This window comes from Delftia tsuruhatensis, from assembly GCF_903815225.1.
GTDB lineage: Bacteria > Pseudomonadota > Gammaproteobacteria > Burkholderiales > Burkholderiaceae_C > Comamonas > Comamonas tsuruhatensis_A.
This window is the reverse complement of record NZ_LR813084.1, coordinates 5971158-6026953: the sequence shown is the minus strand read 5'-3', so window position 1 is coordinate 6026953 and position 55796 is coordinate 5971158. Positions and strand designations below refer to the sequence as shown.

Genomic DNA, 55796 nt, shown 5'->3' with positions numbered 1-55796 from the left:
CCCTGCATGCCGCACGCCGCAAGCGCTGGCTGACGGCATGGTCGTGGAGACCTTCTCGAAAGAGAAGCCGGGTTCGACTCCCGGCTTGCCACCACTGGTAGCTCAGTTGGGAAGAGCACCCTCGCAAGAGGACTGTCGCAGGTTCGAATCCTGCCCATTCTTCCGACCGAAAGGTCGGGCCATGAAACGGTCGAAAGACCACCCGCCGAACGCGGGACGTGTCCCCGGGTTGCGATGCCGCCCTGAGCCACTTCCCGTCAGCGGTGGCGGCTGTGCCAGTACCCGGCACGGTCGGCGCCCGCAGCCAGCCAGGCTGCCTCCCCGCCCGCGGGGCAGCAGCCAAGGCGCACCGCGAGGCCCTGGCCGTGTCCCCTGGGGCCCCGCCATCGCTGTAACGGCACCCCTGTTGATTGCGGCGAAGACGCCGGATGAGGAGAAGAAGAAATGCTGAAGATCCAACGCATCACCATCAAGAAGAACGAACGCGCACTGCTGCTGCGCAATGGCGATTTCGAGCGTGTGCTGCACAGTGGCAGGCACTGGCTGTTCGCCGGCACGGATGCGCTGCGCGTGGAGACCTTTGCGCTGGAGCAGCCCGCTTTCACGCACGGGCTGGCCGAGTACCTGATGGCCCAGGAGCCCGCCGTCGTGGAGTCGGAATTCATCCGCGTGGACCTGGCCGAGAACGAAGTGGGCCTGCGCAGCGAAAACGGCGTGCTGGTCGAGATCCTGCCCCCCGGCACGCGCCGCCTTTACTGGAAGGGCCTGGTGGAGGTGGGCGTGCAGGTGATCGACCTGCACGCCGGTGCCGAGCTGCCCGCCGCCCTCGTGGCGCGCCTGACCCAGACCCAGTTGCGTCAGCGCAGCGTGTCCGGCCTCAACGGCGTGCTGCAGGTACAGGTGCCCGCGGGCCAATGTGCATTGCTGACCATCGACGGCCGGGTGGATCGCCTGCTGCCTGCGGGGGCCTATGCGTTCTGGAAGTTCGGCCGCAGCATCGCCGTGGAGCTGGTGGACCTGCGCCTGCAGGCCGTCGAGGTCTCGGGCCAGGACATCATGACCCGCGACAAGGTCAGCCTGCGCCTGAACCTGAGCGCCACCTATCGCCACACCGACGTTCTGCGCGCCTTTGCCCAGCTGCAAAAGCCTGCCGAGCATTTGTACCGGGAACTGCAGTTCGCGCTGCGCGCCGCCGTGGGCACCCGCACGCTCGACGAGCTGCTGGAGAACAAGACGGTGATCGACGATGTGGTGACCGCGCACATGGCGACGAAGCTGCAGCCCTTCGGCATGGTGGTGGAAAGCGTGGGCGTGAAGGACATCGTGCTGCCCGGCGACATGAAGACCATCCTGACCCAGGTGGTGCAGGCGGAAAAGCAGGCCCAGGCCAACGTGATCCGCCGCCGCGAGGAAACGGCGGCCACGCGCTCGCTGCTCAACACCGCCAAGGTCATGGAGGACAACCCCGTGGCCCTGCGCATGAAGGAGCTGGAGACCCTGGAGCGCGTGGCCGAGCGCATCGACAAGATCTCCGTGTTCGGCGGGCTGGACCAGGTGCTCGACGGACTGGTGAAGATGCGTTGATAGCGCGATGAGGCGGGCGTGGAGTCGCCGGCGGTGCCGGTTGCTTCATGCCTGCCCTTGAAGGAGAGACACCATGGACAAGAAGATGACATCGAAAAGGATGCAATCGCCTGCAGCGCAAATACAGGAGCGTACAGACGCCCTGGTTGCTGCATCACAGGCGCTCTACCAAAGCTTTGCGGGATACAGGTCGCCGTCGGTAGCGCTGGACGCTTGCGTCACATGCTGCATGGACGCAGACCTGGAGCGCGAGATGCGTCGACTGCCCCTGCGCAGCCTGACCGAGCACCATTTCTACCAATACAACGACGCTGCCAAAAGCGTGGTCCAGCCTGCGGATGAGATCAAGTACCTGGCGCCAAGAATGTTGGAACTGCTGGCGCAGGGCGCAAGGCTGCACCACTCCACCGAGTTGTATCTGGACCGCCTTGGTCGTTGCGAGCCCGGCTCCTTTTCATCGCAGGAAAGCGCGGCGTTGCAAGCCTTTGCTCGTGCCTTCTTTGCCTTGGGGCTGGAGCAGTGGGCTGAGCCGGACACCAGCGTCTTCCAGGGCGAAGAGGTCTTCTCCTTTTTGCTCATGTGGGACTACGCTGGTGTGCCGCTCCAGCCCCTACTGGATCACTGGCTGACCTGTGACAGCGAGAGCGCCACGCTGCATTTTGTCGATGCATGCTTCTACGAATTCATCTGGGGTGGGCACTGCATCAGCAATGCCTTCGCATCCGATCGCAATGGCTACCGTGCAACGATGGAGCAGTGGCTCTCGCAGACAGGCACCAAGAAGCATTGGGCAGAAAAGCTGCTGCAACTGGCCGAGCGTGGCCCGGCCAGCACCTGGCTGCCTTCAGGCAAGCGCGACCACCAGTGCTACCCGCTGGATGAGCGCATAGGCGCGGTATTCGACGCCATGGCCACTTGAGGCGAAAAAACGATTCAACCAAGAACAAAGACATGAAAGAGAGCAGCACCATGAAGAACTACCAACTGCATGAAGTCGAGGGCGGAGTGCCCATCAAGATGTGGACCCGGGGCGTGCCCGTGGAGGACGAGGCGCGCAAGCAGCTGGAGAACGCCGCGCGCCTGCCCGTGGTCTTCAGGCATGTCGCGGCCATGCCCGATGTGCACCTGGGCATAGGCGCCACCGTGGGTTCGGTGATCCCCACCGTCAAGGCCATCATCCCGGCGGCCGTGGGCGTGGACATCGGCTGCGGCATGATGGCGGCCAAGACCACGCTGCGCGCCGAGGACCTGCCCGACAACCTGGGCCCGCTGCGCTCGGCCATCGAGCAGGCCGTGCCCCATGGCTCGGTGCCGCGCCACAGGGGTCGTGATCCCGGCAGCTGGGAGAACCCGCCCGTATCGGTGGACCAGGTCTGGGCCACGCTGGCCGATGAGTTCGACCTGCTGTGCGAGCTGCATCCACGCCTGGCCAACACCAACAACCGCAAGCACCTGGGAACGCTGGGCAGCGGCAACCACTTCATCGAGATCTGCCTGGACGAGGCGGGCTTCGTGTGGTTCATGCTGCACTCGGGCTCGCGCGGCGTGGGCAATGCCATCGGCACCCATTTCATCGAGCTGGCCAAGAAGGACGCGGAACTCCATCAGCGCAACCTGCCCGACAAGGACCTGGCCTACTTCGAAGAAGGGGCCCGCTACTTCGGCGACTACGTGCGCGGCGTGTCCTGGGCGCAGAAGTTCGCCATGCGCAACCGCGAGGTGATGATGGCCAACCTCATCGCGACCGTGCGCAAGGTGATCGCCAAGCCCTTCGAGTCACATGTGGAGGCCGTGAACTGCCACCACAACTACGTGCAAAAGGAGCGCCACTTCGGCGAGGACGTGTTCATCACCCGCAAGGGCGCGGTGAGCGCGCGGCGCGGTGAGCTGGGCATCATCCCGGGCAGCATGGGCGCACGCAGCTATATCGTGCGCGGCCTGGGCAACCAGGAGAGCTTCGAGAGCTGCAGCCACGGCGCGGGTCGCGTGATGAGCCGTACCAGGGCCAAGAAGATGTTCAGCGTGCAGGACCACATCAAGGCCACCGAGGGCGTGGAATGCCGAAAGGATGCCAATGTCGTGGACGAGATTCCCATGGCCTACAAGGACATCGACGCGGTCATGGCCGCGCAGCAGGATCTGGTGGAAGTGGTGCACACCCTCAAGCAGGTGGTGTGCGTGAAGGGTTGAGGCGCAGCCTTCGGCCGCCCGGTCGGGTACAGGGGCAGGGCATGAAGAAGGAAACAGGAAAATGATGGAGATCGACGGATCCGCCGGAGAGGGCGGCGGACAGATGCTGCGCAGCGCGCTGGCGCTGTCCATGTGCACGGGAACGCCGTTCGCGATGCGGCGCATCCGCGCCGGCCGCGCCAGGCCGGGCCTGATGCGCCAGCACCTGGCCTGCGTCAACGCCGCGGCCGACATCTGCGGCGCGCAGGTGCAGGGCGCCGAGATGAACTCGCAGGCGCTGCAGTTCACGCCAGGGCCGGTGCGTGCGGGCGAGTACCGCTTCGTGATCGCCTCGGCGGGCAGCTGCACCCTGCTGCTGCAGACCCTGTGGCCCGCGCTGATGCTGGCCGAAGGCGAAAGCCGTCTGACCCTGGGCGGCGGCACCCACAACCCGGCCGCGCCGTCCTTCCACTTCCTGGAGCGCAGCTATGCGCCTCTGCTGCACAGGCTGGGCGCGCGCTCCGCGCTGCGGCTGCGCCGCCTGGGCTTTTATCCGGCGGGCGGCGGTGAGATGGACGTGACGATCTCGCCGGCAATCCATGGGCTTGCGCCTTTCGATCTCACGGAACGTGGCGCCCCGGTGGCCAGCCTTGCCGAATGCTTCGCGCCCGCGCTGCCACGCGCGGTGGCCCGGCGCGAGCTGGACCGGCTGGGCCAGGCCCTGGGCTGGTCTGGCGAGCAGCTGCAGGTGGGCGCCGCGCGCCAGAACGAGGGACCGGGCAATGCGCTGCTGGCCACGCTGGCCTACGAGCACCTGAGCGAGGTTTTCACGCAGTTCGGCGTCAAGGGCGTCAGCGCGGAAAAGGTCGCCGGAGACCTGGCGCGCGAGGTGCTCCGCTACCAGTCCGGCCAGGCCGCGCTGGGGCCGCATCTGGCTGACCAGTGGGCCCTGCCGCTGGCGCTGGCCGTCTGGAAAAGCGGGCGTGGGGCCCGCTACACCTGCACGCAATTGACAGCGCATGCGCACAGCAATTTCGAGGTGATAGCGCGGTTCCTGCCCGTGCGCTTTGCCATCGAAGCGGCGGGCGATGGCTGGTGCGTCGCGCTGACGCCGTGCTGAGCGGGTTCAGCGGCCGACCCGCACCAGCGTGCTCTTGCCGAACAGGCTCTCCAGCAGGTCCACCACCAGTTCGGCCGTCTGGTTGCGCAGATCCAGGGCCGGGTTGAGCTCCACCAGGTCCAGCGAGCCCAGCCGGCCCGTGTCGGCCAGCATCTCCATGCACAGCTGGGCCTCGCGGTAGCTGGGGCCGCCGCGCACGGGCGTGCCCGTGCCGGGCGCGATGTCGGGGTCCAGGTAGTCCACGTCGAAGCTCAGGTGCAGGTGGGTGCCGCTGCCTTCCAGGCCGTCGAGCGCGCGGCGCATGACCTCGCGCATGCCCAGCTCGTCGATGGCGCGCATGTCGTAGACCTCGACGCCCAGCGCGTGCAGCAGGCGCTTTTCCTGGTCATCGACACTGCGCAGGCCGATCTGGCACAACGCGGCGGCCGCCAGCGCGGGTTGGCCGCCCTGGGACAGCGCGGTCAGCGGTTCGGGCCCCAGGCCGCACAGGCTGGCCACGGGCATGCCATGCAGGTTGCCACTGGGCGAGATATCAGGGGTGTTGCAGTCGGCATGGGCGTCCAGCCAGATCACGCGCAGCGCACGGCCCTGGCGGCGGCAGTGGGCGGCCACGGCGCTGATCGAGCCCATGGCCAGGCTGTGGTCGCCGCCCAGCATCAGGGGCAGCTCGCCATCGTCCAGCGCCTGGCCCACGGCCTGGTGCACGGCCTGCATCCAGGCGCGGGCCGCGGCGAGGTGGCGCAGTCCCTGCTCGGGCGGAGTCTGGGGATTGGGCGGGCCGGCCAGGTTGCCGATGTCGCGCACCTGGCAGCCGAGCTGGCGCAGCGCCGGCCCCAGGCCGGCCACTCTCAATGCGTCCGGGCCCATGGCACTGCCCAGGCGGCTGGCGCCGATGTCGGTGGGAGCGCCTATGAGGCGCAGGGGCGTGTTCATGCTCATGGCACCATGGTACGCAGCCGGCGTGTCAGCCAAAGCCGCGTTCTGCCTGTCCTGCCTCGCGCACCAGCCGGTACAGGTCGCGCGGATCGTCCAGCGTGGGCACCAGGTCCAGCGTTTGCAGCAGGCCGGTGTCGCGGGCCAGCGCATGCATCCAGCGCAGCGCCGAGTAATCCTCCAGCGCGAAGCCCACCGAATCGAACAGTGTGATCTCGGTGTCGTGCGTGCGTCCCGGCGCCTGGCCGACGATGACCTGCCACAGCTCGGTCACGGGGGCATCGACAGGCAGTTGCTGGATCTCGCCTTCCACGCGCGTCTGCGGCGTGAACTCGGTGAAGATGCGCGCGCGCCGCAGCAGCTGCGCAGGCAGCTCGGTCTTGCCGGGGCAGTCTCCCCCTACGGCGTTGACATGCGTGCCGGGGCGCAGGTCGGCATCGGCGATCACGCAGGCGCGCTGCTTGGCGGCCGTGGCCGTGGTCACGATGTCGGCGCCCTGCAGGGCTTGCGCGCTGCTGGCGCAGCAGGCGATGCGCTGCGCGGCGATGCCCGCATGGCCGAGGTTGTCCACCAGCTTGCGCATGGCGCGGGGGTCGATGTCGAAGATGCGCAGGTGCTCGATGCCCAGCAGCCCCGTGAAGGCCAGGGCCTGGAATTCGGCCTGCGAACCCGCGCCGATCAGGGCCATGGTGTGGCTGCCGGACCGGGCAAGCCGTCGCGCGGCCAGGGCCGAGGTGGCCGCCGTGCGCAGCGCCGTGGCCAGCGTCAGGTCGGCCAGGAAGACGGGCAGGCCCGTGGTCACGTCGGCCAGCGCGCCGAAGGCCATCACGGTGGGCAGGCCCCGGACGGTGTTGCCGGGATGGCCGTTGACGTACTTGAAGGCATAGTCCCGCGCGTCGGAGACGGGCATGAGCTCGATCACGCCGCCCGGCGAATGGTGGGCGATGCGGGCCGACTTCTCGAAGTCGGGCCAGCGCGCGAAATCGGCCTCGATGGCGTCGGCCAGGCCGGCCAGGCAGGCGACGACGCCGTGGCGTGCGACCAGGCGCGCGGCCTGGGCGGCGCCGAGGAAGTCCGTACGGACTGGGACAACTCGAGGATCCATGATGCTCTCCCTCGCGGTTGCAACCACTGTAGGCCTGTGCAGGCGTGCAGGCAAGCGGGTTTCGGCTGGCGCCTGCGCGGGGAATCGCGGTGCGCGTATGCTCGGCACCCAAGCTATGAACCAACTGCATCTGTTTCTGCCCTGCGCTGCCGGCGTCGAGGGCTTTCTGGCCGACGAGGTCCATGCGATCACGGGCCTGAGCGGCCACGACCTCATGGTCGGCCGTGGCGGCGTGATGGTGCGCGGCCTGTGGCGCGACGCCATGCTGCTGAACCTGCACAGCCGCCTGGCTCAGCGCGTGCTGGTACAGCTGTCGCAGTCCCTGTACCGCAACGAGAACGACCTGTACCGCGCCGCCAGCGAGGTGGCCTGGGAGATCTGGTTCTCCCCGCGCGAGAGCTTCAAGATCGAGGTCACGGCCCAGCACAGTCCGCTGACCAGCCTGAACTTCGCCGCCCTGCGCGTCAAGGACGCCATCGCCGACCGCTTCCGCGCCAGGAAGGGCGTGCGTCCCGACGTGGAGACGCGCCAGCCAGACGTGCGCGTGCACCTGCACCTGACCACGGACGAGGCCACCATCTACATCGACACCTCGGGCGAGGCGCTGTTCAAGCGCGGCTGGCGCGAGGACAAGGGCGATGCGCCACTCAAGGAAACCCTGGCCGCAGCGATGATCGCCGCCACGGGCTGGGACCCGCATGGCGACGATCCCCTGCCGCTGTACGACCCCTGCTGTGGCAGCGGCACCGTGGTCATCGAGGCGGCGCAGATCGCGCGGCGAATTCCGGCCGGCATCCTGCGGCGCTTCGCGTTCGAGAAGCTCGTGCCCTTCCAGCGCCATGTCTGGGAGGCCATGCTCGACGAGGCCGAGGCGGCCATCCTGCCCGACAGTCCGGTCGCCATCCATGGCTCCGACGTGTCCCACCGCATGGTGGACTTCGCCCAGCGCAATGCCGACCGCGCGGGCGTGGGCAAGACCGTGCAGCTGCGCGGTGGCGATGCGCTGCAGCGCATGCCGCCCTGCGAGCAGCCGGGGCTGATGCTGCTGAACCCGCCCTATGGCGAGCGCATTGCCGCCGCCGGTTCGGCCGGCCGCAGCGCCCGCGAGCGCATGTCCGTGGTCGAGCGCGCGGGCCGCGAGACGGCCCAGACCGAGGATGGCGTGGAATTCTTCAGCCAGCTGGCCACCCACTGGAAGAAGAACTACAGCGGCTGGAGCGCCTGGATGCTCACGCCCGATCTCAAGCTGCCCGGCAAGATGCGCCTGAAGGAAGCGCGCCGCACGCCCATGTGGAACGGTCCCATCGAGTGCCGGCTGTTCCGCTTCGACATGGTCCGCGGCGCGGTCAAGCCCAGAAGGAACGCCGAAGGCCAGGACGGGAGCGGCGCGGCATGAAGATCGTGCTGCGCTGGCCCTTGTGCAACGATGGCTACGAAGGTCCCCTGCCCAGACCCGTGGTGCTGGACACCAACGTGGTGCTGGACATGCTGATCTTCGACGATCCGCACGTTCCGCCCATCCGTGAGCTGGTGCAGCGGGGGCAGATGCGCTGGATCGCCGACCAGGCCCAGCGCATCGAGCTGGAGCGCGTGCTGCACTACAGCCAGATCGCGCCGCGCGTGGCCTTCTACGGCAAGACGGCCGAGGGCGTGCTGCATGCCTTCGATGAGGCGGTGGAGTACGTGGACGACGCGCCGCGCATCCGCTTTGCCTGCACCGACCCCGACGACCAGCATTTCCTGGACCTGGCCAGCCAGCACCGGGCGCTGCTGATCAGCAAGGACAAGGCCGTGCTCAAGCTGCGCAAGCGCGTGGCCGGCCTCGGTGCCACGGTGGGCAACATCCTGCTGGCGGAACAGCAGCAGGCGCTGGCCGCCTGAGTTCCTGCGGTTTCTCGCCGCGCTTGCCGGTGTTGCATTGCAACCACCCAGGCGGCCGTGGGGCAACGGTGACGCAGCGGCCAACTGGGCCGCTTTCTCCTAAACTGGCGGCCATGCAGGAGGCGCAGGCCCTTCTGCCAGGAGGACGGCCTCCCCCACACCGGGACATGCATGCGCCGGGACGACCCGGCTCAACAAGGAGTTTTCCATGGCATGGGTCTATCTGCTGGTGGCGGGGCTGCTCGAAGTGGTCTGGGCGTTCTCGATGAAGCAGTCGCATGGCTTCACGCGGCTGGTGCCCAGCGCCATCACCATCGTCACCATGATCGCCAGCTTCGGCCTGCTGGCCGTGGCCATGCGCAGCCTGCCCCTGGGCACGGCCTACACGATCTGGACCGGCATCGGCGCCGTGGGCGCCTTCCTGGTCGGCATCACGGTCCTGGGCGAGCAGGTCAGCGCCATGCGCATCGGCGCGGCCGTGCTCATCGTCACGGGCCTGGTGCTGATGAAGCTGTCCTCCGGCGACTGAGAGTCCGGTCCTATTGCAGCTCCAGCGTCAGCCGCAGCATGTCACGGTGCTGCACGCCGCGCTCCCACAGCTGGGTGGTGTAGTGCCTGAGGAAGAAATCGCGCTCTATGCCCGTCACGCGAAAGCCCGCGCGCTGGTAGAAGACCAGCTGGTCGCCGAAGCTGCCGGTGCCGACCTCGATGCGGGGCGCTCGCTGGGAGCGCGCCCATTCGATGGCACGGCGCAGCAGGGCGCTGCCCAGGCCCCGGTGGTGCAGCGCGTCGACCACCGCGATGTTCATCAGCTCCCAGGCGGGCGGGGCCGGTGCCTCGTCGCTGCTGGCGCGCAGCGGCACCAGCACGCACATGCCCAGCACCTCGCCGCGCCCGCCGGGACGCGGCGGCTGGCCTTCGCGCTGGAAGGACTCGCGCGCGGCAAAGCAGGTGGAGCCCGCCAGGTAGCCGCGCACCTTCTCCCGCGACGGGTCCGCCGACAGCAGCAGCGGCCACGGCGCCTCGGCCGGGTTCAGCGGCTCGATATGCCAGGGTGCGAGAGATACGGAAGGCGCGGTCATAGGTGTGGATCATCCCATGCCCGCCATTGGGACGGAGTAGGGGGCCTCTGTGGAATCTTGACGTGCGCTTACAACTGTGCATTTGCGCGGCGGTGACTAGTGGTTTATACTTAATCTAAGGGTTAACACTTAGAGGGTTTTCCCGGCATTAGCGGCACTTGAGATGCATGCCGCCAGTGATTGTTGAGCGTCTCAGCAAGGAAGTTCACCATGCGCCAAGCAATCCATTCCCTGATCGATTTCATCCAGGAAGCCCGCAACGCCGCGCTGGAAATCGCCAACCAGTAATTCGGTTGGAGGCTGGCACGCACCAGGCGTGCCCACCTGTGCGATCGCCCCATTGCCGATGACGGCATTGGGGCTTTTGTATTTCTAAAGCCCCAGCACCAGCCTGCCGCCCTTCGCGCGCGAGCAGCAGCTCATCATCCTGGTGCAGGCCACGCGCTCGCCGCGCGTGAGCACCCTGTCGCGGTGGTCCACCTCGCCTTCGAGCACGGGCACCTCGCAGGAACCGCACAGGCCTTCGCGGCAATCGCTTTGCACGTCGATGCGCGCGCTGCGCAGTGCATCCAGCAGGCTCTGGTCGCTGCGTACCTGCAGCACGACGCCGGAGTCGCGCAGCTCGACCTCGAAGCCATGCTCCCTGGCCGGGTCCAGCGCCCCCACGGTGGAGACGAAATGTTCCACGCGCAGGCTGTCCTCGGGCCAGTGGCCGCAGGCGGCCGCCAGGCCGTCCAGCAGGCGCTGCGGGCCGCAGGCATGGATGCGGGCGCCGGCACGCGGCGTGGCCAGCAGGGCCGCGTAGTCGGCGCGCCGGCCTTCCTCGGCGATGTACAGATGCAGGCGGTCGCCGTGCTCGGCCTGCAGCTGCGCCAGCAGGGCCATGCCGGAGCGGCGCCGGCCGCTGTAGTGGATCTCGTAGGACAGGCACAGTGCCCTGGCGCGCCGTGCCATGGCCGAGATGGGCGTGATGCCGATGCCGCCGGCCACGAGGATCAGATGGCTGGCGCCCTCGTCCAGCGGGAAGTGGTTGCGCGGCCCGCGCACCTGCACGGTGGCGCCGCTGCGCAGGTGTTCATGCACCCAGGCCGACCCGCCCCGGCTGTGCGCCTCGCGCAGCACGGCGATCTCGTAGCCGCTGGCGTCCTGCGGGTCGCCGCATAGCGAGTACTGGCGCGACAGGCCGGTATCGCCGCATTGCAGGTCGATGTGCGAGCCAGGCGTCCAGCGCGGCAGCGTGTGGCCGTCGGCCGCCTGCAGGCGCAGGCGCAGCACGCCATCGGCCGCGGCACCCGCCTCGACCACGCGCATGCTGCGGGTGGCGCCGCCGTTGAGAGCCTCGCCGATGCGCACGGGCTGGCGCTGCCGCAGCAGCCCGGGGTCGCGGCGCTCGGGGTTGAGGGCCGGGTCCCACTCCACCCACAGGTGCTCGGGCCCCCGGAACGAGGTGTTGGGCACGTAGGTGAATTGCTGTTCGGCCAGCCGCATGTGCGGCAGGCGGCGCGTGAACTCCTCCAGGAAGATCTGCATCTCCATGCGTGCCAGGTTCTTGCCCATGCACTGGTGCGATCCATAGCCGAAGGTCAGGTGGTCGCCCGCGTTGTCGCGGTGGATGTCGAAGAAGTCGGCGTCGGCGAAATGCCGCTCGTCGTGGTTGGCCGAGGAGGTGACGATGAGCAGCTTGCTGCCCGCCGGCACGGGCACGCCGCCGATCACCACGTCGCGCGTGGCCAGGCGCCGCCAGGCGGCGACCGAGCCGTTGTGGCGCAGGCATTCCTCCACGGCATTGGGGATCAGGGCGGGGTTCTCGCAGATCTGCCGCCAGGCCTCGGGGTGCTGCAGCAGCAGCTTGACGGCGTTGGCGGTGGCATTGGCCGTGGTCTCGTGCGCGGCCACGATGCCGGCCATCATCATGGAATGCAGGTAGGAGTCGGTGACGACCTCGGGCAGCTCCTTTTGCTTGCGGATGCCGTACTGCATCCAGCCCGGCGCGTCGGGGTTCTCGCGCATCCTGGCCAGCACCTTGCCGGCCAGCTGCCAGAAGTTGCCCACCGCGTGGGCCACGGCCACCTGCTGCTCGGGCCTGGGGCGCCCCCAGGTGTTGACGGTGTGGGCGATGGAGTACTCGCGCAGCCTGTCCATGTCCTCCTCGGGCACGCCGAGGAAGTGCAGGGCCACGGTCAGCGGCACCTCCCACAGCATCTGGTCCACGAGGTCGGCGCGGCCGTCATCGATGAAGCGGTCCACATAGGCGCGCGCCAGTTCGCGCACCATGGGTTCGTGGTGGCGCAGCGCCTCGGGCGTGAACGGCTCCATCAGCGCGCGGCGGCGCGGCATGTGGGCCGGCTCGTCCTCGTTGACCAGGGTGCGGTTCAGCGCGAATCCGTAGGAGGCGAGCACGGCATTGGCTTCCTCGCCCGTGGGCGTGATCTTCTCCAGCGCGATCGAGGGGCTGAACGTGAGGTTGTCCCGGAAGACCGCCTTGATGTCGTCGAAGCGCGTGACCACCCAGTAGCCCAGCCGGGGGCTGTAGAACACCGGCTCCTGCTCGCGCGACCAGCGCACGTACTCGGGCGGGTCCTGCTGGTAGCCGTCGCTGAACGGATCGAAGGCCGCGGCCCCGGCGCTGACGGGGCAGCCCGTGGGGCCGGTCTGGCCGCCGGTCTGTCGGTGGTCGAAGGGGCAGCGCGCGGGGGAGGGGGCGGTCGTGGCGGAGGCAGTCATGGCAGGCTCGGGGACAGGTCGGTGCAAGGGCTCAATCCAGGGTGATGTTCTGGTCCCGGATCAGCTTGTGCCAGCGCGTGCTCTCGCTGGCCAGCAGCGCGGAGAACTGCTCGGGGGTGTTGCCCACGGGCTCCACGCCGAAATCGACGAGCTTCTGGCGCACGGCGGGCTCATTGATGGACGCCACCACCTGCCTGTGCAGGGCCGCGATGACCGGGGCCGGCGTCCTGGCCGGCGCCACCAGTCCCACCAGGGCGGCGGCCTGCACGTTGGGCAGGCCCAGTTCGGCGAAGGTGGGCACGTCCGGCAGCTGGGGCAGGCGCGTGGCGTTGGCCACGGCCAGCGGGCGGACCTTGCCGCCCTTGATGAAGCCGGCACCCGCGGCCCAGGTCCACCATCATCACGGGCACCTGGCCGCCGGCCACGTCGCCCAGGGCCGGAGCGGCACCCTTGTAGGGCGCGTGCACCAGCTTCAGGCCCGCCTCCACCTTGAGCAGCTCCATGGCCAGGTGGTGCGGGCTGCCGGCGCCGGCCGAGGCGTAGTTGACGCCGTCCTTGCTGGTGCGCGCCAGCGCCAGGAATTCCCTGGCGCTGGCGGCCGCCATGCCGGGGCCGGCCACCAGGATCATGGGAAAGCGCCCCATCAGCGTGACCGGCGCCAGGTCGCGCGAGGGGTTGTAGCTCAGGCTCTTGTAGAGCACAGGGTTGAAGACCAGGGTGCCGTTGTCCGCCGACAGCACCGTGTAGCCATCGGCCGGTGCGCGCGCGGTTTCCGAGGCACCGATGGCCGTGTTCCCGCCCGGGCGGTTGTCCACCACGATGGGCTGGTGCACCTGGCCACCCCAGGCCTGGCCGATGGTGCGGGCCAGGAAGTCCGAGCCGCCGCCAGCCGCGTAGGGAACGATCCAGCGCACGCTTTTCGCGGGGAACCTGTCCTGGGCCAGTGCGCCGGAAAGCGCGGTGGTGGCCAGCAGGCCTGCGGCCAGGGCGGTGGTGAAAAGGCGCTTGTGCATGGGGCGTGTCTCCGTGAGGCGGGATGGAATCCGAGGAATCTTGTTTTGCGTAATTTTTCTACGCATTGCGTAAAAAATGGCGCCAGGGATTACCCGCAAGCTGCGGCACAATGCCCCGCGAGCCCTTACAACACGCCATGAACTCTGCCTCTGCTCCCGAGACTTCCGAGCCCATCCCGACGCGCGAGCGGCGCCAGCGCGTGCAGGCCGCCGAGACCTGCCTGGCCGTGCTCAAGGCCCTGGCCACGCTGGGCGGGCGCGCCAGCCTGACGGCCATCGGCGTGGCCGTGGAGGAAAGCCCGGCCAAGGTGCACCGCTACCTGGCCAGCCTGATGGCCGAGGGGCTGGTGGAGCAGGACCGGGGCGGGACGCAGTACGCGCTGGCCTCCGAGGCCATCCGCGTGGGCCTGGCCGCCATGCGCCAGTGCGATCCCATCCGCGTGGCCGAGCCGGCCCTCGTGCATTTGCGCGAGGCCTTGCAGGTGACCAGCTTCGTGGCCGTGATGGGCAATCTGGGGCCGACCATCGTGCGTTTCGAGGAGCCCGGCCTGCCGGTCACCGTCAACGTGCGCGTGGGCTCGGTGATGTCGCTGCTGTGGTCGGCCACGGGGCGCGCGTTCTTCGCCTTCATGGATGACGATGCACGCGTCGATGCGCTGCTGGCGCAGGAACTGGCCGAGGCGCCCCGCGCGGCGTGCGCTGCTGGATGCCGAAGATCCGCTGGGCGTGCTGCGCCGCGAGATCCGTGCCGCGGGCTGCGCGGCCATACGCGACGTCAACCTGCCCGGCATCAGCGCCGTCGCGGCGCCGCTGCATGACTACACGGGCCATGTGGTAGGCGTGCTGTGCGCGCTGGGCGCCAGCGGCGGTTTCGACCCCGATCCACGGGGGGCGGTGGCGCAGGCCGTGCGCGCGCAAGCGGGCCGCGTCAGCGCTTCGCTGGGTTACCTCTGCGCCTGATCTGCTACGGCGTCACCAGCGTGTACGCCATGCGCAGGCGCTGCATGTCGCGGCCCAGGCGGCGGCTCTCGGCAGGTGGCGCACCCAGGCCAGTTGCCGGGTGGTGCGCTCCATCAGGGCGCGGGTTTCGGGCTCCATGGCCTGCACGAAGTCCTGCCAGGCGGAGCGCGCCGCAGGCATGGCGCCGGCCTTGGCCAGTATCCAGGCCGTGGAATGGGCATAGCACAGCGCATCGCGCACGCGGCACAGCGGCAGGGGCAGGTGGGCGGCGGGGTCGTCCTCGAAGTCGATGAAGCCGATCACGCCATCGGCGCAGCAGACCATGTTGCGCGCAAAGGCCTGGCTCAGGCAGTCGCCGCTGCCGTGCACCTGTTGTAGCGTCTGCAGGCCCTGCAGCCACAGCGCCAGCGTGCTGCCATCACCCCGGGGCAGCACGGCCTCCATGGCATTGCCCAGCGAGGGCGCTTCCACGCCGGGGCTTCCCAGGTGGCGCATGGCGAAACCATCCTCGCATTCGGCCAGCACGGCGGGCACGCGCAGGCCGCGCCGGGCCAGCTGGCGCAGGCGGCGCACCTCGGTGCGTATGGCCTCGTGTCCGCCGGGATTGGGCACGGGCCGCAGCACCGGCAGGCGCAGGCAGGCGGCCAGCAGGGCCAGGGCCCGGTAGCGCCAGGCCGGATTGCTGGCGCCCGCGCGCTTGACCCACAGGGTTTCGTCGCCCCGGTCATAGCGCTGGATGCTCAGGGGCTGGCTCAGCACATGGTCGCGCAGGAAGGCGTCGTAGTCTGGCGGCGCAAGGGATGGGGCGGCGGGGAGCGGTTCGGACACGGCGGGCTTTGTCTGGTGGTGCCGGCGCAGGGCGCCCGGGCATGCTCCGATTGTGCCGTGTCATCTCCATGACCTGGGGCAAGGCCGGAATCCGGGTTTGCACTGCGGCGGAATCGGAAAAATGGCGATGGAGTGCCTTGAGAATTGAGACAATCGTTTCATCTTTTCGTACTCCATCGATCCATGAATGCAGAAGACAGTGGCAAGCTGGTTGCCGCCCTGGTGCGCGGCGTCTCCGTCCTCCAGTGCTTTTCCAACAAGCACCAGGAACTCAGCGCGCGCGAACTGATGGAGATGACGGGCCTGCCCAAGCCCACGCTGTTCCGCCTGATCGACACGCTGTGCGAACTGAACCTGATGCGCTATTCGGAGCGCCTGTCCAAGTACGTGCCGGGCGTGGGGCTGCTGAACCTGTCCTCGCCCGTGCTGGCACGCATGCACATGCGCCAGTTCGCGCGGCCGCACATGCAGGAACTGGCCAACCACCTGGGCGGCCAGATCCAGCTGGCCGTGGGCCATGGCCGGCAGCTGTGCCTGGTGGAACTGGCCAACGGGCTGGCCAACAAGGTCTTCCTGCCCGAGATCGGCGTGCACATCTCGCTGTCGCGCACGGCCACGGGCCGCGCCTACCTGCTGAGCCTGCCCGAGGCCGAGCGCGAGGCCTTCATCGCCGAACTGCAGGCCGGCGACCCCGCGCGCGCCCAGCAGCTGCGCGAGCGCCTGGACGATGCGCGCCGCGACCTGGCCGAGCATGGCTTTTGCCGTAGCCATGGCGACCTGCACCGCGAGATCCAGTCCATTGCCGTGCCCATGTCCACGGCCCGGGACGGCGAGTACTGGGTGTTCTCGGTCTCGCTGCCCATCTACAGCCCGCAAAGCCGCGAGCTGGAAAGCGAGGCCGGGCCGCGCCTGATCACGCTGGTGCGGCTGGTGGAGGGCATGCTGGGCGCGTCCAGCCTGTCCTGAGCGGACCGGGGCCGGCCCTGCGGTCTGTCAGTCCAGCTGCAATTGCCGGCCGGTGATCAGCGCGCCCCAGCCCTTGCGGTCGTTGTCCACGAGCTGGGTGAACTGCGCCTGCGGCATGCCGCCGGGCCGCCCGCCCAGCTCGCGGTAGCGGCGCGCCACCTCGGGGTCCCTGAGCACGGCGACAAGGTGGTCGGTGAGCTTGTGCACCACGGCGGGCGGCGTCTGTGCGGGCAGGAAGAAACCCATCCAGCCGACCTTGTCGAAGTCCGGCAGCCCCAGCTCGGTGGCCGTGGGCACCTCGGGCAGTTCGGGCTCGCGCGTGGCGCCCGTGATGGCGATGGGGTGCAGCTTGCCCGCCTTGATGTGCGCCAGCGAGGCCGTGAGGTTGTCGAACATGAACTGCGTCTCGCCCGCGACGATGGCCGCCGTGGCCGGCGCCGAGCCGCGATAGGGCACATGCACCACGTCCACGCCCGTGCGCTCGCGCAGCAGCTCGCCCATGAGGTGCGTGGTCTGGCCCACGCCGGCCGAGGAGAACGACAGCTTGCCCGGCGCCTGCCGCGCGGCCCGGAGCAGATCGTCCAGCGTGCGCACCGGCGATGCCTGCGGCACGACCAGCACGTTGGAGAACGAGATCATGTCCGTCAGCGCCACGAAGTCCTCGGGCTTGTAGGGCAGCTTCTTGTAGGCCGTGTAGTTGATGGCGTTGGAGCCCGTGTTGCCCACCAGCACCGTGTAGCCGTCGGGCTGCGCCCGCGCGACCTGGCTGGCTCCGATGGAGCCGCCCGCGCCGGGCCTGTTGTCCACGATGACGGGCTGGCCCAGCCGCTCGCCCAGCTTGAGCGCCAGCAGCCGCGCGGGAATGTCGGTCGAGCCGCCGGCCGCGCCCGGCACGACCAGGGTGATGGGCCGGGTGGGCCACGCCTCGGCGGCATGGACGGCCAGGGGAGGCCGGCAGCGCATATCAATGCGGTGGCCAGCAGGGTGCGGCGTGTGTGCATGCTGTCTCCTTTTTTGCGCTCTTGCCCTGCCCAGGCCCCGCTCAGCGCGGGGCCATCCGCATGGCACCGTCCAGGCGGATGGTTTCGCCGTTGAGCATGGGGTTCTCCAGGATGTGCAGCGCCGTCATCGCGTACTCGGGCGCCTGCCCCAGGCGCGCGGGGTGGGGCACGGACGCGGCCAGCGACTGGCGGATGTTCTCGGGCAGCCTGGCCAGGATGGGGTGTCGAACAGGCCCGGCGCGATGGTGCACACGCGGATCATCTTCGTGGCCAGGTCGCGTGCCGCCACCAGGGTCATGCCGATGATGCCGGCCTTGGCCGAGGCATAGGGAATCTGGCCGATCTGCCCTTCGTAGCCGGCCACCGAGGCCGTGAGCACGCAGGCACCGCGCTCGCCGTCCAGGATGTCGTTGCGCGCCATGCTGGCGGCGGCCAGGCGCAGCGTGTTGAACGTGCCGATCAGGTTGACGCGCACGATGTGCGTGTATTTGTCCAGCGAGCCGGGGCTGCCGTCCTTCTCCACCAGGCGCAGCGGACCGCCCACGCCCGCGCAGTGCACCAGGGCGCGGAATTCGCCGAAGTCCTCGGCGGCGGCGATGGCCTCGGCCATCTGGTCGGCATCGGCCACGTCGGCCCTGACGAAGCGCAGGCGGCCGGCGTGGCGCTGGCGCGCCGCGTCCACCATGGCCGCGCCGCGCTCCTCGTTCAGGTCCACTGCCACCACGTTCAGGCCGCGCTCCAGCAGCGCCAGGGCCGATGCCTCGCCCAGGCCCGATACGCCGCCCGTCACCAGGGCCGTCATGTTTTCTTGCAGTTGCATGGATGGGTCTCCGGGGCCTGGCTCACAGGCGTTCGATGAGGGTGGCGTTGGCCATGCCGCCGGCCTCGCACATGGATTGCAGGCCGTAGCGCCCGCCGCTGTCCTCCAGCGCGTGCAGCAGGGTGGTCATCAGGCGGATGCCCGAGGCGCCCAGCGGATGGCCCAGGGCGATGGCGCCGCCGCCGCGCGGGTTCAGCCGCTCGGGGTCGGCGCCCAGTTCCTTTGCCATGCCAGGGGCACGGAGGCGAAGGCTTCGTTGATCTCGTAGTGGTCGACCTGCTCCAGCCGCATGCCGGCCTTTGGCCAGCACGCGCCGCGTGGCGGGAATCGGTGCCGTGAGCATGTACAGCGGATCGTCCCCACCACGTCCAGCGCCACGAAGCGCGCGCGCGGGCGCAGGCCCAGCTGCAGGGCGCGCCGTTCGCTCATCAGCAGCATGGCGCTGGCGCCGTCGGTCATCTGCGAGGCATTGCCGGCCGTGGTGTGCCAGCGGATCTGTGGAAAGCGCGCCGACAGCTCCTCGCTCTGGAACACGGCCTTGAGCGTGGCCAGCTTCTCCACGCTGGTGTCCGGGCGGATGGTCTCGTCGGCCGTGACGCGGCCGGCGGGGTTGGTGATGCCCACGATCTCGCGCGCGAAGCTGCCGGCCGACTGCGCCGCATGGGCGCGCCGGTGGGAGCGCGCGGCATAGGCATCGAGTTCCTCGCGGCCCAGGCCCCAGCGCGCGGCCACCAGGTCGGCCGAGACGCCCTGGCCGACCAGCCCCGGCGCAAAGCGTGCATCGAAGCGCGCGCCCGTGGGTGTTCTGGCCCATGCGCGAACTGCCCATGGGCACGCGGCTCATGGACTCCACGCCGCAGGCGATCACGATGTCCTGCGTGCCCGACATGATGGCCTGCACGGCGAAGTGCACGGCCTGCTGGCTCGATCCGCATTTGCGGTCGATGGTGGTGGAGGGCACGTGGGGCGGCAGGCCCGCGGCCAGCCAGGCCAGGCGGCCCGGCGTGCCGGCCTGCTCGCCCGCCTGGCTCACGCAGCCGGTGATCACATCGTCCACCGTGCCGGGGTCGATGCGGTTGCGCTGCACCAACTGCTCCAGCACCTGGCTCAGCAGGTCGACCGGATGGAGCCGGGCCAGGGCGCCGTCGGGCTTGGCCCGGGCCATGGGGCTGCGGATGGCGTCGACGATGACGGGAGTGTCCATGAGGTTTTATGAGACTGTTGTTTCGTTAATTGAATGATATGTCTCGTGATTTATGTGTGGCAAAAGCGTTTTCCCCAATGAAAAAAACCAGAGAAAAAAAAATACTGATATTGGTTCTACGGATTCGAGACAGAGGGCTCAAAAAAAAAAGGAGACGGGCGTGCATGACTTCCATCGCTGGGCCGATGCCCGGCCCGACCGCATCGCATTGACCATGGGCGACAGTGGCGAGCAGCACACGGCCGGCGCACTGGCGCGGCGCTCGCGCGAGATCGCCCAGTGGATGGCCGGCCAGGGGCTGGCGGCCGGCGACACGGTGGCCGTGCTGATGGAAAACCGCGTGGAGATCCTGGAGCTGGTACTGGCCGCGCGCCTGGCGGGCCTGTACGCGGTGGTCATCAGCACCCACCTGACGGCGCCCGAGGTGGCCTACATCCTGGGCGACAGCGGGCGCGCCATGTCTTTGCCTCCGCCGCCACGGCGGCGCAGCTGCCGGCTGCGCTGGCCGCCAACGCGCATTCGGTGGACGTGGACTGCGCGTCCACGGGCCTGCCGTCGCTGGCCGATGCCCTGGCCGCCTGGCGCGCGCAGGCGCGCCCGCGCCCATCGACCTGTCGGGCCGCCCGCTGGGGCGCGACCTGCTGTACTCCTCGGGCACCACGGGCCGGCCCAAGGGGCATCAGGAAGGCCTTGCCCGCGCCTGTCTACCGCGAACAGCCCGACCCCGAATTCCTGTCCTGGCAGCGCAACATGGGCTTCGGCGCGGACACGGTCTACCTGTCGCCCGCGCCGCTGTACCACGCGGCGCCACTGCGCTACTGCCTGCGCACGCTGGACGGCGGCGGCGCGGTGGTGATCACCGCGCGCTTCGACGCCCGGCAGTCGCTGGCGCTGATCGAGCGCTACCGCATCACGCACAGCCAGTGGGTGCCGACCATGCTGGGCCGGCTGCTGCAACTGCCCGAGGAGGTGCGGCGCGGCCATGACCTGTCCAGCCACCGCTGTGCCATCCATGCGGCCGCGCCCCCTGCCCGGTGGCCGTCAAGCAGGCCATGCTGGACTGGTGGGGCGACATCCTGCTGGAGTACTACGCAGGCTCGAAGGCTGTGGCATCACCCTGATCAACTCCGCCGAATGGCGCCGGCGCCCCGGCTCCGTGGGCCGCGCCAGCTATGGGCGGCTGCGCATCGTGGGCGACGATGGGCAGGAGCTGCCTGCGGGCCAGATCGGCCGCGTGTTCTTCTCGGATGTGGCGCCCTTCGCCTACCTCAACGATCCCGCCAAGACCCGCGAGGCCATCGACGAGCGCGGCTGGGCCACCTATGGCGACCTGGGCCATGTGGACGAAGAGGGCTACCTCTTCCTGAGCGACCGGCGCGCCGACCTGATCCTGTCGGGAGGCGTCAACCTCTATCCGCAGGAGATAGAGAACGCCCTGGCCACGCACCCGGCCGTGCAGGAGGTGGCCGTGGTCGGCGTGCCCGAGCCCGACTTCGGCGAGCAGCCCATGGCCGTGGTCGTGCTGCGCCACGGCCACGAGGCCAGTGCCGAGATGGCGCGCGCCATCGTCGCCGAGGCGGGCCACACGCTGTCGCGCCTCAAGCGTCCGCAGCGCCTGCAATTCGTGGACGAACTGCCGCGCCTGCCCACGGGCAAGCTGCTGCGCCGCGTGCTCAAGGACAGGCTGCGCGAGCAGCCCCAGGCCGGCTTCCACCTGCGCAGCGCCTGAACCGCCCTTCACCGTCTTTCCTCATCGACAACCACCGGATACCGACCCATGCAAGACCTGACCGAGCGCACCGTCTACCGCGAAGACCATGAACAGTTCCGCGAGCAGGTCCGCCGCTTCTTCGAACGCGAGATCGTTCCCCACCATGCCGAATGGGAGCGCCAGGGCATCGTCCCGAAGGAGGTCTGGCGCAAGGCGGGGCGCGAAGGCCTGCTCAACCCCATGCTGCCCGAACCCTATGGCGGCGGCGGCGACTTCGGCCATGCGGCCGTGCTGCTGGAGGAGATCGCGCGCACCGGGGCCAGCGGCCTGGGCTTTCCGCTGCACTCGGACATCGTCGCACCCTACATCCATGCCTACGGCAACAAGGCGCAAAAGGACCGCTGGCTGCCGCGCATGGCCGCAGGCGAGATGATCGGCGCCATCGCCATGACCGAGCCCGGCGCGGGCAGCGACCTGAAGTCCGTGCGCACCACGGCGCGGCGCGAGGGCGACCACTACGTGCTCAACGGCCAGAAGACCTTCATCACCAATGGCATCAATTCCGAGCTGGTCATCGTCGTGGCCAAGACCGCGCCCGAGATGGGCGCCAAGGGCGTGTCCCTGATCGTGGTCGAGGACGGCATGCCCGGCTTCTCCAAGGGCCGCAAGCTCGAGAAGATCGGCCTCATGGCGCAGGACACCTCGGAGCTGTTCTTCGACAACGTGCGCGTGCCCGCCGACCACCTGCTGGGCGAGGAGAACGCGGGCTTCAGGTACCTGATGCACGAGCTGGCCCAGGAACGCCTGGTGGTGGCCGTGCGCGCGGCCGCCTCGCTGGAGGCCTTCCTGCACAAGACCATTGCCTACACGCGCGAGCGCCGTGCCTTCGGCCAGCCCGTGTTCGACTTCCAGAACACGCGCTTCAAGCTCGCCGAGGCCAAGGCGCAGGCCACCATGCTGCGCATCTTCGTGGACGACTGCATCGCCCTGCACCTGCGCCGCGCGCTCACGCCCGACCGCGCCGCCATGGTCAAGCTCAATGCCACGGCGCTGCAAAACCGCCTGCTCGACGAGTTCCTGCAGCTGCACGGCGGCTATGGCTACATGACCGAATACCAGGTCGGCCGGGCCTGGACCGATGCGCGCATCGGGCGCATCTACGGGGAGCGACGAGATCATGAAGGAGATCATCGCAAGGACTTTGTAAGCCCCCTGAGCCGCTGCGCGGCTTCCCCCCTCTCGCTTCGCGGGGGGGAGACGGCACCCTCGGTGCGGGGCGGCCCTTCCTCGGTGCCCCTGGTCTTGGGGCGCGCCAGTTTTAAAGGCGGTGGGCGATTGGGAAAGGTGGGCTTTCGGGGACATGTTCCGAGCGGGCGCCACGGGCTTGGTGGCGCGGATACACTGCGGGCCATTCATCCAGGGGCTGGCCGTGGCCGGTTCCTTCCCCAGTTTTCCCGAGAGATTCCCGCCATGTCCAACGATTCCCACGACGCCGCAGCCCTGCCCGACGAGCCCGCCCTGGCGCCCGAAGCGCTGGAGGAGCTCGATGATCTGCTCGATGACCTGCGCACGCGCGGCGAGGAGATTCCGCAGTGGGAGTTCTGCGATGGTTTCCTGACCGCCCTGGTGTGCACGCGCCGCGAGGTGCCGGCCGCCGAGTGGCTGCCCATGCTGCTGGGCGACGGCGGCACGCTGGAGGCCGTCGAAGGCCAGCCCCTGCCCCTGCTGGAAGTCTTCAAGGACGAGGCGCAGCAGGCGCGCTTCCTGGAGCTGGCGGGCCTGCGCATCGCAGAAGCACGTGCCCAACTGGACGCCGACGTCAAGACGCTGGAGGACGACCGTACCTTCCAGCCCGAGGTCATGGACATGCGCGGCGCCATCCTGTCGCTGCCCGAGGAAGAACGCCCTGAAGAAGGCGAGATTCCCTCGTTCGGCCAGGTCTGGGCGCTGGGCTTCATGTTCGTGGTCGAGAACTGGGCCGAGGAATGGGCCGCACCGCGCGACAAGGAAGCCGCCGGCTGGCTCAACGAAGCGCTCAACGCCGTCGTGGCCCTGACCGAGGACGACACCGGCACGCCCGAAGTCTGCATGTACGACGAAGACGGCCCCGCCAGCACCAGCCAGGAACGCGTGGAGCAGTTCGGCGAGGCCATCTGGGCGCTGTACGACCTGCGCCAGATCTGGAAGAGCATGGGCCCGCGCCAGGAAACCATCGTCAAGGGCGAGCAGCCGGGCCGCAACGACCCCTGCCCTGCGGCAGCGGCAAGAAGTTCAAGAAGTGCCACGGCGCCTGAGCGCCTGCATTCCCGTACCTTGAATCCACCGGCCATGAAACACATCGGTGAACGCATACGCGCCCGCCGCGCCGAACTGGGCATGACCCAGGGCCGGCTGGCCGAGGCCGCAGGCATCACGGCCTCGGCCGTCTCGCAGATCGAATCGGGCGCCATCCGTACCCTCAAGAACGACACCCTGGCCCGCGTGGCGCTGGCGCTGCAGACCACGGCGCTGGAGCTCACGGCCGGGCTGGAGGACGACAACGCCCCGCTGCCCGTGGACGAGCAGCGCCTGCTGGAAAGCTACCGCGCCCTGCCTGCACCGCTGCAGGAGATCGCGCACCGGCTCATAAAAGCCTTGCGCTGATCAGCGCATTGAGGCGCTGCAAGGCGTGTGCCACGGTGGCCTGGCGCACGGCGGCGCGGTCGCCGTCGAAGCGCAGGCATTCGCTGTGCGTGGTGCCGTACACGTTCCAGCCGAACCAGACCGTGCCCACGGGCTTGGCGGCGCTGCCGCCGCCCGGCCCCGCCACGCCCGTCACCGCCACGCTGCACTGGGCGTGCGAATGCGCTACGGCGCCCTCGGCCATGGCGCGCGCCACGGGCTCGCTGACGGCGCCATGCTCGGCGATCAGCGCCTCGGGCACGCCCAGCAACTCGTGCTTGGCCGCGTTGGAATAGCTGACGAAACCGCGCTCGAACCATTCGCTGGAGCCCGCCCGGTCCGTGCAGGCCGCGGCGATCATGCCGCCCGTGCAGCTCTCGGCCGTGGCCAGCATCCAGCCGCGCGCCTGCAACAGGCCGGCCAGGGTTTCGACGGTTTCGGTCGGTGCGTTCATTGCAGCTCCTTCAGCCCACGAAATGCCGCCAGCCCGCGATCACCAGCAGGGTGCAGAAAGCGGCCACCAGGTCATCGAACATGATCCCCAGCCGCCGCGCCAGCCGAATCCCTTGAACAGCCGGTCGGCCCATTGCACGGGCTGGGGCTTGGCCGCGTCGAAGAAACGGAACAGGGCGAAGGCGATGAGCTGGCCCCAGAACCCCGTGGGCATGACCAGCCACAGCACTAGCCAGAAGGCCACGATCTCGTCCCAGACCAGGTTTCCGGGATCGGCCACGCGCATGTGGCGTGCCGTGACCGTGCAGGCCCACCAGCCCAGGGGATGCTGCCCGCGATCAGCAGGCCGATCTGCTGCGGTGTGAACCAGTGCTGCAGCAGCAGGAAGGACAGCCAGGCCCACAGCGTGCCCACGGTGCCGGGGGCGATGCGCCCCAGCCCCGATCCCAGCCCCATGGCGATGAAATGGGCCGGGTGGGACATCATGAATTCCAGCGTGGGGCGTGCCATGCCCCCCGGGGAGGCTTTGCCGGGGAAAAGCCAGTCGGGTCAGGGGTGCCGGAAACCTCCGGCCGCAGCGGCGCGTCACTCATGGCGTGATCATAAGCGGCGCTCCTGCGGCCCGAGGGCGCCTTACTGGCGTTCTTCGACCTGCACGTCCTGCGGATGGCGGATCTGGTGGCGGGCCTCGAAGCCGGCGCTGGCGCCTGCGGCCAGCGGCTGCTGCCAGGCGACCATTCCGTTGCGGTCGTTCCAGCGCGTGGTGGCCGGCTGCGGGCTGTACTGGGATTGCACGCGGATCTGCTCGTTGCGCGAGACGGGGCCGCGTCCACCACCTGCAGTTCGATGGCGCGGTCATGGCGGTTGTCCACCTGGAAGCGGCGCGTGACCTGGCGCTCGGTGCTGCTGCCGAGCAGGCCGCCGCTACCCGTGGCCGAGTCCACGGGCAGGTTGCGCACGATCACCTGGTCGTCGCGCCCGAAGGACAGGCCCTGCGCCAGCGCGGCGGCATTGCCGAAGTCCAGCCGGCCCTGGCCGACGAAGGCGCCGTCGCGGAACAGGGCCACGGGCCCTGCGGGCCAGACGCCGGCCGGCACGGCGAGCTGGGCCACGAGGTAGGCGGCCTCCTCCACGGCGGGCGCCGTGCGCGTGAGCAAGGTGGCGGGCAGGTTCTGCGCGCCCAGGGCCAGCGTCACGCGCTCGCTGCTGGACGGCACGCTGATGCGGTAGGGCACGGTGAACTGCGTGGCGTAGGCGGTGTTGATGCTGGATACGTCGAGCATCGGCAGTTCGGCGGCCTCGCCGGATGCCCCGGGCTTGCGGGCGCGCTCCAGCATCATCGCTGCCGGGGCGGCTGGTGCCGGCGCCGGCGGGGCGCCATGGCGGCCACGGGCGGGGAGCCGCTCCACGTCCAGCGTCCAGGGATTGGGCAGCCGGCCCTGCGTGCTGCGCGCGGGCTGGCCCGTGGACAGCAGCAGTTGCACCTGGCTCCAGTCCTCGCCGCTGTTCTGCGCCACCAGGGCCAGGCGCTCGATGGCCACCGTGCCCCTGGCCGGGTCCAGCTGGGCGCGGTAGGTGGGCTGCCAGCTCGGGCCGCGCACCTGGTAGGTCAGCTGCACATTGGCCTCGGCCGGGCTGGCCAGTTGCACGGTGACCTTCATCACCTGCGAATTGCCGGCGCCCGTGCGGTCGCGTTCGAGCTGCAGCGGCTTGAGCTGCTCCTGCAGCGCCTGCTTCTGGCGCAGCACCTGGTGGGCACGCAGCGTGTTGCCGCGACTGGTGGTGCGCAGCGCCTCGGTGGCTGTGCCCAGCTGGCCGGCGGAAGGCAGGGCCGTGGCTTTGCCATCACCGCCACCCGGCTTGGCCAGGCCTTGCAGGTAGTCGCCGACCAGCTTGGCGGCGGCCTCGTCGGCCTCCAGCGCGGCGAGCTGGTCTTCGAGCGTGCGGATCTGCTGTTCCAGCGGGCTGGCGCAGGCCTTGGAGGCCAGCTCGCGCGGCTGCAGCTGGACCTTGTAGTCACCCACGCGCACGCCGGCATCGGCGCTGACCTGCAGGCTTTGCGCATCGATGGCGCCCGGCAGGCACTCGAACACCAGCTGGCGCGTGGCGGCCGTGATGCGTGCCGTGCGCTCCACCGAGGCCACCCCTGGGTACAGGGTGACGCGTGCGATGGGGGCGCGGGCCATGGTGGTTTCCTGGGCCGGGGTCTGGGCATGTGCCGTGGGGCCGGCCAGGGCGGCGCAGGCGGCAGTCAGGGCGAGCAGGGGCAGGCGTTGGGCCATGGGCAGGTCCTTTGGGAAAAGCTAGGTCGCGGCAAAGTGGTCGAACGAGGCCCATTGTGGCGAAAGTGCTGCGCCATCCGGGCCGATCAGGCGCAGGCCCGGCGCTGCCTCGATGCGGCCGATGCGCGTCACGCGCGTGGCGCTGGCGCGGCCTGCAGCCTCGACGGCGTCCCGCCGGTCGGCTGGCGCGGTGAAGCACAGTTCGTAGTCGTCGCCACCGGACAGCGTGCACTGATGCAGCAGGTCGATGGAAAGGGGCGCGCGATGGCCCGCTGCCAGCAGCGGTGTGGTCAGGCGCGTGTCCACGCTGGCGCCCACATGGGACTGCTCCAGGATGTGGCCCAGGTCGCCCAGCAGGCCGTCGCTCAGGTCCAGGGCGCTGCGGGCGATGCCGCGCAGCGCCTGCCCCAGGGCCACGCGCGGCGTGGGCGCCTCCAGGCGCTGGCGCGTGGCGGCCAGGATTTCGGGGGCAGCGTGGTGTGGCCCAGCAGGGCTTCGAGTGCCAGGCGCGCATCGCCCAGGCTGCCGCTGACCCAGATGTCATCGCCCGCGCGCGCGCGCTGCGCAGCAGGGCCTGGCCGGGCGGCACCTCGCCGAAGACGGTGATGCAGATGTTCAGCGGCCCCTGGGTGGTGTCGCCGCCGACCAGCTCGCAGCCATGGGCGTCGGCCAGGGCCAGCAGGCCGCCTGCGAAGGCCTCGGTCCAGGCCGCATCGGCGCGCGGCAGGGACAGGGCCAGCGTGAAGGCCAGCGGGCGCGCGCCGCAGGCCGCCAGGTCGGACAGGTTCACGGCCAGGGATTTGTGGCCCAGCAGGCGCGGGTCCACGTCGGCGAAGAAATGCCGGCCCTCGACCAGCATGTCGCTGGAGATGGCCAGCTGCATGCCCGGCGCCGGGGCGAGCAGGGCGCAGTCATCGCCCACGCCCAGGGCGGCACGGCGCACGGGGCGCTGGAAGAAGCGGCGGATCAGGTCGAATTCACCCACGGTGGCGGCGGCTTTCGGAGGCGGTTGGCGATCGGGCTATTGTGCTGCGAGGTGTGTGCTGTGCTGTTCATGCGGCCTCGCCCGCGCCGGGCCGGTGCTCCAGCGCCAGCGCATGGAAGGCCTGGGCGGCCGGCGACAGGCTGCGCTGGCGCCTGCGCACCAGGTACAGGTCACGCTGGCGGTCGGCATCGGCCAGCGGGCGCGTCACCAGGCCGGGCTGAACGAAGTGGAACAGCGCCAGGGCCGGCACCACGCTGATGCCCAGGCCCGCGCGCACCATGCCCATCACGGTGGCCAGGTGCTCCACCTCCAGCAAGGTGTTGAACGGCGGCGCCTGCTCCTGCGATTCCAGGTACTGGCGCACGCTGCTGTGGCGCGCGAGCTGGATGAAGGGCTGGTCCCGCAGGTCGGCCATGCGCGGCGCGGGCAGGGCTGCCAGCGCATGGTCGGTGCGGCAGACCAGGTGGAGCTGGTCTGCGCAGAACCATTCGGCCTGCAGTTCCTCGGTGTCGGCGCGGATGGCGGCCAGCGCCAGGTCGGCCTGGCCCGAGGCCACCTGGGCGATGCAGGATTCGGACAGCAGGTCCGATACCTGCAGGTGGATGGCCGGATGGCGCGCATGGAACAGCGCCAGCACGGGCGGCAGCCACGCGGCCGCCAGCGAGGGCAGCAGGGCGATGGACACGCGCCCGCGCTGCAGGGCCGCCGCCTCGCGCAGGCCCTGCACGGCATCGCCCAGGTCGGCGCGGATGCGCTGCGCGGCCTCGAGGAATTGCGAGCCTTCCTGCGTGAGCGCCACATGGCGCGTGCTGCGGTCGAACAGGCGCACGCCCACGCTGTCCTCCAGACCCTTGATCAGGGCGCTGAAGGCCGGCTGCGACAGATGGCAGCGCTGCGCGGCCAGCGTGAAGCTGCAGAGCTGGGCCAGGGCGATGAAGGCATCGAGCTGGCGGGAGGAGATATTCATCGGGTTTTGGATAAGTCGATTCGAACAATCGATTTCACAGATTAGCAGGGGCTGCCTACATTGGCCTGCATGGACAACCTGGAAAAACCCCGCTGTGGGTCGGCTGCGCGGCCGGCTTCTCGGGCGACCGCACCGATGCTGCCGCGCCCGTGGTGCGCGCGCTGGCGGCCAGCGGCCAGCCCGCCTGCCTGATCTTCGAGACCCTGGCCGAGCGCACGCTGGCCCTGGCCCAGCTCGCGCGGCGCGAGCAGCCCGATGCCGGCTACGAGCCCCTGCTCGAAGACCTGCTGGAGCCCGTGCTGGCCGACTGCCTGGCGCACGGCATACGCATCGTCAGCAATTTCGGCGCCGCCAACCCGCAGGGCGCGGCGCTGCATACAGCGCATGGCGCGACGCCTGGGCCTGCGCGCGCCGCGCATCGCCGTGGTGCAGGGTGACGACGTGAGCGGCCCGGCGCACCGCGAGGCGCTGCGGGCCGCGCTGGACCAGGATTTCCCGAGGAGTCGCTGGTCAGCGCCAATGCCTACATCGGCGCGCGGGCGATTGCCGAGGCCCTGCAGGCCGGTGCCGAGATCGTGGTGGCCGGCCGCGTGTCCGACCCCTCGCTGACCCTCGGTCCGGCCATGGCCCACTTTGGCTGGGCATGGGATGACTGGGACCGCCTGGCGCGCGCCACCATGGCCGGCCACCTGCTGGAATGCGGCGCCCAGGTCACGGGCGGCTACTTTGCCGACCCGGGCTTCAAGGACGTGCCAGGCCTGGCACGGCTGGGCTACCCGATCGCCATCATCGAGAACTCGGGCGACTGCACCATCACCAAGCCCGAGGGCACGGGTGGCCTGGTCAGCGAGCGCACCGTCAAGGAGCAACTGCTGTACGAGGTGCACGACCCGGCCGCCTACCTGACGCCCGACGTGGTGGCCGACCTGACCGAGGCCGAGGTGCACCGGGTGGGGCCCGATGCCGTGCGCCTGAGCGGCGTGCGCGGCCATGCGCACAACGGCTGCTACAAGGTCAATGTCTGCCATGCCTCGGGCTGGCTGGCCGAGGGCGAGATTTCCTATGCCGGCCCGCGCGCGCTGGAGCGCGCCCGGCTGGCCGGCGAGGTGCTGCGCGAGCGCCTGGGCGGCGAAGCGGCGGGCGACCTGCGCCTGGACTGGATCGGCGTGGCCAGCGTGCTGGGCGACGATGCGGGCCGCTGGCGCGACGCCCGGCCCGCAGCCGCCGCGCCGCCGCAGGACGTGCGCCTGCGCGCGGCCTGGCTGCGTCCGACGCAGGCCCAGGCCCAGCGCCTGCCGCGCGAGGTCAACGCCCTGTACACCTGCGGGCCGGCCGGTGGCGGCGGCGTGCGCACGGCGCTGCGCGCGCGCGGCTGGGCACGGTGTCCTGCCTGCTGCCGCAGGACCGTGTCGCCACGGGCTGGAACTGGGCGCAGGAGGACGCAGCATGAATTCCTCGACGATGGACCGCACCGTGCGCACGGTGCCGCTTTACCGCCTGGCCCACGGCCGCACGGGCGACAAGGGCAATCGCTCCAACATCAGCCGATCGCCTGGAACGCCGCCTGCTGGCCGGTACTGGTGGAACAGGTCACCGAGCAGCGCGTGGCCGCGCATTTCGCGGCGCGGCGCCCGGCGCGCGTGCAGCGCTTCGTGCTGGAGCGCCTGCAGGCCATGAACTGGGTGCTGGACGCAGTGCTGGACGGCGGCGTCAACGACGCGCTCAACCTCGACAGCCACGGCAAGGCGCTGTCGTACTGGCTGCTGCAGATGCCGGTCGAGGTGCCGGCCGATCTGCTGGCGCATCTGGCGCCCGAGTAGACCGGGCCATTGCAAGAAACATTCACCACAACACAGGAGACAGACATGACCCTTCCCCGCACGTTTTCCCGCAACCTCCTGCGCCGCCACCTGCTGGCACTGGCCGCCTGCTCGCTCGCTGCGGCCGCCGTGCCGGCCCTGGCGCAGGACTTTCCGGCCAAGCCCATCACCTTCGTCGTGCCGTTCGCCGCCGGCAGCGCCACCGACCAGCTCGCACGGGCGCTGGGCCAGGCCGTGACCACGGCGACCAGGCAGGCCGTGGTGGTCGAGAACAAGGGCGGCGCCAGCGGCATGATCGCCGCCCAGCAGGTGGCGCGTTCGGCACCGGATGGCTACACGGTGCTGATCACCACCAACACCACGCATGCGGCCAACCAGCACCTGTACAAGAAGCTGCCCTATGACGCGGTCAAGGACTTCGCGCCCGTGGCCGGCCTGGGCAAGGGCGGCCAGGTGCTGGTGGTGCGTGCCGACGCACCGTACAAGAGTGTGGGCGAGCTGCTGGCCGCAGCGAAGAAGCAGCCGGGCAAGCTGTCCTTCGGCAGCGGCAGCTCGTCCAGCCGTGTGGCCGGCGAGATGCTCAAGCAGCTGGCGGGCGTGGACCTGATGCACGTGCCCTACAAGAGCAATCCGTTGGCCATCACCGACCTGCTGGGCGGCCAGATCGACCTGATGATCACCGACACCTCGACCGGCGTGCCCCAGGTCAAGTCGGGCAAGCTGCGTGCCCTGGGCTATTCGACCACCAAGCGCAGCCCGCAGCTGCCCGAGGTGCCCACGTTGGAGGAGGCCGGCGTCAAGGGCTACGACATGGGCTACTGGTTCGCGGCCTACGCGCCTGCAGGCACGCCGCCCGAGGCCGTGGTGGCCAGGCTCAACCGCCTGCTGTCCGACGCCGTGCACAGCGCGGGCGCCAAGTCCTTCTTCGACATGTCCGGCTCCGAAGGCTGGACCGCCACGCCCCAGGAGCTGGCCGCCTTCCAGGCCGAAGAGACCCGGAAATGGGGCCAGGTCATCAAGGCCGCCGGCATACAGCCCGAGTGAGGAGGCCGCGCGCAGCGGCCGGGCGCCTCAGACGGCCGTGCCGCGAAAGCGCAGCGCGGCCTGGCGCGAGACCTCGGCCAGCAACTGCTCCTCGCGCTGGCGCTCGCGCAGCCAGCGCGCATCGTTGCTGCCGGCGGCCACGTCGCTGCGCAGCAGGTGCAGGGCGGGTGCCGCGCCATGGCGGGCCGCATAGTCGGCGACGGCATCCATGGTCTTGAGAATGTGGTCGGCCAGCGGCATGTGCTCGCCTGAGGCCGGGTCCACATACACAGCCTCCAGGCCGAAGCGGCAGGCCTGGAAGCGGTTGTAGGTGTAGACCAGATAGTCGTCTTCGACGGGGGTGAACGGCTGGGTGTCCAGGAACCAGGCCGCCAGCGCCTGCACATAGCCGGACAGGGCAGCCGCCCGCTCTATGGTCAGCGGGGTGTCGAACACCCGGATCTCGATGGTGCCGAACTCGGGCTTGGGGCGGATGTCCCAGTAGAAGTCCTTCATGCTCTTGACCACGCCCGTGCGTGTCATCTTCTCGAAGTACTGCCCGAATTCGTTCCAGTGCAGCACGCAGGGCGCACGGCCCGACAGAGGGAATGCGAACACGGAGTTCAGCCGCGCCGAGTCGAAGGCCGTGTCCTGGCCCTGCACATAGGGGCTGGAAGCCGACAGCGCGATGAAGTGCGGGATGTAGCGCGACATGCGGTGCAGCATCAGCAGTGCCGCGTCGGCGTCGGGACAGCCGATGTGCACGTGCTGGCCGAAGATGGTGAACTGCTTGGACAGGTAGCCGTACAGCTGGGACAGCTCCTGGAAGCGCGGCTTGTCGTAGATGCGCCGCTCATGCCATTGCTGGAATGGATGGGTGCCACCGCCGACCACGGCGATGTTGAGCTTGTCGGCGCTGCGCACCAGGGCATCGCGGATCTGGCTGAGCTGGCCCAGCACCTCGGAGGCCGAGTGGCAGACGCTGGTCGAGATCTCGATCATGCTGTTCGTCATCTCGGGCACCACGCTGCCGGGCAGCGGATTCTTGAGCATGAGGCGCAGCATGTCCTCGGCATAGGGGGGCCAGATCGTAGTCGTGGGTGTTGACCAGCTGCAGCTCCAGCTCCACGCCCAGGGTCAGCGGTTCGGACGAGTTGAAGGCTTCAAGACTCACGTTCATCTCCTGCGGTATTCGATCGGCTCAGCGGCTTCCAGGGACGGGAGCTTTCGCCCGAGCGGTAGATGGCCACGGTGGCCAGGGCGGCACCCAGCACCTCCATCACCAGGATGGTGGGCAGGGCCACGCCCGCGATCTGCGCGCCCAGCTCGGGCGCCGCGGCCACGAACTGCGAGGCGATCAGCAGCGCCACCGAGGACATGGGCGCCATGGCGCAACCTACCCAGAAGGCCTGGCGCCAGTTGGCGCCCGTGCCCACGTTGCCCACGGCCACGCCCAGGGTCTTGGCGATCAGGCGTGCCAGGATCACGGCCCCCACCACGCCGGCCACGGGTGCACTCCAGTCGGCCTGCGCGGCCACGGTGGAGACCAGCACGAACATCAGCATGGTCAGCAGCGAGGCCGCCGTGCCCAGCTGGCGCGGCCATGCCCAGGGGCGTGGATTGAACTGCTTGAGCAGGATGCCGCCCAGCAGCGCCGCCAGCGGCGCGGAGCCGCCCAGGTACGAGGTCACCGGCACGCTGGCCGAAATCAGCGTGAGGATGAGGATGGAGGTGTTCTCGCTGGCCGGGCTCATGAAGCGCAGCGCCAGGCGCATCAGCAGCGCCAGCACCAGGGCCACGGCCACCGAGACGCCCAGTACCACGAGCACGGGCGTGATGGAGGCCAGCAGGCCGGCCGTGGGCCGTGTCAGCATGCCGGCCTTGGCACTGCCCAGGGCCAGTGCATACAGCGTGGACAGCGTGGCCAGCACCAGGCCGCGGTCGGTGACGGCGCCGGCGGCGCGCATGTCGGCCACCACGCGCGTCAGCACCAGGGGCGAGGCCGCCATGGCCACCAGGGCCAGCGGTCCCGCGACCTCGGCGGGCACCCCAGCCAGCCCAGCACCAGCGACACCAGCAAGTAGGTCAGTGCGGACTCCGCGACGCTTTGTACCAGCACCATGGGGTTGTGCCGGAACCAGCGCAGCGCGTGATGCGGCCGCCGCATTCGAACAGGATGATGGCCACGCCCAGCTCCAGCAGGAACAGCCCCGTGCCCTGCAACGGCCAGGCCGTGTTGGCGCCGAAGCCGATCAATCCGGCAATCCCGCCGACCAGCGAATATCCGACCACCTTGGGCAAGGCGGCATGGCGCTGGCAGGCATAGCCGACCATGGTGGCCACGGCCAGCAGCAGGGACCACTGCACCGTGGCAAGTCCCGCGGACGGCCTCAGCCAGGGCTCCCAGAAGCTCAGCATGTCATTCATACGCATGTCCTTCAACGCGAGCCGGCGGCTCGCAAGCGAAGCTCCGCAAGGCATTCCCTGCGGCACGGGCGAGGCCGCGTCCCGCGTGCGGGCACGCGCGGACACTTCGATGGCGATCCACTGGCGCGCCTGCCGGGCCTGGGGCCGGGCGGGCGTGCCAGCACGTGGGTTCCGCGTGTGTCCCGAGATCCCGCAGGCTCAGGGGCGGAAGAAACTCAACGGCGCTGTGCGCAGGCGGCGGCGGATGGCCGAATAGATGCGCGAGCGGTCGACTCCGCTCACATTGTGTGCCCTCAGCGCGACGCGGAATGCCAGATAAAAGCTGACAGTGACGTTCAGCGCGCCATTGACCGGCAGTAGGGCAACCGCCCACCAGAAGACGTTGGAGTGCAGGACCTCCCAGCCCAGGGCCGCGCTGGCCGCGCCGATCTGGCCTGCCGACAGCGTGACGTGCCTTACCTCCAGGCCCAGGCCGAAGAAGGCCGCGAAGGCCGGCACCAGGCCCAGCATCATGCCCAGCGAGACATTGGCGGCGAAGCCCGAGATGTTCTTGCGCCAGAAATGCGCCCAGCGGTCGGCGCGTCGGGCTCCCAGCCAGCGCGTGATGCCGGGGTTGTAGCGGATCACCGAGTCCAGGCGGCGCAGCACGAACCAGTTCTCGGCCCAGCCCGCGATCAGGCTGCTGGCGAACAGCAGCACGCCCGTGAAGGCGGCGAACAGCGGCGACGGACCCAGCAGGCTCAGCGAGTCGAGCACGGCGATCGAATGCGGGGCATCGATGGGCGTATGGCCGAACAGTTGGGCATAGCCCAGCGACAGCAGCAGCACCATGGGGCATACCACCAGCACGTTGCCCAGCACCGCCGCCACCTGGGAGCGCACCAGATGGGCCACCTCGTCCACGAACTCCTCGATGGCCTCGCTGGCGCGCAGGTCCTTGAGCTTGGCGGCCATGGCCGGTGCCGTCATGGCGGGCTGCTTGGTCGCCACCGTGAAGTGCAGCAGCTGGATCAGCACGAAGCTGATCGAGTAGTTGATGCCCGCAGCCAGGCCACCCCAGAACGCCGACAGCCCCAGCGCATACAGCGCGAACTTCATCAATGTGGTGAAGGCCATCACGAAGCCGCCGCCAGCGGCCTTGGTGACCATGGACAGGTATTCCTTGCCGGTGCGCGTGATGTAGTGTTCGCCGGTCTCGGCGCTGCGCTCGGCGACCTTGGCGGCCAGCAGCGAGGTGTTGGTGGACAGCAGCGCGCGCAGGCTGCGCCGCTCTATGCCCACCGAGACCAGGTTGGCCAGCAGGTCCGCGGTCTCGGTGGCGCGGTTGTCGGCGAGCAGGCAGTCGAGCAGCCGCCGCACGCGCAGGATGCGCGCACGCAACTGGCGCAGGCGGAACACCAGACCCACCGAGATGCCTTCGGACTCGAAATGCGCGTAGACCGAGGTCACGGCAGCGCGGCAGGCGTCCAGCCGCTCGCGCAGCCGGGCCTCGGCCGCGTCGCGCCGGTCGTTCGTGCGCAGCGCATGCATCACCTCCACGCGCAGGCTTTCCGTATCGTGGATCAGCGCATGGAAAGGCTGGTCGTCACGGGCCTGCTCGTCCATGCGCAGGCGCAGCTCGGGCGAGAAGCCCGTGGACAGGATCTGGCCCGTGCAATAGGTGATGGCGCCCAGCAGGCTGTTCTGCCAGAAGCTGCTGCCCTGGCCCTCGCTGCCGTCAGTCAGCAGCACGGCGATGCGTTCCAGCAGCGGCGCCTCCAGCGCATGCAGCCAGCGTGCGTCGAATTCGTCCGGCATGGCCAGCATGAACAGCTCGGAGGCGTCCACTGTCTCGGGCGTGCTGGGCAGCAGCTTGTAGCGCGCGCGCTCGGACAGCTCGCTGAACATGTTGGTGCGCGGCGCGAAGCCGAAATCGGCCAGCAATGCGGTGATGTCCACCGTGTCGATGAAGCGCAGCCACCAGGAATGCAGGCGCTGGCGCACCGCAGGATCGGCCTCCACGGCCTCCACCAGCAGCTGCACGCGTTGCACGGCGCCATCCACCGACGGCTTGGGTGCACGCACCCATTCGAGCAGGTGGATCAGCCACAGGTGGCGGTGGGCGAGGTCGGCCTCGGGGTCAAGTGCGGCCAGCAGGCCGGGCAGGTCTTGGGTGATTCGCTTCATGGATGGGTGGGGCGGCAGGGCGCAAGGCTAGCGTGCCGCACGGCGGCGGCGCTCAGTGCAGCACGCGGCTGTCAGGGTCCGGAAAGCTGTCGCCATCGGCGCCCGATTTCAGCTGGAACCGCGGAATGCTGCATTCGAAGACCTCGCCTTCGTGGCTGATGCACAGGTAGCTGCCCTGCATGCTGCCATTGGGCGTGCGCAGCTGGCAGCCGCTGGTGTACTCGAAGGACTCGCCGGGTTGCAGCAGCGGCTGGCGGCCGATCACGCCCAGGCCCTTGACTTCCTCGACATGGCCCAGCTCGTTGGTGATGATCCAGTGGCGCGCGATCAATTGCCCCGGCACATCGCCGGTATTGGTCACCGTGATCGTGTAGGAAAAGGCGTACACGCCCGCGGCTGGAGCGGATTGCTCTGGCAAGAAGGCCGGGCGGACCTGGACCTGGAACTCGTTCATGGGCATGGGCGCGATATTAACTGCCCGCATCCGTGTGATCCGCAAACGCCCCCACGCTTTGCCGCCCATGGTTTTGGGTGCCTCCATGCACCGGCATGGGCTAGCTGCGACAATTGCGGGCCATGAGCCCCACCTACCGCATCGCCCCTCCATCCTGTCCGCCGACTTCGCCCGCCTGGGCGATGAGGTCCGGAACGTGATCGCCTCCGGCGCCGACTGGATCCATTTCGACGTGATGGACAACCACTACGTGCCCAACCTCACGTTCGGTCCCATGATCTGCGAGGCCCTGAAGCCCCATGCGAAGACGCCGGACGGCCAGCCCGTTCCCGTCGACGTGCACCTGATGGTCTCCCCGTGGACGAGCTGGCCACGGCTTTCGCCAAGGCCGGGGCCGACTACATCAGCTTCCACCCCGACGCCTCCACCCACGTGCACCGCAGCATCCAGAACATCCGTGCGCAGGGCGCCAGGCCCGGGCTGGTGTTCAATCCCGCCGCATCGCTGGAGGTGCTGGACTGGGTGATCGACGACATCGACCTCATCTTGCTGATGAGCGTCAATCCCGGCTTCGGCGGCCAGAGTTTCATCGACAGCACGCTGCGCAAGATCGAGCAGGCACGCAAGCGCATCGAGGCCAGCGGCCGCGACATTCGCCTCGAAGTGGATGGTGGCATCAAGGAAACCAACATCCGCCGTGTGGCCGATGCCGGTGCCGACACCTTCGTCGCTGGCAGCGCCATCTTCGGCAAGCCTGACTACAAGGCCGTGATCGGCGCCATGCGCGGCGCCCTGGCCGCCTGAGCGCCGGCACCATGAACGGACAAAGGCCCGCACTGCGGGCCTTTGCTTGTTTCAGCAACGCGAAAACCGGCGCGGGCGCGGTCAGCCGCCTTGCTCGAATTCGCTGGGGCTGATGAAGATCGAGCGGCCCTGCGCGTCGAAGCCCGCAGGCGCAAAACGTGACACGGGCACATTGTTGTGCTGGATGGAACTTGCCTTCCAGGCGAATACCTTGCCCTGGCTGCTGAAATTGACGGTTTCACCGCATGTGATGTTGATGGGCTCCTTGCGGGAAAGGTCGATGGTCCGGTAATTTCCTGCCGGCGCGGGCGAGCCGTAATAGGACTTGCCGGTGGGGAATTGATCGGCATGGGCTGCAAAGCCGGTCATGAGGATGGCTGCGGCGCCCACGGAAAAAAAAATTTCTTCATGGTGGTCTCCTGATTCAATGGTTGGCAATCCCATATGAAAATGCCATGGATCTTTTCTGATCCATGGCAGCCACTCTACCCATCCGATATGCCGTATTTACGGGCAATTGACTGACAATTTCGTCATGTTTCTCGGGCAGGTCTGAGGGCCCTGGCTTAGAAGGCGTGGCGAATGCCGAATTCGGTGCCCGTGGAGCTGCCGCCGGCGGCCAGTCCCGGTGTGCCGCCTGCCAGGCTGAAGTTCGCGCCGCCCTTGTTGGTGATGCGGGCAACCGTTCCATACAGCGCCGTGCGGCGGGACAGGTTGTGCACGTAGCCGATCGCATAGCGGTTGGCGTCGCTGCCGTTGAAGGCGGCGGGGCCCTTGCGCGAGTCGGTGCGCACATAGGAGGCGCGGATGTAGTTGTTGCCGACGGGAACGGTCAGACCGATCTGCCAGCGGTCCTCGGCGCCCAGCGTGCTGGAGCCGTAGGTGCCGTATGGAAGATCTTCACGCTGGAAATAGCCCATCAGCTTGGCAACACCGAAATCGTAGGAAGCGCCCACACCATACTGCTTGAGCTTCACGCCCCCTGCGGCGATGTCCGTGCGGCCGATGTTCATGGCCAGGCTGATCGGGCCGTTGTCATAGCTCACGCGGCCTGCAACGTGGCGTCCAACGCTGCTCTTGGGATTCTCGTCCAGCGCATACATCACCTCTGCCTGCAGGCCATTCCACTTGGGAGTGAAGTACTGGATGGCGTTGTCGCTGCGGTAGTAGTTCGTCATGGCGCCGGGCAGGCGGCTGATGCGGTTGGAATTGGCCAGGCCGATCACGTTGAACGGGTCGAACTTGACGGGATTCTGCGCGGCGGGCGTGAAGTCGCGGCCGAGGCGGATTTCGCCGAAGCCGCCCATCAGGCTGACCGTGGAGCGGCGCTGGAAGAACTTGCCGCTTGCATGGGTCGCGCCTGTGTCGGCGTAGACATCCGACTCCAGCCAGAATCCCGCCTTGAGCCCGCCGCCCAGATCCTCGATGCCCCTGAAGCCCAGGCGGCCGGAGGACAGGCCCCGTTGTCCATGGTGATGTTGCTGGGCAGGTCGCTGTTGTTCACATAGCGGATATTGGTGTCGAGAATGCCAAATAGGGTGACGCTGGATTGGGCGCTGGCGCCGATGGAAATGATCGGCAGGGTGGCCGCGGCCAGTATGTGGTGGATTTTCATGCTCAGTCCTTGGCTGGGAAATGGATTCATTGGATGAGATGCCATCTGTGGACATCGCATCGAATACTAGAATTCGCACAGTCCATGGACCGGGTTTGATAAATAACAGGGTAGGGCTGGCAAGCCAATGTGATTGTTTCCCGGTGTTATTCGTGCCCTTGCGACAACATCGTCCCTCCGTTGTCGGAGAATCTCTTTTTTTATTGCACTAATCTTTCTTGAAAATGTCTGAAACGTCATCTTTCAGACGGTTCATTGATACGGCGTGGTGGATAGTATTTGCGCTATTTCATTCAAATAAAAAAGCGGGCCTGATCGTCATCGGGGTTAACGCCGTGAATGAACAGGTTCGAAGATCCAGCAGGAGGAGAGGGACATGCGGCGCGAAGATGTCAGGCTGCGGATGCTCGCCAAGCAGGGGATGCCGAAGCCAGGTTGCAACTGGGTGAGGCCTATCTGACCGGCACGGCGGGAATTCCCAGAAACGTACCCACGGGAGTCGGCTATCTGAAGGCCGCCATGTCCCAGGCCAGGCGGCAGGCGTCGGTCTGCATCGCCATGCATCTGAGCCTGCCCGAACTGCTCGAGCATGGCCTGCTGGAGCCTCTGGAAATCGCTGCCCAGCACGAGGACGCGGGGCGCCTGAAGCTGGCCGCATTGCAGCTTGCACGGGGCGACTTGCGGCAAGGGCGGGAATGGCTGGGGCGCTGCAGCAGCCCGCTGGCCCGTGAGCTGGCCTGCGGTTGCGACGGGGAGGCTCCCAGCAGCCTGCTGCAGGCCTTGCTGGCCCTGCGCGTGGTCATGCCGGCGGACATCTGCGGGGTGGTTGCGCATGAGGCGCGTGCCGCCATGGAGGCCGGCCAGTCGCTGAAAGCGGTGCTCATGCTGGAGACCCTGGCGGATCTGCAACATACCGTTCCCGGCATGGCCCTGCACCAGCTGATCGTCGATGTCGTGCGCGAGGCGGAATCGCATGGCCATGGCCTGGGACGGCTGCAGGTCGGCAGGATAGAGGCCGCGCTGGAGCACTGTGCCGGCGGCGGCGACCTCCATGCCTGCCATGTGCTGGGGCGTGCGCTGGCGGGGTTGCCCTGCGCGCATCTGGCGCCGGAGCGGCTCGTGGGCTCGCAGAACCTGCGCAAGGCCGCGGCCCTGCTGCTGAGGGCCGCGGACGGTGGCATCGCCATCGCATGGCTGCACCTGTTCCGCATCTGTTCCGACTATCGCAGCTCGGTCGCGAATCCCACGCTGGCGCGCTTTTGCCTTGAAAAGGCCGCCCGTTACGGACTGGCGGAGGCCGAGCGCCGGCTCGGGGCGCTGGTGCTCAGGGATGCGACCCAGATCGAGGCCATGGAGCAGGGCGTCGGGTTGCTGCACGCGGCGGCGGGCAAGGGCGATACGCTGGCCAATCTGCTGCTGGGCTCGCTGATATTGCCGGTAGCCGGCAGCGACGAGGAGGCCTGGGCCGCCATTGACGAGGTGCAGCATGCGGCGCCACTGCTGGCGATGCGCCTGCGGCTGGCGCGCGCCTTCGGCCTCACCAAGCTCGAGGCGCTGTCCGTGAATCCTTCCGCGGCGATGCGCCCCTGGGGCATGGTGGTGGGGCGCAATCCCTTCGTGGCCAAGGCGCGCCTGTGCGAGCCGCGCGCCGTGCCGGCCGTGTCGGAGCATGCACGCGAGTGCCTGGAGATGGCGGCCTCCATGTTCTCGGTGGAGCGCCAGGAGTCCGTGGTCCTGGAGGGCTCCCTGCGTGTGCGGGCCCTGCAGATGCGTCGCCTGTTCCAGCGCCTGCAGCTGCAGGAGGGCGTGTTCTTCGCGTCCGCCTCTTCCCATGAGCGCGAGGCCATGCGCGTCGGGACCAAATGGGCCAAAAGGCAGCGCAGCATCCTGCAGCAGGTCCTGGGCTGATTGCATCTGCAGGCTGCGCCGAGGAGCGAACATGAGGGTCCTGATCGTGGATGACCATGCCCCATCGGCCGAGTACCTGCGCCAGGGCCTGTCGCGCAGCGGGTTCAACGTGGATGTGGCCTGCAACGGCCGGGATGCACTCGGCCTGGTCCTGCGCCAGGAATACTGCCTGGTGGTGCTGGAGTTCGAGATTGCCGGGATGGGTGGTCGCGCCCTGCTGGCCAGCCTGCGCGAGCAGGTCGGCACGCCCGTGATGGTCGTCACCCGCAGCCACAGCCTGGAGGACCAGGTGTTCTGCCTGAAGAACGGGGCCGACGACTATCTGGTCAAGCCCGTGAGGCTGCCCGAGTTCCTGGCCCGGGCGGGCCTGCGCATGCGCAGCACAAGGCCGCCAGGTGCAGGCGGCCCCAGGCTGACCCTCGGGGATCTGGTGCTGGACCTGTCGAGGACGCGCGCCGAGCGCGCCGGCCTGCGGCTGGATCTGACGCGGCAGGAGTTCATGCTGCTGATGGTGATGCTGCAGCGCCAGGGCGACGTGGTGCCACGCGCCGACCTGGTCGAGCAGATATGGCAGGTGCCCTTCGACAAGCCCACCAATGTGGTCGACGTGGCGGTCCGCAGACTCAGGAGCAAGCTGGACGACCCCTTCTCCACCAAGCTGCTGCACACGGTGCGCGGCCTCGGCTACGTGCTGGAGCTGCGCTGAATCCCGCCCGCTCTTGTCCTCGTGTGCCCATCCCAGCCGGGGGGTATGCGTGCCGCCAGTGCCTGCCGGCGGATGCCGTAGCGCTCGTGCGGAGTGGGCAGGGCGCCGTAAGCGGCATGTGCGGACCGAACGCCTATCCGGGCGCTGCAGCGGTGTCCCATTCAAGCGCTGTTTCCCTGGTCGGACGGTATGGGGCCTGGCGGTACCGGCTCAGCGCAGGATGCTGGCCGGCACATAGGACACCAGCGCCAGCACGGCCAGCGCCACCAGGTAGAAGGGAATCAGTTCGCGCACCGTCTGGCCCACCTTGACCCGGGCCAGCGAGCTGGTGATGAACAGCGTGGTGCCCACGGGCGGCGTGTACAGGCCCAGGGCGAGGTTGACGACCATCATGATTCCGAGCTGGGTCATGTCCATGCCGATGCTCCGGGCCAGCGGCACGAAGACCGGCGTGAGCAGCAGCACGGCGGCCGGCAGGTCGATGAACATGCCGACGAAGAGCATCAGCAGGTTCATCAGCGCGATCACCATCCAGGCGGAATGCACATGCGACTGCACCCACTGCACGATGCCGCTGGGCATCTGGTCGAAGGTCAGCAGCCAGCCGATGGCCGAGGAGGCCATGATCACCAGCAGCACCACGCCCGTGGCCAGGCCCGCGTGGATGACGGCATCGTTGAGCCGGCGCCAGCCCAGGTCGCGGTAGACCAGCACCGATACCAGTCCCGCGTACAACGTGGACAGCACGGCCACTTCGGTGGGCGTGGCGATGCCCAAGCGCAGCAAGACGATGATCAGCACCGGCAGCAGCAGCGCGGGGCCGGCATGCAGCAGGTGGCGCCGGAACGCATGCCATTCGAAGGGCGTGGTGTCGCGCGGGAAGCCGCGCCGCCGGCCCACCCACCAGCACACGCCCATGAAGCCCGCGCACATCGCCAGCCCTGGCAGGATGCCCGCCACGAACAGCGCCGCGATGGACGCATTGGCGCTGAGCGCGAACAGGATCATGGGAATGGACGGCGGGATCAGGATGTCGATGGTGGCCGCCGCCGCCAGCGTCGCGGCCGAGAACGCGGGCGGATAGCCCAGGCGCCGGTGCCAGGGGATCATCAGCGAGCCGATGGCCGAGGCATCGGCCACAGCCGAGCCCGAGACGCCGCCGAACAGCGTGGACGACATCACCCCCACCTGGGCCGGCCCGCCGTGAAAGCGCCCGATCAGCGCCGAAAGCACGCCCACCAGCGCCTCCCCAGCCGCCCGCCCATCATCAGCGAGCCCGTGAGCATGAAGAACGGAATGGCGATCAGCGGAAAGCTCTGGACCTGGGCCACCATCTGCTGCACCAGCAGGTCCAGCGGTACGCGGTCCGAGGTGGCGGCCGCCGCCATGGCGCCCATGAGCAGCGCATGGGCGATGGGCATGGCGATCACGGCGCCGGCCATGAAGACGAGGAGCATGACGAAAGACATTGCGATCTCCCTGTCTCACCAGTGCGGGCTGGGCACGGGGCTGCCCGTTCCGGCCTGCTGTGCGGCGTTGCACGGCGCCGTGGCCCCCCAGGCGCGCCAGGCCGACTGCAGCGCCAGCAGGCTCAGCATGGCCATGCCCGCCATCACGCAGGCGTAGGTGACCGAGCCGGGAATGCCCAGGATCTGGCTGCGCTCGTCATGCACGATCTCCAGCATGCCCAGCGTGGACCAGGCCAGCGTGGCATACAGGCCCGCCACGGCCAGCCAGCCCAGCACGGCGGCCGCGCGGCGGGCGCGCGCCGGCAGCTTCTCGACCAGGAAGGTGGTGGTGATGTGGGCGCCATGGGCGGCGGCCAGCACCACGCCCGACATGACCAGCCAGGGAAACAGCAGTTCGGGCACTTCGTTGGCCCATTGCAGGCTGGCGCCTGCGGCATAGCGCAATGCGGTGTTGCACACCAGGATCAGGAAGATCACCAGCGTGCTGGCCCACAGTACGGCGCGGCACAGGCCGGTGACCAGGCGTTCGACGATGTTCATGAAGGACTCCCGTGGTGCGTCACTGCCCGCCCGCGGCCTTGACGACCTTGGCGAGGTAGGCGCCGGAGGGGCCGGCCAGCCATTTGTCCTGCACCTTGGCCGTCGCCTGGGCGAAGGCCCTGGCGTCGATGGCGTGGACTTCCACGCCCTTGGCCTTGATGTCCTGCAGCAGCCGGTCTTCGGCGTCGCGTGACAGCTGGCGCTGGTAGGCCGTGGCCTGCCGGGCGGCCTCGGTGAGTACCTGGCGGTCGGCCGGCTGCAGCCGCTCCCAGCTGCGCCTGGCCATGATCAGGGGCGTCATCTGGAACATGTGGCCGGTCAGCGTCAGGTGCTTTTGCACCTCGTAGAGCTTGCTGGCGTGGAAGTTGGCCAACGGGTTCTCCTGGCCATCGACCACGCCCTGCTGAAGGGCCACGTACAGCTCGGCGAACTTGATCTGCTGGGCCTCGGCGCCCAGGGCCTGCATGATGTCCACCAGCACCGCATCGGGCGGCGTGCGCATCTTCAGGCCCTTGAGGTCCTCCACGCTGCGGATCGGCCGTCGGCTGTTGCTCATGTGGCGTATGCCGTTGTCCCAGTAGCCCAGCACCACCATGCCCTTGGCGGCCGAGCGGTCGGCCAGCTCGCGGCCCAGCGGGCCGTCCAGCAACTGGAAGGCCTGGGCCGGGGTGGCGAACAGGAAGGGCATGCCGTAGGCCGCATATTCGGGAACGGCGGCCGCCACCGCGCCCTGGGAGTTGGCCGACAGGTCCAGCGCTCCCGTGCGCAACGCCGTGACCATGGCCGCGTCGTCGCCCAGCTGTGCCGAGGGGGCGACCTGCACCTCGATACGGCCCGCGCTGCCGGCCTTGACCAGTTCGGCGAACCTCAGCGCGGCCAGATGGCGCGGGTTGTCGGGCGCGGCGCCGTGGCCCAGCGTCAGCTTGACGGCCTGGGCAGCGGCCAGGGCCGGCAGCAGCAGGGCGCAGGCAGCCAGGGCCGCGCGATGAAAGGTCTTGCGTTGCATGGTCTTGTCTCCTTGTGTTGTGCGGCCATGCACGCCATGGCCAGGCGGGCGGTGCCGGACTCAGTGGATGAGCATCCCGCCGTTGACATCGAGCGTGATGCCCGTGCAGTAGGCGGCCAGGTCGCTGGCCAGGAACACACAGGCGCCGGCCACGTCGTCGGCCCGGCCCAGGCGCGCCAGCGGAATGGTCTGCGCGATGTCGTGCTTGCGCGCGGCGTCGAGCTTGCCCTGCGTGATATCGGTCTCGATCAGGCCCGGCGTCACGCAGTTGATGCGGATGCCCTCGGCGCCGAACTCGCGCGCCATGGCGCGCGCCAGGCCCAGCACGCCGGCCTTGGCGGCCGAGTAGTGCGGCCCGCCGAAGATGCCGCCGCCGCGCTGCGCCGACACCGAGGAAATGCAGACGATGGCGCCCGCGCGCTGCGCGCGCATGGCCGGCAGCGCCGCCTGCGACATGTACAGCGTGCCGCGCAGGCTCACGTCCAGGATGCGGTCGTAGTCGGCGCCGCTGATCTCCAGCGTCTTGACAGGCTGGGTGATGCCCGCGTTGTTGACCAGCGCATCGATGCGGCCGAAGGCGCGCAGCACAGCCGCCGCAGCGGCCTCGCACGCGGCCTTGTCCGTCACGTCCGCCACCAGCCCCAGGTGCCCCTCGCCCAGGCGCGCCGCCGCAGCGGCCGGATCGGCGCGTTCCAGGTCGAGTATGGCCACGCGCGCGCCCTGCGACGCCATCTGGCGCGCAGTGGCAAAGCCGAGTCCGTTGGGGCCTGCGCCGCCGGTGATGATGGCGACCTTGTCCTTGAGCAGCATGTCCTTGTCTCCGTACCGTTGGGTGTGCTGGCATCTTGGGGGGGCGCGAGCATGAAGACAAACGATGTTTCATCAGCCTAAGATGACGGATCATCAGCCCATGTACGGGGTCACCCGGAGTCATGCCATGGCATCCATCCCGCCCAGTGCCAACCTGCTGGCGTTCGAGGCCGTGGCGCGTCGGCGCAGCTTCGCGCTGGCCGCCGCCGAACTGCACCTGACCGCCTCGGCCGTCAGCCACCAGGTGGCCAGGCTGGAGGCGCAGCTGGGTGTGCGCCTGTTCGAGCGCAGCGCGCACGGCGTGCGCCTGAGCCGCCCGGGACAGGCGTACCTGGAGCGTGTGTCGGGCGCGCTGTCGGCCATCGTCTCGGCCACCGAGGACCTGCGCCACAGCGTGGGCAACAGCCTGTACGTGCACAGCGCACCCAGCATCGCCAGCCTGTGGCTCATGCCCCGCCTGCGCGCCTTTGCCAGGGCCTGCCCGGACATCTCGCTGAACCTGTCCGCTGCCCATTCGCACAGCGACTTCGCGCTGGGCCAGGCCGACGTCGATATCCGCTACGGCATACCCCAATGGCCCGAGCTGGAGGTGCAGCCGCTGTTCGAGGAGCGTATCGTGCCGCTGGCCAGCCCCTCATTCGTGCGGGAGCACGGCCTGCGGCGCATCGAGCAGCTGCTGGAGGTGCCGCTGATCCAGAGCAACGTCAGCATCGTCCAGTGGTCGGACTGGTTCGGCGCCTTCAGCACGCTGCGCGCGCCCGAGCGCTACGCCGTGCGCTTCGACCGGGCGCAGATGTCGCTGGACGCGGCCACCCAGGGCCTGGGCGTGGCCCTGGAAAGCGCCATGAACGCGGGCGGCCACATCGCCGACGGCAAGCTGGTCGCGCCCTTCGGCATGGACAAGGCCGTCCGCGTCAAGGCGCACTTCGCCGTCTACCCGCCGCGCAACGCCGCCAAGCCTGCCGTGGCGGCCTTTCTGGCCTGGCTGCACGGCGAGGCGGCGCGCACCCGGCAGCAGCCTCGCCGCCAGCGCAGGGACTGAGCTTTCTGCCGACCCCCATCTGCCGTCTGACGCCCTGGCCCCATGGCCCTCCTCTCGGTACTGGGGTGATTCAGGTTTGCGCATCTCGTAACAATGCGTATATAACCTGCCACTACACCGCCGGGCGCTGCCCGGCTCTGCCGATCCGAGGACTCAGATGATCTTGCGCCAGTGGGGAATTGCGTTGGGCCTGTGGGCCCTGGGCAGCGTATCGACAGCCGGTGTGCTCGAGAAGGTCAGTGCCGGTGGCACGCTGGTGATTGCACACCGGGAATCGTCGATCCCCTTTTCCTACATCGACCCCCGCAGCGGCAAGCCCGTCGGTTACGCGCTGGATCTTTGCCTGCGGCTGGCTGACGCGGTGCGCAGGCAGACGGGCAAGAAGGACATGAAGGTGGAGTTCGTGATGGTCACGCCCGCCAATCGCATGGCCATGATCGAGCAGGGCAAGGCCGACATGGAGTGCGGTTCGACCACGAACAACGCGCAGCGGCGCCAGTCCGTGGCGTTCACGGTTCCCCATTTCATCACCGGCGCCCGGCTGCTCGTGAAGGCCGAAAGCACCGTGAACGGGATGGAGGATCTCAAGGGAAAGAAGCTGGTGTCGACCAAGGGCACCAGCCCGATGGCCGTGGCCACGCAGGCCAACAGGCAGCGGCTCCTGGGCATCACCATTGTGGAGGCGCCCGATCACGCAAAGGCCCTGGAGATGGTCGAGAAGGGCGAAGCCGATGCGTTCCTGATGGATGACGTGCTTCTCAACGGGCTGGCCGCCGCACGGCCCCATCCTCGCGCCTTGAAGGTGGTGGGCAAGTTCCTGACCACCGAACCCCTGGCGATCATGTTGCCAAAAGCCGATACCGCGTTCAAGAAACTGGTCGATGAAGAGATGAAGCGGATCATCACCAGCCGCGAAATCCACCCGATCTACGAGAAGTGGTTCCTGCAGGCGATTCCGCCCGGCGCCATGAATCTGAACATGCCGGTCAGCTACCTGCTGCGGGACTTCTGGAAGTACCCCACCGCGGACATTCTTCTGTAGGCCGGGACGGGCTCGGATCTGCAGCGCGACACTGCGGTGCGAGAGCATGTCGTGCACTTTCAAGTACCCGCGTTGGCTCCGAGCGCTGGCGGGTCTGGCAGCATGTCGGCACTGCGCACTCCATCCGCCACGCTTCATGCGACCCGGGTAGCGCCCTTCCTCTCGAATTTCGTCACGCCATTCCATGATTGCAAACCTTATTCCGTTGAACCACGCAGACCTGGACGCCGCCATCGTCGATCTCGACGGCACCATGGTCAACACCCTGGGTGACTTCGCCGAAGCCCTCAACCGCATGCTGGCCGATCTCGCACTGCCGGCCATCGCCCCGCAGGCCATCGAGAACATGGTGGGCAAGGGCTCCGAGCACCTGATCCGCTCGGTGCTGGCCCATGTGGGCGCGGCCGACGTGGATGCCGTCTATGGCCAGGCCTGGCAGCGCTACGAACACCACTACCTGCAGCTCAACGGCCAGTTCGCCGATGTCTATCCCGGCGTGCTCGAAGGCCTGCAGGCGCTGCGTGCCCAGGGACTGCGCCTGGCCTGCCTGACCAACAAGCCGCTGGCCTTCGCACGGCCGCTGCTGGAGCAAAAGGGGCTGGCGCCGCTGTTCGAGCAGGTCTTCGGCGGTGATTCCTTCGCACGCAAGAAGCCCGATCCGCTGCCCTTGCTCAAGACCTGCGAGGCCCTGGGCACGCAGCCGGCACGCACGCTGATGGTGGGCGACTCCAGCAACGACGCCCAGGCCGCACGCGCTGCGGGCTGCCCCGTGGTACTGGTCGGCTACGGCTACAACCATGGCCAGCCGGTGCGCGAGGTCGATGCGGACGGCTTTGTCGATGCGCTGACCGAACTGGCCTGACGGTCGGTGCACCGGTTTTTATTTGCTGGGAAAAGGCGGTGTTTTGATGGTGTTTAACGCACTTTGAAGGTGCGATTTGCATTTTTGCTAGAGTCGTTCGCTTTGCCATCCTGGCCGCGATCCGGCCACCGACAAGGAGGAAGCACGCGACATGCATGGACTGCACCTGACCGCCGATCTCTACCAATGCCAGGGCAACGGGCCCCACATGCTCGATGCCGATGCCATCGCCGCCCTGTGCCGCGCACAGACCGAAATGGCCGGCCTGACCCTGGTGGAGGACCGATGGGTCAAGTTCCCGGACTACCAGGGCCAGCCCGGAGGCGTCACCGGCACCGTGCTGCTGGCCGAATCGCACCTGGCCATACACACCTGGCCCGAGACCGGCTGCGTCACCGTCGATGTCTATGTCTGCAATTTCTCCGCCGACAACTCGGGCAAGGCCCGTGCGCTGATGGAGGGCGTGATTGCCGCCTATGCGCCGGGCCGCGTGGTGCGCCAGCAGCTGATGCGCGGCGACATCGGCCCCGGCGCCCGGCAGGATACAGCGCCCGATCAGGGCGACTGGGCCCTGGAGGCGCTCACCCCGCATGCACGCTTTGGCTGGCGCACCACGCGGCGCGAGCAACTGAGCACGCCCCACCAGCAGATGGAGCTGCTGCACACGCCGCAGTTCGGCAAGGTGCTGCGCCTGGATGGCCGCTTCATGACCTCGGAAGGCGAGGAATTCTTCTACCACGAGGCCCTGGTGCACCCGGCCGCCATGGCCCACCCGGCACCGCGCAAGGCGCTGATCCTGGGCGGTGGCGATGGCGGCGCGGCCGAGGAGCTGCTCAAGCACCCGTCCATGGAGCAGGTGGTGGTGGCCGAGCTGGACGAGGCCGTGGTCCAGGCCGCCCGCACCCATCTGCGGCAGGTCCACCGGGGGGTCTTCGACGATCCACGCCTGCAGCTGCGCATAGGCGATGGCATGGTCATGGTCGAGCACACCGAGGAACGCTTCGACCTGGCGCTGATGGACCTCACCGATCCCGACACGCCCGCCAGCGCGCTCTACTCCGATGTTGCACTGGCACGCATGAAGCGCGTGCTGGCGCCGGGCGGCGCCCTGGTGCTGCATCTGGGCAGTCCCGTGTTCCACGGGGCCCAGGTCGCCGGCCTGGTGGCCAGCCTGCGCCAGCGCTTCGCCATCGTGCGCTGCTACGGCCTCTACATTCCCCTGTATGGCGCCTACTGGGGCCTGGCCGTGGCTTCGGACACGCTGGATGCCATGGCGCCGACGCCTGCCCAGTTGCGCCAGCGCCTGGCCGATCGCCGGCTGCCCGACCTGCGCTACTACAACGCCGAGGTGCATCCGGCCCTGTTCGCGCTGCCCGGCTACTTCCGCGATCTGGTACGGGCCGCGCCGCAGGTCCGCGCCATCCGCTGGGCCTGAACCCCTGCGTCCACCTGGCTGCGATCGCGTGGCCGGGCTGCGGGCCGGCAGCGCGCCTGGCAGGGCATATTTGTCACACTGATGCAATCTGGCTGCAAGTCTGATGTAATGAAAAACGGTGGGACGGCCCGTCCGCCCTCCATTTTCAAACTCCGGAATATGATTTTTCCGGATATTGAGTGCTTGCAAGAACCATATAGCCAGAGAAAGCGCCAGTCGCCCTGTATCAGATGCCTGCTTCGAATCAAATAAAAAGAATACCCGCTTCCGGAGACCATGATGACTACTGGCTGCGGCTGTGGAATCTGGCGATATTGGCAGGGCTGCTGCTGAGTTTTCCCCTGACTTTTGTATTGCCGCAGAGCGTGGGCTGGGAAAATGGCCTGCTGGAGAACATACAGGCCGTGACCCTGCTGCTGGGCATGGGCGCCGCCCTGGTCGCGGCACGCAGTCAGAAAGGGGCCATCGCGGCCCCGCTGTGGTGGATCGCGGCCCTGTTCTGGCTGGCTTTCCTGGGGCGGGAGCTGGCCTGGGGAGCGGCCTTCCTGCCCAGCATCGGTGCAGGCAAGTGGGGTCCGGTGATCAGCTCCCAGGTCCTGTGGTACAGGCCCGCCGTCAAGTGGGTGGTCGGCGGCATGCTGCTGCTGTGCTGCTATTGGTTCGTGCGCCATGACCTCTGGAACAGGGTTTTCAAACGCATGGTGCGCGAGCGTGCAATACCGGTATTCAGCCTGGTGCTTTTCATCGTGGCGATGGTGATTTCAACCAATGCGGAAGGACATGGTTTCATATTCCTTCAGCACTGGTTCGATTTTCAGGTGATCGTGCTCGAGGAGCTGGTGGAGACTTTCGGCTATTTCGCCCTGTGGCTGGCACAGTGGGCACTGGTTCGCCATGTTTCTGGCTGGCAGGAGGAAGTTTGAGTCGATATTGATGGAGCCGGCCGATTGCATATTTCCGCATTTCCCTGGCGAATTTGATGGCCGGTAAGTCGCCAGTAAGACGCTCTCGTGGAGCATGGCTGTTTTCCCCAAGGGTTTGCGGGCTTCGTGGCCGGCCCGAGGATGCTTGAAACGACAGAACGTGCAAGAACGTGCAATCGCAATGCAAGGCTCCATCTACCAGGACGTGATAGGTATCAAGGCGGCCGGTCAGGCGTATTCCCTGGGCGCGCGCTTCCAGGACTGCAGCCTGCACCGCGCCGCGCGGCTGGAGGCGATCTTCGAGCGGGTGATCCTGCAGTTCCGCGAGGACCTGCTGCAGGTGCTGGCCGGGGAGCCACCTGGGCCCGCGCGGCATCTGCGCGCCTATGTGCGCTGCGTGTGCGCGCATGCGCTGTCGCGCCGACGTGGCCAGAAGACGGCCGCGCAGCTGCTGACGCGGGCGAGATTCCAGAACATCTGGTTCGACTTCGTGGATGCCGCGTGCGCGGACGACCTGGTGCCCGAGGACATCGCCCTGCAGTGCCGGGCCATGGTCGAGGACCTGTGGGTCATCCACGTGCTGGTGGAACCCATGGCGGCGCAGCGCATCGCCGGGGTCCGGGAGCATCTGCTGTCCCTGTGCGGGAACGACGCAAACCATGAACCGCATCGCTTTAATTGAGGACCATGCACGGCTGGCTGCGCTGGTCGCCCGGTCCCTGGCCCATTCAGGCATCGAGACCGATGTCTTCCAGCAGATCGCTCCGGCCTGGCTGGCCCTGCAGGAAATCGACTATGGCGTCATCGTCATCGACCGCGGCCTGCCCGATGGCGACGGCCTGGAGCTGGTGCAGCGGCTGCGCGCCGCGGGCCGTTCCACGCCCTGCCTCATGCTCACGGCCCGTGACGCGCTCAGCGACCGCGTCGGTGGGCTGGAGGCCGGCGCCGACGACTATCTGACCAAGCCCTTCCCCATGGAGGAACTGATCGCCCGCGTGCGCGCGCTGCTGCGCCGGCCGGCCCTGGTGCAGGAGCTGGCTCCGGCGCTGGGCGACATCAGCATCATCCCGCAGCAGGCCTGCATGCAGTGCGCGGGCGCCACCATCGCCTTGCCGCCGGCGGAGCTGCAGATCATGCTCAGCCTGGTGCGCAAGGCAGGGGCCACGGTGCGGCGCCCGGCGCTGGAGGCCGCGGCCTGGGGCATGTCCAGCGTGGTCACGCCCAACGCGCTCGATGTGGCGTTGCATCGGCTGCGCCGCAAGCTGGCGGCCGCCGGCTCCTGCCTGGAGATCGTCAACATCCGGGGGCAAGGCTATGCGCTTCGCGAACCTGTGCTGGCCCGGTAGCCTGCGCTCGCGGCTGCTGGCCGTCTATGGGTTGAGCATGGCGCTCAGCGCGCTGCTGGTCGGCGCGCTGGTCATTCTCATGGCCAAGCCCTTCGACAGCTATGCGCTGCAGCGCGGCATGGGACATGCGGCCGAGAAGGTCGCCGAATGGGTACGCTTCGGCGCGGACGGCGTACCGCAGGGATTCAGCGAGCGCGAGCTCAAGAGCTGGATGCTGACCAGCCTGGGCGAGGAAATGCAGCTGAGGATCACCGACGCCGAAGGCCGCGTGGTATTCGCCCCCAACGGCGAGATGCAGCCGCTGACGCAGAACGGCCAGGGCTTTGATCCGCAGCTCAAGGCCTTTGCCTACGAGCGCGGTGGCGTGGTCATGCGCGCCGGGACCGCGACGCTGGTCCACGATGGCATGACCTGGCATGTGCAGGTGGCCGTCAGCGACCGCATGGTGGACTGGCTGCGCGAGTCGGTGGGCCTGCCGGCGCTGTGGCGCGGCATGGTGGCCATCGGCGTGGTCTTCCTGGTGGTGTTCCTGGTCTCCACGCACCGCACGCTGCAGCGCATGCTGCGGCCCCTGGGCGTGGCCGCCCGGGATGCGCAGCGCATCACTCCGCAGACCCTGGACACGCGCCTGAAGGCCAAGGACCTGCCCCGGGAGTTCGCTCCCCTGGTCGAGGCTTTCAACCATGTGCTGGACCGCTTGCAGGCCGGGTTCCGCAACCAGCAGGAATTCCTTTCCATGGCTGCGCACGAACTCAAGACGCCGCTGGCGCTGATGCGCGTGCAGATCGAGCTCGAACCCGAAGAGCGGCGCAGCCCCGAACTGCTCAAGGACGTGGACCACATGGCCCGCCAGGTGCAGCAGCTGCTGCACCTGGCCGAGGTCTGCGAACACCAGCGCTACCGCATGGATGAGATTGCGCCGCAAGCCATCATTGGCGAGGTCTGCGACTTCATGGCCCGGGCCTCGGAAAAATGCGGCGTCCGGATCGACTGCGAAGTGCAGGACGGCGCCCACGCCTGGCATGCCGACAGGGGCGCGCTCTTCGTGCTGCTCAAGAACCTGATCGAGAACGCCGTGCAGCACAGCCCGCCGGGCGGCACAGTCACGGTGCGGGCGTCGAACGATGGCTTCTGGGTGGCGGACCAGGGCCGGGGCGTCGCGGCCGAGGACCTGGGCCGCATCTTCGAGCGCTTTTGGCGCAGCAGCGAGCGGCGTGACCTGGGCGCGGGCCTGGGCCTGCCGATCTGCCTGGAGATCGCCCAGGCCCATGGCTGGACGCTCACGGCCCTGCCCGGCGCCGTGGGCCTGGAAATACGGGTGCGCTTCGACGGGCGGCCACCCGCGCCGGCTCAGCCGCCCAGCAAGGCCTTCTTGAGCTGATCGTCGGCCGGGTGCGGGCCCAGCCAGATGCCCAGCAGGGCCTGGAAGAACTCGGGCTCCTGGAAGGGCGCTCCCTGCGCCTGGCCCTTGACGAAGACCTGGGCGCCCTGGCCCGGCACCCAGTCCACCGAGAAGTTCTCGCCGGGCAGCAGCTTCTTGTGCTGGGTGAAGATGTCGCTCATGCGCAGCACGCCGGGCACCAGGCGCGAGAAGCGGGCGCGCTCCATGTTGTCCTCGATGCCGCGCGCGAACAGCTTGCCCAGCTCGGCCGAGTCGATCTCGCGCAGCATGGTCACGCTCACGCGCTTGGGCCCTGGCAGGGCGGCGATCTCCTGGAGGCTGGCGGCCGGCTTTTCCAGGTACAGGCCCGCAGTGTAGACCTTGAAGATGGCCTTGTAGCGTATGCCTGCGCCATTGAGCTGCAGCGTCTGCCCGCCCACGCCGGCCTGGACCGGGTAGGCCACGCCGCCCACGGTGCGCGCCGGCTCCTGGGCCGCCGCTGCCAGCGGCATTGCAAGGGCCACGGCCAGGGCGGCTGTCTTCATCCAGCGGGGCAAGGCGGTCATGGTGTCTCCTGCCGGGAGCGTGTGGCCCGGTTGCGGTTTGTTACGTCCGGGCGACATGTTGTGGGGATCGGGTGGGGGTGGCAACAGGGTTTTCGCGGGCCGGTGGATGGCGCTGCTTCGGCTGCGTTTGCGCGCGGGTTCTCTTTGCAAGCCCCTGTCGGGGCGTTTCTTTTCGAGGCCGGGTTTCGGCCCGGCGGCCGACTCACACTCTTGTCTCGCTACAAGAAAGTGAGCAAAGAAAAGCGCCCGGATGTCCGAGACCCCTTCGCTGCGCTGCGGGGCAACCTGCGCCGCGGCGGCTGCGGGGTCGGCCGTGAAACTCACTTCGCTCTGCGCGCTACGTTCAACCCATCACGGCGAGTCAGTTGACGAAGCAGTCCTGTCCTTCGGCAGGACTGCAACCCCGCAACCACCACACCGCAGGCGCGGACATGCGGGGAGTGGGTGCGGGACTTCGCTTCGCTCGGCCGGGTGGGCGAGAAGCCTTGGGCGTTTCAGCCCAGGACGTTCTTCAGCAGCGCCTTTTCCTGCTCCGTGAGGGCGGCGATGCATTCGTCGCCCAGGGCCTGCAGCAGCCGGGTGCTGTCGGCGTTGGCGATGTCCAGGCCCAGGCGCTTTTGCTGGGCTGCGGGCTGCGTGAAGTTCAGGCGCAGGTAGCTGCTGGTGCCCAGTTCCTGGCGGGCCGCGTTCACGGCCTGGACTTCCTGGGTGGCCATGACCAGATCCAGCAGGGGCTTGACCAGGGTCAGTCCGCGCCGGGGCATGGCCACGGGGTCCTGGCCCTGCTGGGGGTTGGCGGTGCCTATGCTGATCATCACGATGTCGGCCGCCGGCCCCCAGAGCTGGCGGGCGGCCTGCAGGGCCAGCAGGTCGGGCGCGTTGGCGGCGAGTCCGCCGTCCACGAAGACATGGCCTGCTGCGGCGTGCGCGGGGAAGTAGGTGGGTGCGGCCGATGTGGCCAGCATGGCGTCCATCAGCGTCAGGCCCAGCCGGTCCCTGTCGGGCATCGCGCCGCTGGCCAGCATATGCAGTTGGGAGGAGTTCCAGTTCACGGCGGGCAGCAGCAGCGGCACCTGCAGTTGCCCCAGGGCGGACTGCTCCGCTTGCGGCATGGCCTCCTTGATCGCTGCGCGCAGCGGGGCGCTGTCATAGAGCGCCTTGCCCATGGCCTGGCGCAGGCCGGGCAGCCATTTGGCCGGAAAAATGGCGGGGCCATGGTCCAGCAGCAGCTGCTTGGTGCGCGCGGGCGGGCAGCCGCTGGCCAGTGCGGTGGCGATGATTCCGCCGATGGAGGTGCCGGCGAACAGGTCCACTTTCTCCTGCAGGCCGCCGTTGCCGAATTCGCGGTGGATGCGCTCCAGCACATGGGCGCTGAAGAGGCCGCGATAGCCGCCGCCCGACAGGCTCAGGATGACCCGGCGCCTGCGCAGGCCCTGGCGCACCGCGCTGGACAGGGGCGGTACGTCGAAGTCCATCACAGCGCGTGCACGGTGACGCCCCGGGCCGCGGCCTGCGTCAGGTAGAGGTTGGCGGGCTCGGTAAAGCAGACCTTGAGCAGGTCGGCCGTGGCGATGAGCAGCCGCAGGTCCTGCGCCAGCGGCGCCGTGCCCTGCGGGCCCTGGCTGTCCAGCGGCGCGAAGTTGCGCCATTCGATGAAGCGCTCCAGCACCTTGTTGTCCACGCTGGTCAGCATGGAGGCGCCTTCGGCACGCAGGTTGGCATACAGCGCGTCGAGCAGGGAGAACCATTCGTTGCGGTCGCGCAGGTCGTGGAATTTCTCGGCCACGGCCGCCTTGGCGATGGACATGGACAGGTCGCTGACGATGCAGTCCAGCGGCCTGATGGTGGAGAACCACTGCAGGGTTGCGGGCTCCTGGTTCGCCATCCACAGCAGGCAGCGGGGCCCCAGCAGGTAGCGGCTCATCGGGCGTGCCTGGCGGGTACGTCGATATCGCCCCGTGCCCCGGCCATCTGCGCAGCGGACAGATCCACGGCCTGGCGC

General features: G+C 68.6%; 42 protein-coding genes and 18 pseudogenes (1 of these 60 only partly in view). 29 read left to right on the top strand and 31 right to left on the bottom strand.

All coding sequences use genetic code 11. The features are described 5' to 3' along the window. Positions 1 to 444: 444 nt before the first annotated feature. The 4 genes from L1Z78_RS27485 (at position 445) to rtcA (ending at position 4873) form a co-directional block, all read left to right on the top strand. A complete protein-coding gene (locus L1Z78_RS27485) occupies positions 445 to 1584 on the top strand; it encodes a slipin family protein (protein ID WP_234639469.1) in 1140 nt (379 codons plus the stop codon). A gap of 73 nt (positions 1585 to 1657) precedes the next feature. After that, positions 1658 to 2503, top strand: coding sequence for a hypothetical protein (locus L1Z78_RS27480; protein WP_234639468.1), 846 nt, complete (start codon positions 1658 to 1660; stop codon positions 2501 to 2503). 32 nt (positions 2504 to 2535) lie between these two features. Beyond that, a complete protein-coding gene (locus tag L1Z78_RS27475; RefSeq protein ID WP_234639467.1) occupies positions 2536 to 3774 on the top strand; it encodes an RtcB family protein in 1239 nt (412 codons plus the stop codon). A 61-nt stretch (positions 3775 to 3835) separates the two neighbouring features. After that, entirely contained in the window at positions 3836 to 4873 is a 1038-nt protein-coding gene (gene rtcA, locus L1Z78_RS27470; RefSeq protein WP_234639466.1) for an RNA 3'-terminal phosphate cyclase, read from the top strand. Positions 4874 to 4879: 6 nt separating this feature from the next. On the opposite strand, the gene rocF is transcribed toward rtcA, so the two are convergent. Together rocF and L1Z78_RS27460 are read right to left on the bottom strand one after the other, a co-directional pair. Beyond that, positions 4880 to 5806 carry an arginase gene (gene rocF / locus L1Z78_RS27465; protein ID WP_234639465.1) on the bottom strand — a complete coding sequence of 309 codons (927 nt, stop codon included), beginning with the start codon at positions 5804 to 5806 and terminating at the stop codon, positions 4880 to 4882. A 31-nt stretch (positions 5807 to 5837) separates the two neighbouring features. Continuing rightward, positions 5838 to 6911, bottom strand: a complete 1074-nt coding sequence (locus L1Z78_RS27460; protein ID WP_234639464.1) for an ornithine cyclodeaminase — start codon at positions 6909 to 6911, stop codon at positions 5838 to 5840. Positions 6912 to 7026: 115 nt separating this feature from the next. On the opposite strand from L1Z78_RS27460, the gene L1Z78_RS27455 reads away from it, so the two are divergent. The 3 genes from L1Z78_RS27455 (at position 7027) to sugE (ending at position 9321) form a co-directional block, all read left to right on the top strand. After that, positions 7027 to 8307: a THUMP domain-containing class I SAM-dependent RNA methyltransferase gene (locus L1Z78_RS27455; RefSeq protein WP_234639463.1), complete on the top strand. Its 1281-nt coding sequence runs from the start codon at positions 7027 to 7029 to the stop codon at positions 8305 to 8307. Beyond that, complete coding sequence (locus L1Z78_RS27450; RefSeq protein ID WP_234639462.1) at positions 8304 to 8792, top strand: putative toxin-antitoxin system toxin component, PIN family; 489 nt, start codon at positions 8304 to 8306, stop codon at positions 8790 to 8792. Before L1Z78_RS27455 ends, L1Z78_RS27450 begins: the two co-directional genes overlap by 4 nt. A gap of 208 nt (positions 8793 to 9000) precedes the next feature. Beyond that, entirely contained in the window at positions 9001 to 9321 is a 321-nt protein-coding gene (sugE, locus tag L1Z78_RS27445; RefSeq protein ID WP_234639461.1) for a quaternary ammonium compound efflux SMR transporter SugE, read from the top strand. A gap of 10 nt (positions 9322 to 9331) precedes the next feature. On the opposite strand, the gene L1Z78_RS27440 is transcribed toward sugE, so the two are convergent. The 3 genes and pseudogenes from L1Z78_RS27440 to L1Z78_RS27430 all read right to left on the bottom strand — a co-directional run bounded on the left by L1Z78_RS27440 (position 9332) and on the right by L1Z78_RS27430 (position 13611). Further along, positions 9332 to 9874 carry a GNAT family N-acetyltransferase gene (locus tag L1Z78_RS27440; RefSeq protein WP_234639460.1) on the bottom strand — a complete coding sequence of 181 codons (543 nt, stop codon included), beginning with the start codon at positions 9872 to 9874 and terminating at the stop codon, positions 9332 to 9334. A 372-nt stretch (positions 9875 to 10246) separates the two neighbouring features. After that, positions 10247 to 12598 carry a cytochrome P450/oxidoreductase gene (locus L1Z78_RS27435; RefSeq protein ID WP_234639459.1) on the bottom strand — a complete coding sequence of 784 codons (2352 nt, stop codon included), beginning with the start codon at positions 12596 to 12598 and terminating at the stop codon, positions 10247 to 10249. A gap of 31 nt (positions 12599 to 12629) precedes the next feature. Further along, positions 12630 to 13611, bottom strand: a pseudogene (locus tag L1Z78_RS27430) (Bug family tripartite tricarboxylate transporter substrate binding protein). A gap of 137 nt (positions 13612 to 13748) precedes the next feature. On the opposite strand from L1Z78_RS27430, the pseudogene L1Z78_RS27425 reads away from it, so the two are divergent. After that, positions 13749 to 14571, top strand: a pseudogene (locus tag L1Z78_RS27425) (IclR family transcriptional regulator). 4 nt (positions 14572 to 14575) lie between these two features. Here the strand turns inward: L1Z78_RS27425 and L1Z78_RS27420 are convergent. Continuing rightward, positions 14576 to 15399, bottom strand: a pseudogene (locus L1Z78_RS27420) (hypothetical protein). A 183-nt stretch (positions 15400 to 15582) separates the two neighbouring features. Here L1Z78_RS27420 and L1Z78_RS27415 point away from each other — a divergent pair. Then, on the top strand, positions 15583 to 16365 hold the full coding sequence (locus L1Z78_RS27415) for an IclR family transcriptional regulator (protein ID WP_234639458.1): 783 nt from the start codon (positions 15583 to 15585) through the stop codon (positions 16363 to 16365). Positions 16366 to 16392: 27 nt separating this feature from the next. On the opposite strand, the gene L1Z78_RS27410 is transcribed toward L1Z78_RS27415, so the two are convergent. The 5 genes and pseudogenes from L1Z78_RS27410 to L1Z78_RS28040 form a co-directional block, all read right to left on the bottom strand. Further along, positions 16393 to 17328, bottom strand: a complete 936-nt coding sequence (locus L1Z78_RS27410) for a Bug family tripartite tricarboxylate transporter substrate binding protein (RefSeq protein ID WP_234639457.1) — start codon at positions 17326 to 17328, stop codon at positions 16393 to 16395. Between the two features lie 79 nt (positions 17329 to 17407). Then, positions 17408 to 18186, bottom strand: a pseudogene (locus tag L1Z78_RS27405) (SDR family NAD(P)-dependent oxidoreductase). A gap of 22 nt (positions 18187 to 18208) precedes the next feature. Continuing rightward, a complete protein-coding gene (locus L1Z78_RS27400; protein WP_234639456.1) occupies positions 18209 to 18529 on the bottom strand; it encodes a hypothetical protein in 321 nt (106 codons plus the stop codon). Between the two features lie 137 nt (positions 18530 to 18666). Beyond that, a pseudogene (locus L1Z78_RS28045) lies at positions 18667 to 18918 on the bottom strand (steroid 3-ketoacyl-CoA thiolase); the annotation flags it as partial. Positions 18919 to 19063: 145 nt separating this feature from the next. Further along, positions 19064 to 19351, bottom strand: a pseudogene (locus L1Z78_RS28040) (steroid 3-ketoacyl-CoA thiolase); the annotation flags it as partial. A gap of 91 nt (positions 19352 to 19442) precedes the next feature. Here L1Z78_RS28040 and L1Z78_RS27390 point away from each other — a divergent pair. The 6 genes and pseudogenes from L1Z78_RS27390 to L1Z78_RS27365 all read left to right on the top strand — a co-directional run bounded on the left by L1Z78_RS27390 (position 19443) and on the right by L1Z78_RS27365 (position 23744). Continuing rightward, the gene (locus tag L1Z78_RS27390; RefSeq protein WP_326491960.1) at positions 19443 to 20246 is read left to right on the top strand and encodes an AMP-binding protein; all 804 of its coding nucleotides are present in this window, start codon (positions 19443 to 19445) and stop codon (positions 20244 to 20246) included. Beyond that, positions 20141 to 20359, top strand: a pseudogene (locus tag L1Z78_RS28035) (AMP-binding protein); the annotation flags it as partial. The gene L1Z78_RS27390 and the pseudogene L1Z78_RS28035, both read left to right, overlap by 106 nt. 94 nt (positions 20360 to 20453) lie before the next feature. After that, positions 20454 to 21119 carry an AMP-binding enzyme gene (locus L1Z78_RS28030; protein WP_267966995.1) on the top strand — a complete coding sequence of 222 codons (666 nt, stop codon included), beginning with the start codon at positions 20454 to 20456 and terminating at the stop codon, positions 21117 to 21119. Positions 21120 to 21167: 48 nt separating this feature from the next. Then, positions 21168 to 22308 (top strand): annotated as a pseudogene (locus L1Z78_RS27375) (acyl-CoA dehydrogenase family protein). A gap of 263 nt (positions 22309 to 22571) precedes the next feature. Then, positions 22572 to 23395 (top strand): annotated as a pseudogene (locus L1Z78_RS27370) (UPF0149 family protein). Positions 23396 to 23429: 34 nt separating this feature from the next. Then, complete coding sequence (locus L1Z78_RS27365; protein WP_239384321.1) at positions 23430 to 23744, top strand: helix-turn-helix domain-containing protein; 315 nt, start codon at positions 23430 to 23432, stop codon at positions 23742 to 23744. Here L1Z78_RS27365 and L1Z78_RS27360 read toward each other — a convergent pair. The 5 genes and pseudogenes from L1Z78_RS27360 to L1Z78_RS27340 form a co-directional block, all read right to left on the bottom strand. Next, positions 23725 to 24216 (bottom strand): CinA family protein, encoded by a 492-nt coding sequence (locus L1Z78_RS27360; protein WP_234639455.1) that lies wholly within the window; start codon positions 24214 to 24216, stop codon positions 23725 to 23727. The two genes, L1Z78_RS27365 and L1Z78_RS27360, sit on opposite strands and share 20 nt — an antisense overlap. 10 nt (positions 24217 to 24226) lie before the next feature. After that, positions 24227 to 24725 (bottom strand): annotated as a pseudogene (locus L1Z78_RS27355) (phosphatidylglycerophosphatase A). Positions 24726 to 24848: 123 nt separating this feature from the next. Then, a pseudogene (locus L1Z78_RS27350) lies at positions 24849 to 26497 on the bottom strand (DUF4139 domain-containing protein). 21 nt (positions 26498 to 26518) lie between these two features. Continuing rightward, positions 26519 to 27482 (bottom strand): annotated as a pseudogene (thiL, locus tag L1Z78_RS27345) (thiamine-phosphate kinase). Between the two features lie 67 nt (positions 27483 to 27549). Next, positions 27550 to 28449 (bottom strand): LysR family transcriptional regulator, encoded by a 900-nt coding sequence (locus tag L1Z78_RS27340; RefSeq protein WP_234639454.1) that lies wholly within the window; start codon positions 28447 to 28449, stop codon positions 27550 to 27552. A 149-nt stretch (positions 28450 to 28598) separates the two neighbouring features. Here L1Z78_RS27340 and L1Z78_RS27335 point away from each other — a divergent pair. From L1Z78_RS27335 to L1Z78_RS27325, 3 genes and pseudogenes are all read left to right on the top strand, one after another. Beyond that, a pseudogene (locus L1Z78_RS27335) lies at positions 28599 to 29750 on the top strand (acyclic terpene utilization AtuA family protein); the annotation flags it as partial. Between the two features lie 160 nt (positions 29751 to 29910). Further along, positions 29911 to 30269, top strand: a pseudogene (locus L1Z78_RS27330) (hypothetical protein). Positions 30270 to 30314: 45 nt separating this feature from the next. Continuing rightward, positions 30315 to 31313 carry a Bug family tripartite tricarboxylate transporter substrate binding protein gene (locus tag L1Z78_RS27325; RefSeq protein ID WP_234639453.1) on the top strand — a complete coding sequence of 333 codons (999 nt, stop codon included), beginning with the start codon at positions 30315 to 30317 and terminating at the stop codon, positions 31311 to 31313. Positions 31314 to 31340: 27 nt separating this feature from the next. Here L1Z78_RS27325 and L1Z78_RS27320 read toward each other — a convergent pair. The 4 genes and pseudogenes from L1Z78_RS27320 to apaG form a co-directional block, all read right to left on the bottom strand. Continuing rightward, a pseudogene (locus tag L1Z78_RS27320) lies at positions 31341 to 32466 on the bottom strand (YbdK family carboxylate-amine ligase). Beyond that, positions 32456 to 33719 (bottom strand): annotated as a pseudogene (locus L1Z78_RS27315) (cation:proton antiporter). Before L1Z78_RS27315 ends, L1Z78_RS27320 begins: the two co-directional pseudogenes overlap by 11 nt. Before the next feature lie 198 nt (positions 33720 to 33917). Then, positions 33918 to 35885, bottom strand: a complete 1968-nt coding sequence (locus tag L1Z78_RS27310; protein WP_234639452.1) for a site-specific recombinase — start codon at positions 35883 to 35885, stop codon at positions 33918 to 33920. A gap of 52 nt (positions 35886 to 35937) precedes the next feature. After that, positions 35938 to 36345, bottom strand: a complete 408-nt coding sequence (gene apaG, locus L1Z78_RS27305; protein ID WP_234642279.1) for a Co2+/Mg2+ efflux protein ApaG — start codon at positions 36343 to 36345, stop codon at positions 35938 to 35940. Positions 36346 to 36461: 116 nt separating this feature from the next. Between apaG and rpe the strand changes: the two are divergent. Then, positions 36462 to 37143 (top strand): annotated as a pseudogene (gene rpe, locus L1Z78_RS27300) (ribulose-phosphate 3-epimerase). An 81-nt stretch (positions 37144 to 37224) separates the two neighbouring features. Here rpe and L1Z78_RS27295 read toward each other — a convergent pair. The 3 genes from L1Z78_RS27295 to L1Z78_RS27285 all read right to left on the bottom strand — a co-directional run bounded on the left by L1Z78_RS27295 (position 37225) and on the right by L1Z78_RS27285 (position 38758). Then, the gene (locus tag L1Z78_RS27295) at positions 37225 to 37587 is read right to left on the bottom strand and encodes a CzcE family metal-binding protein (RefSeq protein WP_234639451.1); all 363 of its coding nucleotides are present in this window, start codon (positions 37585 to 37587) and stop codon (positions 37225 to 37227) included. A gap of 122 nt (positions 37588 to 37709) precedes the next feature. Continuing rightward, entirely contained in the window at positions 37710 to 38561 is an 852-nt protein-coding gene (locus L1Z78_RS27290; RefSeq protein WP_234642278.1) for a porin, read from the bottom strand. Continuing rightward, positions 38450 to 38758, bottom strand: a complete 309-nt coding sequence (locus L1Z78_RS27285; RefSeq protein ID WP_234642309.1) for a porin — start codon at positions 38756 to 38758, stop codon at positions 38450 to 38452. Before L1Z78_RS27285 ends, L1Z78_RS27290 begins: the two co-directional genes overlap by 112 nt. Positions 38759 to 39277: 519 nt before the next feature. Between L1Z78_RS27285 and L1Z78_RS27280 the strand changes: the two genes are divergently transcribed. Both L1Z78_RS27280 and L1Z78_RS27275 read left to right on the top strand, forming a co-directional pair. Beyond that, positions 39278 to 40666 (top strand): hypothetical protein, encoded by a 1389-nt coding sequence (locus tag L1Z78_RS27280; RefSeq protein ID WP_234639450.1) that lies wholly within the window; start codon positions 39278 to 39280, stop codon positions 40664 to 40666. A gap of 31 nt (positions 40667 to 40697) precedes the next feature. Further along, entirely contained in the window at positions 40698 to 41372 is a 675-nt protein-coding gene (locus tag L1Z78_RS27275; RefSeq protein WP_234639449.1) for a winged helix-turn-helix domain-containing protein, read from the top strand. 210 nt (positions 41373 to 41582) lie between these two features. Here L1Z78_RS27275 and L1Z78_RS27270 read toward each other — a convergent pair. From L1Z78_RS27270 to L1Z78_RS27255, 4 genes and pseudogenes are all read right to left on the bottom strand, one after another. Further along, positions 41583 to 42841: pseudogene (locus L1Z78_RS27270) on the bottom strand (TRAP transporter large permease). 15 nt (positions 42842 to 42856) lie between these two features. Further along, positions 42857 to 43381, bottom strand: coding sequence for a TRAP transporter small permease (locus L1Z78_RS27265; RefSeq protein WP_234639448.1), 525 nt, complete (start codon positions 43379 to 43381; stop codon positions 42857 to 42859). Positions 43382 to 43400: 19 nt separating this feature from the next. After that, positions 43401 to 44387, bottom strand: a complete 987-nt coding sequence (locus tag L1Z78_RS27260; protein WP_234639447.1) for a TRAP transporter substrate-binding protein — start codon at positions 44385 to 44387, stop codon at positions 43401 to 43403. 60 nt (positions 44388 to 44447) lie between these two features. After that, the gene (locus L1Z78_RS27255) at positions 44448 to 45197 is read right to left on the bottom strand and encodes an SDR family NAD(P)-dependent oxidoreductase (protein ID WP_234639446.1); all 750 of its coding nucleotides are present in this window, start codon (positions 45195 to 45197) and stop codon (positions 44448 to 44450) included. Positions 45198 to 45324: 127 nt separating this feature from the next. Here L1Z78_RS27255 and L1Z78_RS27250 point away from each other — a divergent pair, with 127 nt between their 5' ends. From L1Z78_RS27250 to L1Z78_RS27215, 8 genes are all read left to right on the top strand, one after another. After that, entirely contained in the window at positions 45325 to 46239 is a 915-nt protein-coding gene (locus tag L1Z78_RS27250) for a LysR substrate-binding domain-containing protein (protein ID WP_234639445.1), read from the top strand. A gap of 157 nt (positions 46240 to 46396) precedes the next feature. Next, positions 46397 to 47281, top strand: coding sequence for an amino acid ABC transporter substrate-binding protein (locus L1Z78_RS27245; protein WP_234639444.1), 885 nt, complete (start codon positions 46397 to 46399; stop codon positions 47279 to 47281). A 184-nt stretch (positions 47282 to 47465) separates the two neighbouring features. Then, on the top strand, positions 47466 to 48143 hold the full coding sequence (locus L1Z78_RS27240) for a phosphoglycolate phosphatase (RefSeq protein ID WP_234639443.1): 678 nt from the start codon (positions 47466 to 47468) through the stop codon (positions 48141 to 48143). 151 nt (positions 48144 to 48294) lie between these two features. Further along, positions 48295 to 49578 carry a polyamine aminopropyltransferase gene (gene speE, locus L1Z78_RS27235; protein ID WP_234639442.1) on the top strand — a complete coding sequence of 428 codons (1284 nt, stop codon included), beginning with the start codon at positions 48295 to 48297 and terminating at the stop codon, positions 49576 to 49578. A 404-nt stretch (positions 49579 to 49982) separates the two neighbouring features. Beyond that, positions 49983 to 50501 carry a hypothetical protein gene (locus tag L1Z78_RS27230; protein WP_234639441.1) on the top strand — a complete coding sequence of 173 codons (519 nt, stop codon included), beginning with the start codon at positions 49983 to 49985 and terminating at the stop codon, positions 50499 to 50501. A 181-nt stretch (positions 50502 to 50682) separates the two neighbouring features. Next, positions 50683 to 51183 (top strand): hypothetical protein, encoded by a 501-nt coding sequence (locus L1Z78_RS27225; protein ID WP_234639440.1) that lies wholly within the window; start codon positions 50683 to 50685, stop codon positions 51181 to 51183. After that, on the top strand, positions 51161 to 51847 hold the full coding sequence (locus L1Z78_RS27220; protein ID WP_234639439.1) for a response regulator transcription factor: 687 nt from the start codon (positions 51161 to 51163) through the stop codon (positions 51845 to 51847). Before L1Z78_RS27225 ends, L1Z78_RS27220 begins: the two co-directional genes overlap by 23 nt. Next, positions 51816 to 53228, top strand: a complete 1413-nt coding sequence (locus L1Z78_RS27215) for a sensor histidine kinase (protein ID WP_234639438.1) — start codon at positions 51816 to 51818, stop codon at positions 53226 to 53228. The genes L1Z78_RS27220 and L1Z78_RS27215 overlap by 32 nt, the downstream gene beginning before the upstream one ends. On the opposite strand, the gene L1Z78_RS27210 is transcribed toward L1Z78_RS27215, so the two are convergent. The 4 genes from L1Z78_RS27210 to L1Z78_RS27195 form a co-directional block, all read right to left on the bottom strand. After that, a complete protein-coding gene (locus L1Z78_RS27210) occupies positions 53198 to 53794 on the bottom strand; it encodes a chalcone isomerase family protein (RefSeq protein WP_234639437.1) in 597 nt (198 codons plus the stop codon). The two genes, L1Z78_RS27215 and L1Z78_RS27210, sit on opposite strands and share 31 nt — an antisense overlap. Positions 53795 to 54288: 494 nt before the next feature. After that, positions 54289 to 55269, bottom strand: coding sequence for a CBASS cGAMP-activated phospholipase (locus L1Z78_RS27205; RefSeq protein ID WP_234639436.1), 981 nt, complete (start codon positions 55267 to 55269; stop codon positions 54289 to 54291). After that, complete coding sequence (locus tag L1Z78_RS27200; protein WP_234639435.1) at positions 55269 to 55718, bottom strand: hypothetical protein; 450 nt, start codon at positions 55716 to 55718, stop codon at positions 55269 to 55271. The genes L1Z78_RS27205 and L1Z78_RS27200 overlap by 1 nt, the downstream gene beginning before the upstream one ends. Further along, positions 55715 to 55796, bottom strand: partial view of a hypothetical protein gene (locus L1Z78_RS27195; protein WP_234639434.1) — the final stretch only. 314 nt of this gene lie beyond the right edge of the window; the window shows 82 of its 396 coding nt (coding positions 315-396); its start codon lies off the right edge, out of view; it ends in the stop codon at positions 55715 to 55717. Before L1Z78_RS27195 ends, L1Z78_RS27200 begins: the two co-directional genes overlap by 4 nt.

What these genes read in the sequence shown, in the direction of transcription:
- L1Z78_RS27215 (WP_234639438.1), top strand. Translation starts at nt 51,816, where the DNA reads ATGCGCTTCGCGAACCTGTGCTGGCCCGGTAGCCTGCGCTCGCGGCTG.
- L1Z78_RS27255 (WP_234639446.1), bottom strand. Translation starts at nt 45,197, where the DNA reads ATGCTGCTCAAGGACAAGGTCGCCATCATCACCGGCGGCGCAGGCCCC.
- L1Z78_RS27415 (WP_234639458.1), top strand. Translation starts at nt 15,583, where the DNA reads ATGAATGCAGAAGACAGTGGCAAGCTGGTTGCCGCCCTGGTGCGCGGC.
- L1Z78_RS27205 (WP_234639436.1), bottom strand. Translation starts at nt 55,269, where the DNA reads ATGGACTTCGACGTACCGCCCCTGTCCAGCGCGGTGCGCCAGGGCCTG.
- L1Z78_RS27400 (WP_234639456.1), bottom strand. Translation starts at nt 18,529, where the DNA reads ATGCTCACGGCACCGATTCCCGCCACGCGGCGCGTGCTGGCCAAAGGC.
- L1Z78_RS27245 (WP_234639444.1), top strand. Translation starts at nt 46,397, where the DNA reads ATGATCTTGCGCCAGTGGGGAATTGCGTTGGGCCTGTGGGCCCTGGGC.
- L1Z78_RS27410 (WP_234639457.1), bottom strand. Translation starts at nt 17,328, where the DNA reads ATGCGCTGCCGGCCTCCCCTGGCCGTCCATGCCGCCGAGGCGTGGCCC.
- L1Z78_RS27295 (WP_234639451.1), bottom strand. Translation starts at nt 37,587, where the DNA reads ATGGGATTGCCAACCATTGAATCAGGAGACCACCATGAAGAAATTTTT.
- L1Z78_RS27240 (WP_234639443.1), top strand. Translation starts at nt 47,466, where the DNA reads ATGATTGCAAACCTTATTCCGTTGAACCACGCAGACCTGGACGCCGCC.
- L1Z78_RS27225 (WP_234639440.1), top strand. Translation starts at nt 50,683, where the DNA reads ATGCAAGGCTCCATCTACCAGGACGTGATAGGTATCAAGGCGGCCGGT.
- L1Z78_RS27435 (WP_234639459.1), bottom strand. Translation starts at nt 12,598, where the DNA reads ATGACTGCCTCCGCCACGACCGCCCCCTCCCCCGCGCGCTGCCCCTTC.
- L1Z78_RS27280 (WP_234639450.1), top strand. Translation starts at nt 39,278, where the DNA reads ATGTCCCAGGCCAGGCGGCAGGCGTCGGTCTGCATCGCCATGCATCTG.
- L1Z78_RS27220 (WP_234639439.1), top strand. Translation starts at nt 51,161, where the DNA reads ATGAACCGCATCGCTTTAATTGAGGACCATGCACGGCTGGCTGCGCTG.
- L1Z78_RS27250 (WP_234639445.1), top strand. Translation starts at nt 45,325, where the DNA reads ATGGCATCCATCCCGCCCAGTGCCAACCTGCTGGCGTTCGAGGCCGTG.
- L1Z78_RS27390 (WP_326491960.1), top strand. Translation starts at nt 19,443, where the DNA reads ATGTGTGGCAAAAGCGTTTTCCCCAATGAAAAAAACCAGAGAAAAAAA.
- L1Z78_RS27475 (WP_234639467.1), top strand. Translation starts at nt 2,536, where the DNA reads ATGAAAGAGAGCAGCACCATGAAGAACTACCAACTGCATGAAGTCGAG.
- L1Z78_RS27455 (WP_234639463.1), top strand. Translation starts at nt 7,027, where the DNA reads ATGAACCAACTGCATCTGTTTCTGCCCTGCGCTGCCGGCGTCGAGGGC.
- L1Z78_RS27210 (WP_234639437.1), bottom strand. Translation starts at nt 53,794, where the DNA reads ATGACCGCCTTGCCCCGCTGGATGAAGACAGCCGCCCTGGCCGTGGCC.
- L1Z78_RS27275 (WP_234639449.1), top strand. Translation starts at nt 40,698, where the DNA reads ATGAGGGTCCTGATCGTGGATGACCATGCCCCATCGGCCGAGTACCTG.
- apaG (WP_234642279.1), bottom strand. Translation starts at nt 36,345, where the DNA reads ATGCCCATGAACGAGTTCCAGGTCCAGGTCCGCCCGGCCTTCTTGCCA.
- L1Z78_RS27480 (WP_234639468.1), top strand. Translation starts at nt 1,658, where the DNA reads ATGGACAAGAAGATGACATCGAAAAGGATGCAATCGCCTGCAGCGCAA.
- L1Z78_RS27265 (WP_234639448.1), bottom strand. Translation starts at nt 43,381, where the DNA reads ATGAACATCGTCGAACGCCTGGTCACCGGCCTGTGCCGCGCCGTACTG.
- speE (WP_234639442.1), top strand. Translation starts at nt 48,295, where the DNA reads ATGCATGGACTGCACCTGACCGCCGATCTCTACCAATGCCAGGGCAAC.
- rocF (WP_234639465.1), bottom strand. Translation starts at nt 5,806, where the DNA reads ATGAACACGCCCCTGCGCCTCATAGGCGCTCCCACCGACATCGGCGCC.
- L1Z78_RS27460 (WP_234639464.1), bottom strand. Translation starts at nt 6,911, where the DNA reads ATGGATCCTCGAGTTGTCCCAGTCCGTACGGACTTCCTCGGCGCCGCC.
- L1Z78_RS27365 (WP_239384321.1), top strand. Translation starts at nt 23,430, where the DNA reads ATGAAACACATCGGTGAACGCATACGCGCCCGCCGCGCCGAACTGGGC.
- L1Z78_RS27285 (WP_234642309.1), bottom strand. Translation starts at nt 38,758, where the DNA reads ATGAAAATCCACCACATACTGGCCGCGGCCACCCTGCCGATCATTTCC.
- L1Z78_RS27310 (WP_234639452.1), bottom strand. Translation starts at nt 35,885, where the DNA reads ATGAAGCGAATCACCCAAGACCTGCCCGGCCTGCTGGCCGCACTTGAC.
- rtcA (WP_234639466.1), top strand. Translation starts at nt 3,836, where the DNA reads ATGATGGAGATCGACGGATCCGCCGGAGAGGGCGGCGGACAGATGCTG.
- L1Z78_RS27360 (WP_234639455.1), bottom strand. Translation starts at nt 24,216, where the DNA reads ATGAACGCACCGACCGAAACCGTCGAAACCCTGGCCGGCCTGTTGCAG.
- L1Z78_RS27340 (WP_234639454.1), bottom strand. Translation starts at nt 28,449, where the DNA reads ATGAATATCTCCTCCCGCCAGCTCGATGCCTTCATCGCCCTGGCCCAG.
- sugE (WP_234639461.1), top strand. Translation starts at nt 9,001, where the DNA reads ATGGCATGGGTCTATCTGCTGGTGGCGGGGCTGCTCGAAGTGGTCTGG.
- L1Z78_RS27325 (WP_234639453.1), top strand. Translation starts at nt 30,315, where the DNA reads ATGACCCTTCCCCGCACGTTTTCCCGCAACCTCCTGCGCCGCCACCTG.
- L1Z78_RS27440 (WP_234639460.1), bottom strand. Translation starts at nt 9,874, where the DNA reads ATGACCGCGCCTTCCGTATCTCTCGCACCCTGGCATATCGAGCCGCTG.
- L1Z78_RS27200 (WP_234639435.1), bottom strand. Translation starts at nt 55,718, where the DNA reads ATGAGCCGCTACCTGCTGGGGCCCCGCTGCCTGCTGTGGATGGCGAAC.
- L1Z78_RS27485 (WP_234639469.1), top strand. Translation starts at nt 445, where the DNA reads ATGCTGAAGATCCAACGCATCACCATCAAGAAGAACGAACGCGCACTG.
- L1Z78_RS27450 (WP_234639462.1), top strand. Translation starts at nt 8,304, where the DNA reads ATGAAGATCGTGCTGCGCTGGCCCTTGTGCAACGATGGCTACGAAGGT.
- L1Z78_RS27260 (WP_234639447.1), bottom strand. Translation starts at nt 44,387, where the DNA reads ATGCAACGCAAGACCTTTCATCGCGCGGCCCTGGCTGCCTGCGCCCTG.